Source organism: Pararhizobium sp., assembly GCF_035497515.1.
Taxonomy (GTDB): Bacteria; Pseudomonadota; Alphaproteobacteria; order Rhizobiales; family Rhizobiaceae; genus Pararhizobium.
In genome coordinates this window covers 1-57,027 of sequence record NZ_DATJDJ010000210.1, presented here as the reverse complement: position 1 = coordinate 57,027, position 57,027 = coordinate 1, and the positions used below count along the sequence as shown (strand labels likewise).

Sequence of the window (57,027 nt, the reverse complement as noted above, 5' to 3'; positions counted from 1 at the left end):
TGCAATACATCAAGTGGTTTGCGCAGCCCGACGTTCAGGCGAAATGGTGGGAACTCGGCGGTTATTCCTGCCTCAATGCGGTCGTTAACGCGCCGGGCTTCGCCGCCAGCCAGCCTTATGCGCAGGCTTTCCTCGACTCCATGGCGATCGTCAAGGATTTCTGGGCCGAGCCGAGCTATGCGCCGCTCTTGCAAGCCATGCAGAAGCGGGTCCACAATTACGTGATTGCCGGCGACGGAACAGCCAAGGAAGCCCTCGACGGGCTTGTGAAGGACTGGACCGAAACCTTCGAGGACGATGGCAAGATCTGATCGGATTCTTGCCCTTGGGGGACACCTCCCCGGATGGCGTTCCGGACCGGCGAACGGCCGGGCCGCCAGCTTGATCATGTCCATGAAGACCAGGTGACGTTTTGACCCTTTCCAATTCTTCCATTATCGACAAGGCGGCAGAGGTGGCGGCGAAAGCCACGCCGATGCCGATTGCGACCCGCGTCAGGGGCCTGTCCGACAGGGCAATTGCCTGGCTGTTTATTGCGCCGGCCATCACCCTGTTGCTGGCCATCAATATCTTTCCGCTGCTCTGGGCGGTCTATCTGTCCTTCACCAATTACCGCGCCAACCGACCGAATGCCGTCGTCGAGGGCGTGGGCCTGAGAAACTACGAGCGGGTCCTCAACGACCCCGACATCTGGCAGGCCATGCAGACGACGGCGCATTTCGTCTTCTGGACGATCCTCTTGCAGATGCTGATCGGGTTTGCGCTCGCCTATCTCATTGACCGCAAGTTTCGCGGCCATGCGTTCTGGACCACGATCGTGCTGATCCCGATGATGTTGTCGCCCGCCGTCGTGGGCAATTTCTGGCGTTTTCTCTATGAGCCGCAGATCGGACTGTTCGCCTATGCGGTGTCGTTCCTGACCGGTATCCCGACGACGCAGATCCAGATGCTGGGCAATGTTTCGCTGGCGCCCTGGGCCATCATCATCGTCGATACCTGGATGTGGACGCCCTATGTGATGCTGATCTGCCTTGCCGGCCTGCGCTCCATTCCCGACTATATTTACGAGGCGGCAGAGGTTGATCGTGCATCTGCCTGGCGGCAGTTCTGGTCGATCACCGTGCCGATGGCGCTGCCGTTCATCATGCTGGCCGTGCTCTTCCGCGGCATCGAGAATTTCAAGATGTTCGACATGGTGACGCTGCTCACCGGCGGTGGGCCGGGTTCGGTCACCGAGGTCGCTTCCATCACCCTGAAGCGGCAGGCCTTCGAGGCCTGGGCGACGGGACGCTCCTCGGCCTTTGCCATCGTTCTCTTCGTCGCGGTGTTCGGTCTCGCCAATATCTATGTGAAAGCACTCAACAAGGTGAAGCAACGATGAGCGCCGTCAACTCAGCCCATTCAGTCGTTGAGCCGAGCCTCACGACCAAGCGCATCGCCGGTGCGATCGTCATCCTTTATGCGCTGATCACCATGGTGCCGCTGGCCTGGATTTTCCTCACCAGCATCAAATCGCCGCCGGATTCGATCAGCTATCCGCCAAAGATCCTGTTCTCGCCGACACTCGAGGGCTATTGCAACCTCTTCACCACGCGCACCCGGCAGACACCGGACTACATCGCCTCTCTGCCGGCGCCGACCAGCACCTGCGACGAAGTCTCGCGCAAACGCAACATGGTGATTGCCGGGCCGTCCAACTTCCTGCCGCGTTTCGTCAATTCGCTGGTGATCGCCTTTGGCTCGACATTCCTGGCCGTCTTCCTCGGAACGCTGGCGGCCTACGGCTTCTCGCGCTTCAAGGTGCCGCTGGCGGATGATCTCCTGTTCTTCATCCTGTCGACCCGGATGATGCCGCCGATCGCCGTCGCCATTCCGATCTTCCTGATGTACCGGGAGCTTGGCCTCTCCGATACGGCGCTCGGCATGATCCTGCTCTATACCGCCGTCAACGTCTCGCTTGCGGTCTGGCTGCTCAAGGGCTTCATCGACGAGATTCCGCGTGAATACGAGGAGGCGGCGATGATCGACGGCTACACGCGGCTGCAGGCCTTCTGGAAGGTCGTGTTGCCGCAGGCGACGACCGGGATCGCGGCCACGGCCATCTTCTGCCTGATCTTCGCCTGGAACGAATATGCCTTTGCCGCTCTCCTGACGTCCGGCGAAGCGCAGACGGCGCCGCCCTTCATCCCGACGATCATCGGCGAGGGCGGACAGGACTGGCCGGCGGTGGCCGCCGGAACGACCATCTTCCTCGTGCCGATCCTCGTCTTCACCATCCTTCTGCGCAAGCAGCTGCTGCGCGGAATAACTTTCGGAGCGGTGCGCAAATGACCAAGGAAATAACCAAACTGACGAAGAAGCGCCCTTTCTTCTTCCGGCGCGGGCCGATGGAAAATATTGCAACGGCGCTGATCGCCATCGGCTTCCTGATGCTGTTCCAGCCCTTCGCGCTGATCCTCTATACTTATTCGCTGGTGACGCTTCTGGTCGGTACCGTCATGTTCATCATCGTGTCGAAATTTCCGGAGTGACCCATGGCTGAAATCAGGATTGAAAACCTGCGCAAGCAGTTCGCCGATTTCGTCGCGGTGCAGGATTCGAGCTTCACCGTCGAGGACGGCGAGTTCCTGGCGCTGCTGGGGCCCTCGGGCTGCGGCAAGACCACGACGCTTCGGATGATCGCGGGCCTGGAACTGCCGACCAGCGGCAAGATCTATCTCGATGGCGAGGACGTCACCTTCAACCGCGCCAGCGAACGCGACATCGCCTTCGTCTTCCAACTGTTCGCGCTCTATCCGCATATGAATGTGCGCAAGAATATCGGCTTCCCGCTCCTGTCGCAGGGCGTGCCGAGGGCGGAGATCAAGGCGCGCGTCGAGGAGACGGCAAAGCTCCTGCAGATCAGCCATATTCTCGACAAGTCCGTTTCCGGTCTTGCGGGCGGCGACCGGCAGCGGGTGGCGCTCGGGCGGGCGATCGTGCGGCGGCCGAAATGCTTCCTGATGGATGAGCCGCTCGGAACGCTTGATGCGGAATTCCGCGAGGTCATGGTCCATGAGTTGCGCGAGCTGCACAATCGCATCCATGCAACGACGGTCTACGTCACCCATGACCAGCATGAAGCGATGGCCATGGCGGACAAGATCGCGGTCATGAACCACGGCATTATCGAGCAGTTCGGGACGCCACAGGAAATCTACCATCACCCGGCCTCCATGTATGTCGCTGACTTCATCGGCTCGCCGCCGATGAACTTCCTGAAATTCACCTCTGGCCTGCAGATGGGCACGCGGTCTGTCTCTGTCGATGGTGTGGAGATAGCGCTTCCGGAAGTGCGTCAGGATATGGCGACGGGTGAACTGGCGCTCGGTATCCGGCCGGAGCATATCCGCTTCAACGACAGTTCGGCCTTGCGTGGCTCGGTCTATGGCGCCGAATACCTTGGCACCAACCAGATCGTCGCCATCGAAACCGGCAAGGGCCTGCTCAAGGCGCGAGTCCCGGCCGACCGTACCTTCCGGATCGGCGAGACTGTGGGGCTTGAACTCAACAGCGAGAAACTCTCCCTGTTCGACTGCGCTTCGGGCCGTGCGGTGAAATCATCCCTTTATACGGAGGCCCGTCATGGCTGAGGTGTCGCTCCAGAATATCTCCAAATCGTTCGGTGAATCCGAGGCGGTACGTAACCTGACGCTAACCATTCGCGATGGTGAATTTATCGTCCTGCTCGGTCCGACGGGAGCCGGCAAGACGACGACGCTGCGGCTGATCGCGGGGCTTGAGAAGCCGGACAGGGGCCGCATGACGATCGGCGGACAGGATATGGCGGGTGCTGCACCGGCCGGCCGTGACGTCGCCTTCGTCTTCCAGCAATATTCCCTCTATCCGCATCTGACCGTCTACGAAAACCTGGCCTTTCCGCTGCGTTCGCCCGCGAGGCGGCTGGGCAAGGCCGAAATCGACCGGCGCGTCCGCGAAGTCGCCCGGATGGTGCGGATCGATCACAAGTTGGAAAACCGTTCAACCCGTCTTTCTGGCGGCGAAATGCAGCGTGTCGCCATTGGCCGCGCGCTGGTGCGCAAGCCGTCGATTTACCTGATGGACGAGCCGCTCTCGTCGCTCGATGCCAAGCTGCGCGGTGAATTGCGACTGGAACTGAAACGCATCCAGAGTGAACTCGGCTCGACGCTGCTCTACGTCACCCACGATCAGATCGAGGCGATGACGATGGCGGACAGGATCGGTATCCTCAATGATGGCGAACTCGTTCAGTTGGGAACGCCGCGCGAAATCTACAGCAACCCCGTCAACCTGCATGTGGCGGCAAGGCTCGGCCAGCCGCATATCAACCTCATCCCCGAAGGCTTGGTTCCTGGCGGCCGACCGCCGCGCGGAACGAAGACGATCGGGGCGCGCACCGAGCATCTCGAAATTCATGCGGCAAACGGGAATGCCAATGCCGAGATCGACTGGATCGAGCATCTGGGCGACCAGAGCCATCTGCACATGCGCATCGGCGGGCACAAGCTGGTTACGCTGGCCAACCCCTATGTGCCCGTCATGCCGGGTGACAAGATCACCTTGATGTTGAAGGATCCGCTCTATTTCGGATCGGACGGACAACGGCTTGTATAATCAAAACACGGAGGTTGCATCATTCACGCCGCGGCGGAAGGATGCAGGTCGATAACGGACTGGATGAAGGCCATGAAACATTTCTTCAATCGCAGGGGAAACATTGTCACCGAAGCCCTCGACGGGCTGTTGCGGACGTCGCAGCCCGGAACGCTGGCGCGCCTCGACAGTTATCCGGACATCAAGGTGATCGTTCGTGCCGATTGGGACAGATCCCGTGTCGCCGTTATTTCCGGCGGCGGCGCCGGCCATGAGCCGTCACATGCCGGCTTCGTCGGCAGGGGAATGCTGACGGCGGCAGTATCGGGCGAAATCTTTGCCTCGCCCAGTGTCGACGCGGTCCTGACGGCGATCCGCGCCGTGACCGGCAAGTCGGGCTGCCTGCTGGTGGTCAAGAACTATACCGGCGATCGGCTGAACTTCGGCCTTGCGGCGGAAAAGGCGCGGGCGGAAGGTTTCGATGTCGAGATGGTCATCGTCGCCGATGATATCGCGCTGCCCGATATCAACCAGCCGCGCGGCGTCGCGGGCACGCTCTTCGTCCACAAGATCGCCGGGCATCTGGCCGAAAGCGGCGAAAGCCTCACTTCGGTTGCGGCTGCGGCAAAGGCTGCCGCTGCCGATATCGTATCGCTCGGTGTCTCCTATTCGTCCTGCTCCATTCCCGGCCAGCCGCATGAGGACAGGCTGGCAGCCGATCAGGGTGAACTGGGCCTCGGCATCCATGGCGAGCCCGGCGTCGAGAAGATCACCGTCCGGGCGGCCGACAGCATCATCGCCATCATGACGGAACGGTTGTCTGCCGCGATGAAGCGGGATGGCGACTATGCCCTGCTGATCAACAATCTCGGTGCTGTGCCACCGGTGGAAATGTCGCTAATCGCCAATGCTGTTCTCGGCTCGCCCTTTGCATCTCGCGTCACTTTGACGGTCGGGCCGGGGCCTCTGATGACGGCGCTCAACATGAACGGCTTTTCGCTGTCGCTGATCCGGCTCGATCCGGAGCGCCGGAAGGCCTTGCTGGCACCCGTCGCGCCGCACGCCTGGCTGGCGGCCGTTGAGCCTCGAGATGTGGCGATCCTGCCGGCACCGAAGGCGGCAAAGGCGATTGCAGCTGTCTCGGTCAGCCGGGATCCGGCGGTCGAGCGTGTCGTCGCCTCGGTCTGCGAGCGGTTGATTGGTCTGGAGACAGAACTCAACCGGCTGGATGCCAAGGCCGGTGATGGCGATACCGGCTCGACGGTGGCGACCGGCGTCCGCAGCATTCAGGCTTTGGCGGGCAGCTTGCCCTTTGCCGACAGGGCAGCGCTTTTCGCCGTGATCGGCGAAACGCTGTCCACCGCCATGGGCGGATCGAGCGGTGTGCTCCTGTCGATCTTCTTCACCGCAGCCGGCAAGGCGAGCGGCGACGGGGCGACGCTGGTGGCGGCACTTCTGGCCGGACTGGACCGTATGACCTACTATGGCGGCGCGCGTCCGGGCGACCGTACCATGGTCGATGCGCTGTCTCCGGCGCTGCATGCCCTGGCAAGCGGCGGCTTCCGTCCCGCAGCGGAGGCGGCGCGGAAGGGCGCGGAAGCGACGAAGGAGATGCGCAAGGCCAAGGCCGGGCGATCAGCCTATATCGGCGAAAGCGATCTTGATGGCGTGATGGATCCCGGCGCGCATGCCGTCGCTGAAGTCTTCGCCGCCGTAGCCGGCATTCTGGAGCCGGCATGATCACTGTGGACGAACCCCGGCCGGTCATCGACCACGCAGCAGTGATCAGCCGTATGATCGAGGCGTGCCGGGAAGCCATCGCCGAACGGGAAGCCGATCTCTGCGATCTCGATCGCGCGATCGGTGACGGCGATCACGGCACCAACCTGCGGCGCGGGCTGGATGCTTTGGCGGCGGAAAGCCGGCAACTGGCGACGATGCCGCCCGCGGATGCGCTGATGGCTGCTGGCACGACGCTGGTGATGAACATCGGCGGTGCGGCGGGACCTCTTTATGGCACCCTGTTGCTGGAATTGGGCGCTGCTCTGCGCCGGACATCCAACTGGCCGAACGCCTTGTCTCAAGCCGTTGCCGCCGTCGCCCGGCGCGGCAAGTCGTCCACCGGCGAAAAAACGCTGCTGGACGTTCTTTACCCTCTCAGTGACGAGGTGATAAGGCACACGCCTCTTCACCTGCTGGCGCAGCACGTTCAAGGTTTTGCCGAAATGACGATCGACATGAAGGCCATGCGCGGGCGGGCTTCGTTTCTGGGCGAACGCTCCATCGGTCACATGGACCCCGGTGCCGCCAGCTGTGCGCTTCTCGCCGCCACGATCTGTCGGGAACTGACGGAGGCAGGCATCGAATGACTGTCAGCAGAGAGAATGTCGGCATCGTCATCGTTTCCCATTCGCCGCTCGTTGCCAGGGGGGCTGCCGACATGGTGCGGCAGATGGTGGGAAACAGCGTGCCGCTTGCCTGGTGCGGCGGTAATCCGGCCGGCGGTCTCGGCACCGATACCGGCGCGATCCTGAAGGCGATCGACGAGGCCTGGTCCGAGGCGGGGGTGGCGATCTTCGTCGATCTCGGCGGCGCGGAAACCAACAGTGAAATGGCGATCGAGATGAGCGGCGAGGCGCGCGCTCCGCGCATCGTCATCTGTAATGCGCCGATTGTCGAGGGTGCCGTCATTGCCGCGGCGGAAGCGTCGGGTGGGGCGTCGCTGGCCAAGGTCGTGGCGACGGCGCAGGAGCTGTCGCCGTCATGACGGACAAGGGGCACATGGCTTTGAACGGCACGGGTTCAACCGGTGGCAATGCCTCGGTCGAACTGATGATCACCCATGGTGTCGGGCTGCACGCCCGCCCTTCGGTCGTCTTCACGCGGCTCGCCAAGAGCTTTCCGTGCACGATCGAGATCGAGGTGAATAGGTCCGGCCTCTGGCTCAATGCCAAGAGCATCGTCAAGGTGATGGGCGCGCGCATCCGCAAGGGATCGACCCTGCGTATCCGGGCGCGTGGTCTCAGGGCCGATGAGGCCATCGCCATGCTCGAAGCCCTGTTCGTCAACGATTTCGCCGAGGAAAGACCCCATGTCCGGGGCGCTTAGGCTACAGGGCCAGGGAAACGGGCAGGGTTATGCGGTCGGCCCCGCCTATGTTGCGCCCGTCGCCATCAGGCTTTCGGAAGGCCGGGTATCGCCTTTGCTCGAATTTGATCTGCTCCAGGAAGCGATAAGCATTGCTATCGCCGACCTCGAATCCCTCATGACCCGCAATGATCCCTTGAGCGCCGAGATTATCGAGTTCCAGGTGGAGATGCTGCGCGATCCGGCGATTGGCGACATGGCGGTGGAGCATATCGGGCGAGGATTGAATGCTGCCCGCGCCTGGGCCACGGCCCTGGAGGAGTATATTGCCGGCTTCGAGCAATCTGGGGATGACGACGTCAAGGCGCGCGCGGTCGATGTGATCGACATCCGCGACCGGGTCCTGCGGGCGCTGGAGGGAAGCCCGCCTGACGATTTCCCGCCGGGTTCCATCTTTGTCGGTCGAGACATGGCGCCGAGCCTGTTTCTTGGCCATGACTGGACAGGTGGCGGCGGCATCGTGCTCGAGGCGGGCAGTACGGCCAGCCATGTCGCGCTTCTGGCGCGGGCTAAGGGCGTGCCGATGGTGGTCGGGCTTGGAAGCCTTGCCGTCGAGACGGAAATGCCGGTCCTCGCCGATGGCATCCTTGGCATTGTCGTGGTGCATCCGCATGAGAGTGATATCGCGGCGGCGGCCAGCCGCGAGCAGGACGTTCCGGATAGGACAGCCGGATTTTTCCCGGCCATGTCGGTGCAAAACGGCGCTATCGAGCTATTGCTCAATATCAACGACTTCTCCGAAATCCACAAGCTGGATCCCGGTGTCTGCGACGGCATCGGTCTGTTGCGAACGGAATTCCTCGTCCCTCCCGCCGATCTCCTCAACGAGGAAAAGCAGGTTGATCTCTATCGGCAGGTGTTTGACTGGGCCGGCGACAAGCCGGTGACCATCCGGTTGTTCGATCTCGGCGGCGACAAGCCGCTTGGTAGCGTCGGTCTGGAGGAGCGCAACGCCTTTCTCGGGCTTCGCGGCATCCGGCTGCTTCTGGCGAGGCCCGAGATTCTCAGAGTCCAGGTGCGGGCCCTGTTGCGCGTCGGTGCATTGGGACCGCTGAAGGTCCTTCTGCCGATGGTGACTTTCCCGCGTGAGGTGGAAGACACGCGGCGCCTCTTCGAGGAGGAGGCCGCTGCCCTGGCTGCCCGGCAGATTTCGACCAGCATGCCGGCGATCGGAATGATGGTCGAGGTTCCCGCCGCCGCGATCATGCTCGACACGTTTACGTCAGCCGATTTCTTCTCGCTGGGTACCAACGATCTGGCGCAATATCTGACCGCCGCCGCCCGTGACAATCCCGCGGTTGTCGATCTCTATCGGCAGGCTGAGCCGGCCGTGTTGCGGTTGGTCGCACAGGCGGTAAAGACCGCTCGCGACATGGGCAAGCCGATCGGAATTTGCGGCGACATGGCCAGCGATCCCGCCAGTCTGTCGAGGTTGCTGGCCGTCGGGCTGAGGCAAATTTCGGTTGCTCCCGCGCAACTCGGCGTCATAAGGACGGGGCTGGCGCAGGCGAGGGTGGACAGCTGATGGGACGCGACGCAAACGAAGAGGCCATCATGGCCTACAAGGCGATCCTCGCTGGTATCATCGACAACCGGCCGTCCGGCACGCGCCAGCGCTTGGCCGTGGCGCTTGGCAAACATCGCAGCTTCGTCACCCAGATCACCAGCCCCGGCTATGCCACGCCGCTGCCCGCCCGGCATCTCGCAACGATTTTCCAGGTCTGCCATGTCAGCAAGGCCGAGCAGGATCGTTTCCTTGAAGCCTATCAATTGGCGCATCCCGGCAAGCTGCCGGATCTCGGCAGTGCCGGCGGCCTGCGGCAACTGACGGTGATGGTCGCCGATTTCGGCGATGAGCGAAAGAACCGGATGCTCGACGAGGCCATCCAGGACTTCATCCAGAAGATCGTGCTGATCATCGGCGAGGGAGACTGATTTGGTTCATCCCGAAATGCCGAGAACGGCACTGGAAAATTCGCCCTGCTCGGATACGATCGCGGCAGGGAGCGGGAGATGAAGAAATTCATGAACAGCGCCGGCATGCTGGCGCAGGATTGCCTGGAGGGGTTCGTCGCCGCGCATGGCGATATCGTTGCGTTCGGTACGGACAGGAAACACGTTCAGAGACGGACGCCGAGTGCCGACAAGGTTGCAATCATTTCCGGTGGCGGCGCCGGTCACGAGCCGATGCATGCCGGCTTCGTCGGTTCTGGCATGCTGGACGCCGCCTGTACCGGGTATGTCTTCACCTCACCGACGCCGGACCAGATCCTTTCGGCGATCCGCGACACCGATAATGGTGCGGGAACGCTGTTGATCGTCAAGAACTACGACGGCGACGTCATGAACTTCGAAATGGCCGCCGAAATGGCGGCGGCAGATGGACCCCGCCGCATCGAGACCGTTATCGTCAGCGACGATATCGCTGTCGCGCGTTCGGCGCACGGAACCGGCCGCCGTGGCGTGGCGGGCACGCTGGTGGTCGAAAAGATCATCGGCGCGGCCGCTGAAGCGGGTGCGACCCTGCCGGAACTGAAGATGCTTGGCGATACGGTCGTCAGTCTGACCCGGACGATGGGCGTCGCGCTCAAGGGAACGACGGTGCCGCAGACGACGCGCGAAACCTTCGTGCTCGGCCCAAATGACATGGAGATCGGTGTCGGCATTCACGGCGAACCGGGGCGTGCGCGCGCTCAGATCACCGATGCATCATCGATCGTGACTCTGATCTGCGGCCATATCCTGGAGGATTTCGGCGGGCTCTCCGGACAGTCGATTCTGCTGTTCGTCAACGGTCTGGGCGGCACGCCGCTGTCGGAACTCTATCTCGTGTTCGGGCTGGCGCGGGCGTTCTTCGAGGGCCATGGCGTCACCATCAGCCGCAGCCTTGTCGGGACCTATGTGACTTCGCTCGACATGGCCGGCATGTCGATAACGGTGACCGTGCTCGATGATAGCCTGACCGAACTCTGGAATGCGCCGGTGCATACGGCGTCGTTGCGCTGGTAGTTGCGGTCAAACCGGCGGTGCGATTTCGATCGGTGTGCCGTCCGAGAAGCGGCTGAAGCGAAACGGTGCGGGATCGACGATCGGCGTGTGGCCGGTGACGAGATCAGCCGCCAGATGCCCGGCGCCCGGGCCGATGCCGAAGCCATGACCGGAAAAACCAGTGGCTATGATCAGGCCGGGCATGTCGTCAACCTCGGAAATCACCGGGACGGCATCGGGCGTGACATCGATCAGGCCGGCCCAGATCTGCTGGACTTCGGCATTGCGCAGGATCGGCATCGCCTCGGCCGCCGCCTGCAATGCCAGCAAGGCGGACTTGCTGTCCGGCTTCGGGTCGAGGATGCGGTGTTTCTCGAAGGCGCCGGGACGGTCGAGCGGCACGGCGGAAATCTCGAACAGTTCCTGCCAGCTAAGGGCGCTAAGACCAACCTGGACGGATTCGCCCTCCGCCTTCCTGGCCGGTTGAAAGTCCCGGAAGAAGGCAAAACTGTCGGGCACCAGCGCATGCTGGTTGATGCCGCCATTGGCGACCGTATAGCCGCCGTCCATGCGTTTTCGGTAGGCATAACTGGATGTCGCGCCGGCGCCGTCCGGTCCGCCGCTGACCGGGCCGGTGCGCAGCACGGTATTGCGGACTTTCAGCTGCGGCAACCGGATATCCAGCCCCTTGCAGAACAGCCGCGACCAGGCACCACCGGCGAGCACGACGGATGACGTCTCGATGCGCCCCTTCTCGGTGATCACGGCGCTGATGCGGCCCGTACTTTTCTCGATGCCGCGAACGGCACAGCCGGTGAGAATGCGGGCACCAGCATTTCTCGCGCCGGCAGCGATGGCGGGAACCGCCGTTTGCGGCTCCGCGCGGGCATCGCTTGGCGTATAGAGCGCGCCCTTGTAGCGCTGCGTCGCGCCCAGCATCAGCGCCGCGGTTTCGTCCGCGCCGATCTGGCGGGTGTCGAGGCCGTGCGCTTGCGCCAGTTTCAGCCATCTTGCCTGGTTGGAAAGGTCCCTTTCGGTTTCGGCGATATACAGAATGCCGGAGCGGCGGAATCCGGTGTTTCCCCCGACGCGGACATCGAGCCCGTCCCAAATCTTTTGCGCTTCGATGGCGAGCGGAATTTCCCGTCGGTCGCGGCCCATGACGCGCACCCAGCCCCAGTTCCGGCTCGACTGCTCACCGCCGAGAGCACCCTTTTCGCAGAGCACGACATCGACGCCGCGCTCGGCGAGAAACAAGGCGGTGCTCACCCCGATGATCCCGCCGCCGATGGTGACGACATCCGCCTTTGTCGGAAGGATCTGGTCGGTATCACTGTGATCGAGGGCAGGGCCGGGCATGGGGCAAGGGCTCCGATTTCGAAAATTATCCCAATGGTTTGCACTGCCCCGCGCCGTTCTTCAAGTCGCAAAGATTGCCCTGCTGTAATCGCGTCAGCCCGAAAGCGAGAAGGCGTCGCTTTCGCCCTCGACCAGGTCCTCGCTCCAGACTTTTCTCAGGCTCGCTTCCGGATAGAAATGGCTGAAGGCTGGCATGGTGGCGAGCAGGGCTTCCGCCAGCGCGATGCCGAGATCGCGTCGTGACAGCTTGAAGCCGGTGAGGCTCGGCGACAGGAAATGCGATTGCGGGCTTTGGCGGCCGATGACGGCGATGTCGCGCCCCGGCTTGCAGCCGGCTTCGTTGAGACCCCGGTAAAGGCCGAGGGCGATGGTTTCGTTGACCAGCAGGATTGCGGTCGGCCGGTCCTTCCTGGCGAGAAGCTGCCGGGCGATCTGGTAACCGCCGGCTTCGTTTGGGGTGGAGCTGAAGATCAGGTCGGGATCGAGCGTGAGGCCATGTGCCTCCAGCGCCTTGCGGCTCTGGTCGACGAAGAGATAGCCAAGATTGACGTCGTCATGCGGCCGGGTGACGGCGATGCGGCGATGACCTTTCGCCACCAGTCGGTCGATCGAAATCTGCGCCATGCCCTCGAAATCAAGGTCGAGCCAAGGCTGGCCGACATCGGTCAGGCTTCGTCCGAGCGTGACGAACGGAATCTTGCGCTTGGCGAGGAATTCGAAACGCGGATCGTGGCGCTGGGTCGCCGACAGGATGAGGCCGTCGGCAAAACCACGGGCGACGACACGGCGCAGATAATCGTCCCGGTCCTCTTCCGACGAGCAGAGCAGGACGACCAGATCAAGTTGATGGCGGGCAAAGACCGTCTGCACACCGTCGAAGACGCTCATGAAGAAGCTGTCGCCCTGGCCGGTGATCTCCGCGCCGGTCTGCATCATGAAGCCGATGATATTGGTGGTGCCCTGGCGCAGGCTGCGACCGGACTGGTTGGGTACGTAGCCGAGTTCAGCGGCGGCTTCGAGCACGCGTTTGCGCGTTTCCTCGTTGACGTCAGGACGACCATTCAGCGCGCGCGACACCGTTCCGATCGAAATATCCAGATGCTGCGCAAGCCTGCGTATGCCCGTCATTCCAGCCGCTTCCACCGTGCGATTTCGCTTCTCAACGGCCCATCTCTTGACACGTTTCAAAAAACGTTCATAGTACCGTAAACGTTTACGGTGATCGAAATGGAGCGAAAACCGTAGATTTCGAGGAGGAGAATCCCATTTTGCGTGCAGTTTTGTGCGGGTGCGGAGCCATGGCCAAAGGCTGGCTGAAGGCGATCGCGGATACACCTGAAATCCGGTCGAGCGTTCAGGTCGTGGGGCTTGTCGATGTCAATCCGGCGGCGGCGGAAAAGCTGGCCGAGGAGTTCGGATTGACAGGCGCGATCATCGGCTCGGACCTCGGCGACATTCTGTCCCGATCCTCCGCCGACCTGGTCTTCGACGTCGTTATTCCATCCGCCCGCCACGATGTCGTGGCGACCGCGCTGGCCAACGGATGCCATGTGCTCAGCGAAAAGCCGATGGCCTCCTCGATCGAGGAAGGTCGCTCGCTGATCGCCCAGTCCGAGGCAGCCGGAAAGATCCACGCCGTCGTCCAGAACCGCCGCTTCATTTCCGGCATCCGGCGTATTCGTCGCTTGGTCGAAAGCGGCGCGCTCGGCGACCTCACCGCCATCCATTGCGACTTCTTCATCGGCGCGCATTTCGGCGGCTTTCGCGAGCAGATGGACAATGTGCTGCTGCTCGACATGGCGATCCACACATTCGATGCGGCGCGCTTCGTCGCCGATAAGGTTCCGGTCGCGGTCTACTGCCACGAGAGCAATCCGCGTGGTTCCTGGTATGCACACGGCGCGGCAGCCAACGCGATCTTCGAATTTTCCGACGACGTGACCTTCACCTATCGTGGCTCCTGGAGCGCCGAAGGGGCCAATACCAGCTGGGAAAGCCAGTGGCGGATTATCGGCACCAGGGGCACGCTGCTCTGGGACGGCGCCGACACTTTCCAGGCAGGCGTCGTGGCGGGATCGGAAGGGTTCTTCCGGCCGATCGAGGTCATCGACGTGCCGCAGCCGGCCGACGAGGCGCAGACCCATGGTCATGCCAGCGTCATCGCCGATTTCCTCGCGGCCATCCGCACCGGCCAAAAGCCGGAAACGGAGAGCAATGACAATATCAATAGCCTTGCCATGGTGTTTGCGGCGATCGAGAGCGCCCGCACCCGGCAGCGCGTCACCCTATGAACAGGACAGTTTCATGAGCAATCCGGCAAAATCCATCCGCATCGGCACGATGGTCAGCGGCAACAAGGGGGATGCGGCCAAGCGCATCGCGCAGATCGCTGACCTCGGTTTCGAAAGTTTCGAGCCCTTCTTCTGGCAGACGACCAACGGCCAGAACCTCGCCGATCTCGGCAAACGTTGCGTCGAGGCGATCGGCGACCGCGATATCACCATTTCGACGCTCGGCATGTTCGGCAATCCGCTGGAAACCACCGATATCGACCGGGACACGCTGCAGGGCTGGAAGGATTGCATCGACAATGCCCATCACTTTGGCGCCACCTGCATTGCCGGCTTTACCGGTCGCATCCGCAACACGCCGCTGACCGACAGCCTGCCGCGCTACAAGGAAGTCTGGAGCGAGCTTGCCAGGCGCGCCGCCGACAAGGGCGTCAAGATCGCGTTCGAGAATTGCGCCATGGACGGCAACTGGGCGACCGGCGACTGGAACATCGCCCACAATCCGGATGCCTGGGAACTGATTTTCAACGAGACGCCGGACGACAATATCGGGCTTGAATGGGAACCCTGCCACCAGATGGTCTATCTCATCGACCCGCTGCCGCAGATTCGCAAATGGGCCAAGAAAATCTTCCACGTGCATGGCAAGGACGCGACGATCCGCTGGGATGTCATCCGCGAGCACGGCATTTTCGGTAAGGAAAAATTCGTTTTCATGCGCACGCCGGGCTTTGGCGATACCAACTGGACGGACGTGATTTCCGAGCTGCGGCTTGCCGGCTGGTCCGGTTCCATCGACATCGAGGGCTGGCATGATCCGGTCTACCGCGATGCGCTGGAGATGACCGGCCAGGTCCACGGCCTCAACTATCTGAAGACTTGCCGGGGCGGCGATTTCGTCGTCGATCTCGCCTGAACCGTCAGGCCGGCCCCATCGTTGGGGCCTGGCCCGGCTGGACGTGACTGAAAGGAAATGAGAAGGCCGGCATGGAGGATGACGGCCGAAGGATAACCACAAGGAGGAAAATATGGGTATCCGCAAATATGCAGTCATTGGCGCGCTGGCACTTGCCGGCGTCTCGATGCTTGGTCTGTCCGCGAAGGCGGAAGATGTGAAGCTCACCGTCTGGTCGCTCGACCGCGACATTCAGCCCGCTCCCACTCTGGTGGCGGATTTCAACAAGCTCAACAACGGCATCCAGATCGAATACCGCCAAATCCAGTTCGATGACGTGGTGAGCGAAGCCATGCGTGCCTATTCGACTGGCCAGGCGCCGGACATCATCGCCATCGACAATCCGGAACATGCGCTGTTCTCGTCACGCGGCGCCTTTCTCGATCTCACCGACATGATCTCGAAATCGACGGTGATCAAGCCGGAAAATTACTTCCCCGGGCCGCTGAAATCGGTCGAATGGGACGGGAAATATTACGGCGTGCCGAAGGCGACGAACACGATCGCGCTCTACTACAACAAGGACATGTTCAAGGCCAAGGGCCTCGACCCGAACAAGCCGCCGCAGACCTGGGACGAACTGGTCGAGGATGCGCGCAAGCTGACCGACCCGGCCGCCAACGTCTATGGTCTGGCTTTCTCCGCCAAGGCTAGCGAGGAAGGCACCTTCCAGTTCCTGCCCTGGGCGCAGATGGGCGGCGGCAGCTATGAGAACATCAATTCCGAAGGTGCGGTGAAGGCGCTCGACGTCTGGAAGACGATCATGGACGAGAAGCTTGCCTCGCCGGATACGTTGACGCGTGGCCAGTGGGATTCGACCGGCACGTTCAACTCCGGCAATGCCGCCATGGCGATCTCCGGCCCGTGGGAACTCGACCGCATGACGCAGGAAGCGAAGTTCGACTGGGGCGTGACGCTGCTGCCTGTGCCGCAGGAAGGCGCCGAGCGCTCCTCGGCCATGGGCGATTTCAACTGGGCGATCTTCGCATCGACCAAGCATCCCGAAGAAGCCTTCAAGGCGCTCGAATATTTCGCCTCGCAGGACGACAAGATGTTCGAGAAATACGGCCAGCTTCCGGCCCGCTCGGACATTACCATCCCGGCGACAGGTCAGGCTCTCAAGGATGCCGGCCTGAAGGTGTTCCTCGAACAGCTGAAATATGCCAAGCCGCGCGGCCCGCATCCGGAATGGCCGAAGATCTCCAAGGCGATCCAGGATGCCATCCAGGCAGCCCTGACCGGCCAGATGAGCTCGAAGGATGCGCTTGATCAGGCCGCCGAGAAGATCAAGGCTGTCCTGGGCTGATCTTCGGTTACGAGGATGCCCCTTGCTCCCTCTTCTCCCCAGCGGGGAGAAGGTGGCCCGCAGGGTCGGACAAGGGGGCCGAAGGCCACGACTTTTTGGCTTCGGCTCCGGCTTCGCCGAGGCCCCGCATCGCCTCGCTTTGCTCGGCACTTCTCTCCGCTGGGGAGAAGAAAAATCACCGATGGCTTCCGCCATCCATCATTTCCTCCCGGAAGGGGTTGTCTTTCGCGCCAATGCGCCAGGCAACCCCGTTCGGAGCATCGGAGGCCCCATGAAGAGGCTCCTTTCCAGCGTCAGGGACGGCCGCGGTTTCGATATCGTGCTGGTTGCCTTCCCGCTTGGTTTTCTGTTCCTGATGGCGGGGCTGCCGCTGCTCTACAATGTGCTGATGAGTTTCCAGGAGGTCGACATGTTCAGCCTCGGCACCTTCCTGCGGCCCTTCGTCGGTTTCAAGAATTATCAGGACCTGTTCGCCCAGCCGGAAACCTGGCCGATCCTCGGCAATACCGCGATCTTCGTCATCGGCTCGATTGCCGGACAGTTCCTGATCGGTTTCGGACTGGCGCTGTTCTTCTGGGTGAATTTCCCGGGCGCCTCATGGCTGCGCGGTCTGTTCCTCGTCTCCTGGGTGATGCCGGGCCTTGTCGTCGGTGCCATCTGGAACTGGATCCTGTCGGGCGATTTCGGCGTGCTGAATTTCATCCTGAAGGAAAGCGGCATCATCAGCGGCAATATTTTCTGGCGCTCCGATCCCAACTATTCGCTCTATGCGGTCATCATGGCCAACATCTGGCTGGGTACCGCCTTCAACATGATCCTGCTGTCGGTTGGCCTGGCAAGCATTCCCGGCGATCTCTATGAAGCCGCCGAACTGGACGGCGCCAATGCCTGGCAGCGCTTCTGGACGATCACCCTGCCAATGATGCGTTCGACCATCGGTGCGATCATCGCGCTCGGCCTGATCTTCACCTTGCAGCAGTTCGACCTTTTCGCCGCGATCACTTCGGGCGGGCCGAACAACTCGTCCAACGTCACGCAATACTGGGCCTGGGACCTGTCGTTCCGGCAGTATGATTTTGCCAAGGGCGCGACCATCTCCGTCATCATGATCGTCTTCGTCATGATTGCGGCAGTCGTCTATGTGCGCTCGACACGTCATGAGGTGCGCGGATGAGCGAGACCAACCGCAATCGCCTGATGCTGGTGATCGCCATCCTGATGGCGTCGCTCTATCTATTCCCGCTCTACTGGATGTACATCACCGCGCTCAAAAGCGGCTCGGAGATGTTTGCAACGCCACCGAGCTTCTGGCCGTCCGAGCCGCAATGGGCAACGTACGGCTTTGTCTGGGAAAGCCGGAACATGGCGCGCTATCTCTGGAATTCGTTGGTCATCGCGTCCGGGGCCGTGGTGCTGATTACAGTTCTCGGCGTCGGCTGTGCCTATGTTTTGGCGCGCTACCGCAATGTCTGGGTCGATATCGGCCTGTTCCTGATCCTGATGCTGCAGGTCCTGCCGGCATCGCTGATGATCACGCCGATCTTCGTCGGCTTCTCGCAGCTCGGCATGCTGAACACGCCGCGACTGGCGGTGATCATCGCCATTGCCGCCAAGAGCATGCCGTTCTTCGTCGTTCTGGTGCGTGCCACTTTCATGGCCGTGCCGCAGGAACTGGAGGAGGCGGCGCTGGTCGATGGCAATTCGCGGGTCGGCGCCTTCTTCAACATTGTGCTGCCGCTTGCCCGCAATGGCATTCTCGTCAGCGCCATCCTGATCTTCATGCAGGCCTTTGGCGAGTTCGTCTATTCGAAGTCGATCATCCAGGCGGTGGAGTTGCAGCCCGCCAGCGTTGGCCTCAATTCGTTCATGGGGCCGAACACCAACGAATGGAACAACATCATGGCCTATGCCACCATGTACGTGACCCCCATTCTCGCCATCTTCGTGCTGCTGCAGCGGCGCATCGTCTCCGGCCTTACCTCGGGAGCCATCAAATGACCAAGCAGATCGAACTCTCGGGCGTCAACAAATACTACGGTGCCTTTCATGCGCTGAAAAACATTGATCTTGCCATTGAAAAGGGCAGCTTCGTCGCGCTCGTCGGCCCCTCCGGCTGCGGCAAGTCCACGCTGCTGCGCTCCTTGGCCGGGCTTGAAAGCATCTCGACGGGTGATCTGAAGATCGCCGGCGAATTGATGAACAAGGTGCCGCCGCGCAAGCGCGACATCGCCATGGTGTTCCAGTCCTATGCGCTTTACCCGCACATGACGGTGGAGCAGAACCTCACCTACAGTTTGCGCATTCGCGGTGTCGCGAAAGCTGAAGCCAGGAAAGCGGCCGAGGAGGTGGCGGCGACCACCGGTCTGTCCCAGCTTCTCGGCCGCTATCCGCGCGAACTGTCCGGTGGCCAGCGCCAGCGCGTTGCGATGAGCCGGGCAATCATCCGCCATCCGAAGGCTTTCCTGTTCGACGAGCCTCTGTCCAACCTGGATGCGGCGCTTCGTGTCCACATGCGCAAGGAAATCCGCACCCTGCACGACCGGCTCGGCGCGACGTCGGTCTATGTGACGCACGACCAGATCGAGGCGATGACCATGGCCGATCATGTCGTGGTGATGAAGGACGGCGTCATCGAGCAACAGGGTGCGCCACTGGAGCTTTACGACCGGCCGGCCAACCGCTTCGTCGCCGGCTTCATCGGCTCCCCGGCGATGAATTTCGTGCCGGCAATCGTCGGCGAAGATGGCCGGTCTCTGGCTGTCGATGTCGGAGAGAAGCAGACGATCCCGCTCGACCGGCAGCTGGAACCGGGCCGCACCGTGACGGCGGGATTGCGGCCGGAGCACCTGCATTTCGTCGATCCGGGGCAGGGCGTGTTCCGTCTGCCGGTCGGCATCGTCGAAAGCACGGGGTCGGCGACCTATCTTACCACCTCGACGACGGCGGAGGTGACGATTGTCGAAACCTCGCGCCGGGCGGTCCGGACTGGGGACATCATCGACATTTCCGTTCGCCCGTCCGACGTCCATATCTTCGATGCGAAAACCGGCGTGAGAATCTGATCGGCCCGCTTTCCGGCGATTTAGTTTTTTCTGTATAAAAATACGTTTCTTCTGCTTGACAAGCGGAGGGGCGCCGATATTCCTTGTCCGGAAAATCGATGTGGCCGAGTGCCGCGACAGGGAGGAATGACATGGGTGGACTTCTGGCCGGTAAGCGTGCGGTGATCACGGCTGCGGCGCAGGGTATCGGCCGCGCGGCGGCCGAGGCCTTCCAGCGCGAAGGTGCGATCGTCACGGCGACCGATATCAACGAAGAAAAGCTCGCCGAGCTTTCGGCTCTGGGCATGTCGGTTGCCAAGCTCGATGTCCTGAACGCGGATGCGATCACCGCCTTCGCCGCCGAGACCGGAACGATCGACGTCCTGTTCAATTGCGCCGGCGTCGTCCATGCCGGCACGATCCTCGAAGCCAGCGACCGGGATTATGACCTGGCCTTCGATCTCAACGTGAAGTCGATGTTCCGGCTGATCCGGGCCTTCCTGCCGGGCATGATCGCCAATGGCGGCGGCTCGATCATCAACATGTCGTCGGTGGCCGGCGTTCCCGCCGGCGTGCCGAACCGGTTTGCCTATTCGGCGAGCAAGGCGGCGGTGATCGGCCTCACCAAGTCGGTGGCCACGGATTACATCAAGCAGGGCATCCGCTGCAACGCGATCGCGCCCGGGACGGTCCAGTCGCCGTCGCTCGAAGAGCGCATGAAGGCGCAGGGCAACTACGAAGAAGCCCGCGCCGCCTTCATCGCCCGCCAGCCGATGGGCCGTATCGGCCTGCCGGAGGAAATCGCCGCACTCGCCGTCTATCTCGGTAGTGACGTTTCCAACTACACGACCGGTCATGTCCATGTCATCGATGGCGGCATGAGCCTTTAACAGGCCATCCGGCGCTATACACCGGCGGTTTGGCGCGATAATCTTTGGAAAACCGGAAGATGTCGCCGCCGATCGCATGAGCAAGAAAAACACCACTGGCCTGACCCCCGTCCTCAGGGTCGATTTCCCCCATGCCGAACGGCTGGGGCGCGGCAAGATCATGCTTCTCGAACATATCCGCAAGACTGGCTCGATCTCGGCCGCGGGCCGGGCGATGGACATGTCCTATCGTCGCGCCTGGTTGCTCGTCAGCGCCCTCAACCGGATGTTCGCACAGGAAACCGTCGCCTCGCAGCGTGGCGGAAAACAGGGAGGCGGGGCGGTGATCACGCCGTTCGGCGAAGAGTTGATCCGGCGGTTTCGGGCCATGGAAGCAAAGGCCGAGGCGGCGTTGGCCGCTGAATTGGCCTGGCTCGAGGAAAACCGCAATCCAAGCCCAGTTGTCACCGCAGTCACAGATCCAGAGCAACACCCTTGATGATGGCATGGACCGGCTTGCCGGCCTGAAGCGCAAGCGCATCGCGGGATACGACGGTGATGCGCGAGACGATCGTCACGCCGCCGCAATCCAGCCGGACATCGACCATGCCGTGGGCGGCTTCGCCGATCTCGCTGATGACAGCTGGCAAGATGTTGAGCGCGCTCAGTCCTTCCGGCTTGCTGGTGGCAAGCATGACGTCACGCGCCGCGATCTGCAGCCGCACGGCCTTTCCTGGCGGGGCCTCAAGATAGGGTACAACGATCCGCGCGGCGCCGGCCCGGATCGCCGTAATGCGGTGATCGCCGTCCGTCGTCTCGACAACGCCGTCGATGACCGCACCCGCCTCCCGGCGGCTGACCGCGGGCGAGGGCTGGCTAAGGATGGTTGCCGCATCACCGGAGGCGAGGACCCGACCGTTCTCCAGGATAATGACCTTGTTCGCCAGCCGCGCCACTTCGCTGACGGAGTGGCTGACATAGACGATCGGAATTTCGGTTTCGTCACGGATGCGTTCCAGATAGGGCAGGATTTCCGCCTTGCGGTCGCCGTCCAGCGCGGCAAGCGGCTCGTCCATGAGAAGCAGGCGAGGATTGGACAGTAACGCCCGGCCGATCGCGATGCGTTGCTTTTCGCCGCCGGAGAGATTGGACGGAGACCGGCCGAGAAGGGGGGCGACGCCAAGCAGGTCGACGATCCGGTCGAAATCGGCTCCGTCATCCCTTGCCGGGCTGAACCTGCGGCCATAGGTAAGATTACGCCGCACGCTCATATGCGGAAAGAGGCGCGCCTCCTGGAACACATAGCCGAAGCGACGCTTGTGTGGGGGAATGAAGACGCGGCTGGCAGTGTCCACCAGCCTGTCGCCATTGAATTGGATACGCCCGGCATCTGCCTTCAACAGGCCGGCGATTATGTTGACCAGCGATGTCTTGCCGGACCCCGAGCTGCCGAACAGGGCGGTAACGCCGCGATCGCAGGAAAAGGCGGCCTCGACGGAAAACGAGCCGAGCTTATGGCGCACGTCGAGAACAAGGCTCATGCGGCATCCACCCGTTTCGCGGCAAGGTTCGCCAGGATTTCGGACACCATGAGCGCCGTCATGGAGATGATCACGGAAATGATCGTCAGCCGGAACGCGCCGGCATCGCCGCCGGGAACCTGGGTAAAGGTGTAGATCGCGGCGGACAGCGTCTGTGTCTCGCCGGGAATGTTGGAAACGAAGGTGATCGTCGCGCCGAATTCCCCCATCGCCTTGGCAAAGGCGATGATCATGCCGGCGATGATGCCGGGAATGATCAGCGGCAGCGTCACGGTCAGGAACACCCAGACTGGACCGGCGCCGAGCGTGGCGGCCGCCTGTTCCAGCCGGCGATCGACGGTCTCGATCGACAACCTTATGCTGCGGACCATCAGTGGGAAGGCCATGACCGCGCAGGCAAGCGCTGCCCCGGTCCAGCGGAAGGAAAAGACGATGCCGGTATATTCGGCCAGGAAGGCGCCGATCGGTCCGCGCTTTCCGAAGAGGATCAGCAGCAGGAAGCCTGTGACCACGGGCGGCAATACGAGCGGAAGATGAACGAACCCATTGAGGACGGATTTGCCCCAGAACCGGCCGCGTGCGAGCAGCATCGCGATGGCGATGGCGAAAGGCAGGCTGGCCAGCATGGCGACGAACGAAACGCGAAGGCTCAGCCGGATAGCCATCCATTCCGCATCGCTTAAAACCAGCCAGTCCAAATTTTGATGCTCCGTCGTTGACGGCCAGACGATATGCGCTCCATCCGGTCTCGGATTGAGCGCGCCTGCGCCTTATTTCAGGATGGTGAAGCCCTGGGCTTCGAACAGCGCCGCAGCCTTGTTCGACTTGACGAAATCGACATAGGCGGCTGCGTCGGGGTTGTTGCTGTCGGCGGTGATGGCGATCGGGTAGACGATCGGCGGATGGCTGTCTTCCGGGAAGATGCCGGCAACCTTCACGCCTTTGTCCGCGGCCGCATCCGTCTGATAGACGATGCCATAGGGTGCTTCGCCCCGGGAAACCAAGAGCAGGGCGGCGCGGACGTTTTCAGCGCCGGCCACATCCTTCCCGACCGACGACCAGACGCCGAGTTTCTCGAGCGCAGCCTTGCCGTACCTGCCAGCCGGAACGGAATCGACGGCGCCCATGGCGAGCTTTCCGCCGCCGAGCAGGCCCTTCAGGTCGAAACCTTCCTTGATGTCGACGGCGGCAGCATCCTGTTTGCCGGTGGCCAGGACGATGCGGTTGCCGAGCAGGTTGGCGCGCGTGTCATCCTTGATGAGCTTCTTTTCGGCGACATAATCCATCCAGGCAAGGTCAGCCGAGATGAACACGTCTGCCGGCGCACCGGATTCGATCTGCTTGGCGAGCGCCGAGCTTGCCGCGTAGGAAACTGCCGTCTCCTTGCCGGCTTCCTTCTGCCACGCGGCATTGACGGCATCCAGCGCATTTTTCAGGCTCGCCGCTGCAAAGACGGTGACCTTATCGGCGGCCGAAGCTGGCTGGGCGAGCGGTATGCCGACGATCCAGAGGGCAAGCGCGGCTGCTCCCAGAAATTTCAGCAAGATTCGACGTTCGGTGCGCATGCAGGTCCCATCGGTTTCGTAATATTCTTTTAAATATAACGATGCACCGCAATTGGCCAGTGTTATATTCGCAGGGATATATTGAAACACATTCCGGGCCAATCCGGCATTGACGCTTGCCATGGGGCGCCCCGACGCTAAATGAGGCTCTCCAGCGAGACTGTAACAAGGGAATGCCAGCGCCATGGAATCGAACGTCAAAATCGAGGAAAGCTGGAAGGCGGCGCTCGGATCGGAATTTTCCAGTCCTTACATGACGGCGCTGAAGCAGTTCCTTCTCGACGAGAAGCACAATGGCAAGCAGATTTTCCCGAAAGGCACCGAGTATTTTCGCGCGCTCGACCTGACGCCGCTCGACAAGGTGCGGGTGGTGATCCTGGGCCAGGATCCGTATCACGGCGACGGCCAGGCGCATGGTCTGTCCTTCAGCGTCAAACCCGGCGTCCGCACGCCGCCCTCACTGGTCAATATCTACAAGGAACTGGAGAGCGATCTCGGCATTCCGCCCGCACGCCACGGTTTTCTTGAAAGTTGGGCAAAACAGGGCGTGCTGCTGCTCAACAGTGTACTGACCGTCGAGCGCTCCACGGCCGCCTCGCATCAGGGCAAGGGCTGGGAGAAATTCACCGATGCGATAATCCGCGCCATCAACGAGCAGGAACACCCCGTCGTCTTCATCCTGTGGGGATCATACGCGCAGAAGAAGGCGGCCTTTGTCGATACGTCCCGGCATCTCGTCATCCGCTCGCCGCATCCCTCGCCGCTCTCGGCCCATAACGGCTTCTTCGGCAGCAAGCCGTTTTCCAAGGCCAACGATTTCCTGATCTCGAAGGGACGCAAACCGATCGACTGGACCTTGCCGGCCAATCCGGACGCCTGAGGAAATCAGGGCAGCGTCTGCGATGACGATGGCTCGGGCTTGCGGGCGTCACGCCGGGCGACGACGCTTTCGCGCCAGACGGTGAAGATGCCGGCCCCGACGACGATGACCGAACCGACGATCATGTTGAGGTTCAGTGTCTCGCCGAAGATGGAGACGCCGATGATCGAGGCGAAGACCAGTTGCAGATAGGTGAGCGGCTGGACCTCGGATGCATCCAGCAGTTCATAGGCCTTGATGAGCGCGAAATGGCTGCTCGTTCCGGTGATGCAGAGCATCAGCATCCATGCCCAGTCCGCCGGCGCAAGCGTCGTCCAGTAGAACGGGCCGACCAGGGTGATCGCCACGGCGCCGGCCACACCGGTGTAGAAGAAGCTGGTCATCGAGGAATCGTCGCGGCTGACCAGCCGTGTCGAAATGACGTAGATCGCAAACATCACGGCGCATGTGATCGGGATCAGGAATTTGGTGTCAAAGGCGCTGTCATCCGGCTTCAGGATCAGAAGCACGCCCATGAGGCCGACGATGATCGCCGTCCACCGACGCCAGCCGACGCGTTCGCCCAGAAGCGGCATGGCGAGCAGTGCCACGAAAAGCGGTCCAGCGGAAAAGATCGCCTGCGAGTGGGCAAGCCCGACCGTGGAGAAGGAAATGATGACGACGACGATCTGCACCGCCAGCAGGATGCCACGCAGGACCTGAAGTGCCGGCCGTTTGGTTCTGACCGCTGCAGCAAGGCCCCCGCGCGACCGTGAGGCGAGAACGATGGCAAAGCTTGCAAACGCCCAGTACCGGATCATCGTGATGAAAACCGGCGGATAGAGGCTGCCAAGATGCTTGGAAATCGCGTCCTGTATCGAGAAAATCACGAGGGCCGTGAAGACGAAGATATAGCCGGTGCGCTTGGAGGTCATGAAGCGGTCATACACCCGCGCCGCAAGCATGCCACGATATTTCCGCAGTGCAGCAGCCTTTGTTGCCGGCAGGCGTTTTCCGGCAACAGGCGCGCCGAATGCCGCGCGTGTTGCCGCTATATCAATCCTCGCGGAAGGTACGCGCCATCTGCTCGGTCAGTGGCTTCGCCAGATAGGAGATTACGGTGCGGTCGGCGATCTTGATATAGACTTCCGCCGGCATGCCCGGATAGAGCGACATGCCTTTCAGTGCCGCGAGACTTTCCGGCTTCGGCTTGATGCGCAGCGGATAGTAGCTGACGCCGGTGCGCTGGTCGGTGACGAGGTCCGGTGCGATGGTAACCACCTCGGCTTCGACGATCGGCGTCGTGCGCTGGTTGAAGGCGCTGAAGCGGATTTCGACCGGCTGGCCGAGGCGGATCTGGTCGATGTCGTGGGTTGCGACCTTGGCTTCCACCGTCAGAGTGTCGGCACCGGGAACGACGAGCATCAGCACCTCGCCCGGATTGATGACGCCATTCACGGTGTGCACGGCCAGCTGGTAGACCCGGCCGTCCAGCGGCGCGCGGATGTCGATGCGCTTCAGCTGGTCCATGGCGGCTACGCGGCGATCCTCATATTCGGCGATCTTGCCTTCGACGTCGGTCAGCTCCTTGGCGTTCTCGGTGCGACGGTCCTCGTCGAGCTGCAAAATCTGCAGATCGATTTCGCTGGACTTGCCGGCCGATTGCGCGCGCGCCGCAATGCGGGCGCCACGATCACCTTCGAGCTGGGCGCGGTCACGCTTCAGCTCGGTCAGGCGTTGCATGGACACGAGACCCTGGCCATACAGCTTGTCGAGACCGGCGAGCTCCTCGCCGATCAGCTTCAGCGCATCCTCGATGGCCGCCAGCTGGACGGTGAGACCCTTGGCTTCGTCGGCGAGCTGTTCCTTGCGGGAAGCGAGCTGACTCTTCATGCCGACCAATGCGTTCTTGCGGCTCATGAACAGCTTGCGTTCGCTCTCTTCGAGAACCGTGCCCGGCGTGCTGGTGCCGGAGGTGAGCACGCTCAGGTCTTCGGGAATGGTGAAATCGTCGGAGCCGAGCTGCTCTGCCAGCAGGCGGGCCCGGCGGGCATAGAGCTGGGCAAGCGTATTCTGTACGATAGAGAGGTTGGCGCGAACGGTGGTGCCGTCGAGCTTGATCAGGATCTGGCCGGCCTTGACGCTGTCGCCTTCGTTGACCAGGACCTCGCCGACAATGCCGCCGGTCAGGTGCTGGATCTTCTTGACGTTGTTTTCCACCACGACGGTACCGCCGGCGACGACTGCGCTCGACAGCTCCGTGGTTGCGGCCCAGCCGCCGACACCGACGACCAGCGCGATGGCGAGAACGGAAACGGCGGTGATGTGCCTGCCAAGCGAATGACGCGAGCTCAACGGCTTTTCTTCCATGGAGAGATGGGTCACGATGCGGACTCCTGTCCTTCGCTCACGATTTTAAGCGGCGCCGGGCTTGTCACTTGCGGCTGGCGGTTTTCCTTGCGCAGGATCTGCGCCAGGACCTCTTCCTTCGGACCGAAAGCCTGCATGCGCCCTTCGTTCATCATCAGCACCATATCGACGGCGGCGAGCGCGCTCGGGCGATGCGCAATGACGATCACCATGCCGTTGCGGTTTCGGACGTTCATGATCGCTTCGCTGAGCGCCTGTTCGCCTTCGGCGTCGAGGTTTGAGTTCGGTTCGTCGAGAATGACGAGGAAGGGGTCTCCGTAGAGCGCCCGGGCAAGGGCCACGCGTTGGCGCTGACCGGCGGAGAGGGCAGCGCCACCGTCGCCGATTTCTGTCTCGTACCCGTTCGGCAACTTGAGGATCAGGTCGTTGACCCGGGCGGCGCGGGCGGCTTCGACGATGCTTTCCGACGAGGCGGTCTCGGTAAAACGGGCAATGTTCTGTGCCACGGTGCCGGCGAAGAGCTCGACGTCCTGCGGCAGGTAGCCGATATGGCGACCGAGGCGGTCGCTGTCCCATTGGTCGAGCGCCGCGCCATCAAGGCGGACCGAGCCTCTGAATGACGGCCAGATGCCGATCAGGGCGCGGGCGAGCGACGACTTTCCGGAGGCGCTCGGGCCGATGATGCCGAGTGCGCTGCCGGCCTTGAGCGTGAAGTTGACGTCGGCGAAGGTCAGGCGCTGGGCGCCGGGCGGGCCGCCGGCAAGCGCTTCTGCGGTCAGCCGATCCTTGGGGGCCGGCAGTTCCAGCGGCGCCGGGCGCTCGGGCAGGGCTTTCAGCAGATCCTTGAGACGCGCCCAGCTCTGGCGGCAGGCGACATAGCCGCGCCAGTTGCCGATGGCCAGTTCGACCGGCGCCAATGCACGGGCGGTGAGAATCGAGCCGGCGATGATAATGCCGGGCGAGGCCACTCCCTCGATCACCAGAACGGCACCGGTTGCAAGCACGGCGGATTGCAGCGCCATGCGGAAGACCTTCGACAGGGCACCGTAGCCGTTGCCGACGTCGGAGGTCGTGCGGTTCTGTTCGCGGTAATTGTTGTTGCGCAGATCCCAGAGCTGCGACATGCGGCCGAGCATGCCCATGGCCTGCATGACCTCGGCATTGCGCTGCGAGGCCTGGGCGAAGGCATTTCGGTGGTTGCCGGCTTCCGACGCGCGCCTCGATGGTCCCTGGGTGCCGCGGTTGGTCAGGAAGGTCAGCGCGATCAGGATGATCGAGCCGACGACCGCCACATAGCCGATCATCGGATGGAAGGCGAAGCAGATGAGAAGGTAGAAGGGCAGCCATGGCAGGTCGAAGAAGGCGGCCGGGCCGGTGCCCGAAAGGAACGAACGGACCTGGTCGAAATCGCGGAGCGCCTGCAGGCCGTCGCCCTGGGTGCGCAGCTTCAGCGGAGCCTGGACGACGGAGCGGTAGATGCGCGCGCTCATGGCTTCGTCGAGCGCGCCGGCGATGCGCACCAGCATGCGTCCGCGCACCATTTCGAAGGCCCCCTGGAATGCATAGAGAAGCAGCGCAAGGGCGCAGAGCGCGATCAGCGAGGGGATACTGCGGCTCGGCAGGACCCGGTCATAGACCTCCAGCATGAAGAAGGAGCCGGTCAGGTAGAGAATGTTGACCAAGGCACTGGCGACGAAAACGCCGATGAAGGCAGCCTTGCATCGCCACAACGCTTCTGCCGGATCGGATGCGCTTATCTTGCTGTTTGAACTGTTCGTCACTGTAGAAGCCCTCGCGAGACGCGTTCCGTCTCAAATGCACCGTCGTGCGATAATTTCTAAAGCCGGCATAGCCTGGGGGCTGTCCCCTGGGGAACATGCTGTTTGCGCCCCCATTTCCGGGTTTCGCGCCTATATAAATGAAGTTTGCGACCTCATAGTGGAAAGCCCTGATTATTGCCACGGTTTCTTTTCTGAGTCCTGAAAATATTTATTGTGCTTAATCGGTTACTTGGCCGCTCCAGTTTATCCGGCAAATGCCTGCATGGGGCGCGGACCGCCACAAACGCGCCGTGCCGGCAATGATGCGCTCTTGCATCCGATGCGGCAATCGGCGAAAGACGCGGAAAACCGGAGAAAGCCGTGACATGAAGACCATTCTGATCGTAGGCATAGGTGCCGGCAATCCCGAGCATATGACGGTGCAGGCGATCAATGCCCTGAACCAGGCCGACGTGCTTTTCATTCCCCGCAAGGGCGACGAGAAGGTGCAGCTTGCGGATATCCGGCGCAATATCGTGTCGCGCTACGTCACTCGCGCCGGCAGCCGGACAGTGGAGTTTGATATTCCCGTTCGCCAGACGGCGGATCGTTCCTATCACCAAAGCGTCGATCAATGGCATGCCGCGATCGCCATGGCTTACGAAAGGCTGCTCTCCGGGGAGCTTGCCGAGGGGCAGACCGCCGCGTTTCTCGTTTGGGGCGATCCGATGCTCTATGACAGCACGATCCGCATCGTGGAACGGGTCAAAGCTCTGGGGACCGTGACCTTCGACTACTCGGTCATTCCCGGCATCACCAGCATCCAGGCCCTGGCCGCCAGCCACCGCATTCCGCTCAATCTCGTCGGCAAGCCGGTGGAGATCACCACGGGCCGGCGCCTTGCCGAAAGTTTTCCAGGCCGGGTCGAGACCGCCGTCGTCATGCTCGACGGTGAGCAGGCGTTCATGGCGATCGAGGATCCGGATGCGAGGGTCTATTGGGGCGCCTATCTCGGGACGAGCCAGGAAATCATCATTTCCGGGCGTCTGGCCGAGGTCCGGCAGGATATCCTCAGGACCCGGGCGGAGGCGCGAGCCCTTCATGGCTGGATCATGGACATCTACCTGCTGCAGAAGGGGAGCGATTTCGAGGAATAGCGAGCTATGGTGCGGCGTTTCGCGTCAGAGCTATTCGCAACGGGACATGGCGGGCGGTTTTCCGCTGCTATAGGATAGGCTATGGCACCTCGGCAGCGTCAGGTTTGACAAGGAAGCCGACTGCATCCTGAAGAATGGAGACAAACCGCCTGCAATGACGACCTGCATCGCACCAGCCGACAGCCTGACAGAAGCCGCGCGTCTATCGTCGATGCGCCGTGGCGCCTGTCCGTCGCTGGCCGCTCCGATGATCACCGGCGATGGGCTTCTGGTGCGTCTGCGGCCTGCGGCTCAAGGGTTCAGCCTGCGCGAACTCGGCGATATCGCCGATGCGGCCTTGGCCTGTGGTAATGGCATCCTGGAGGTCACCGCGCGCGGAAACCTGCAGGTCCGTGGGCTGACGGATGAGACGGTGCCGGTCTTTGCGGCGAGCATTACGGATGCCGGCATAGAAATATCCGCTGGTCTCGCGATCGAGACGCCGCCGCTTGCCGGCTTTGATCCCACTGAAATCGCCGATTCCCGGCCTCTGGCGATGGAGCTTCGGGCTGCCCTTTCCGCGCGTGTTCCCGTATTGTCGCTTGCGCCGAAACTTTCGGTCATCATCGATGGCGCCGGGCGGCTGCATCTTGGGGGCGTCACCGCTGACATTCGTGTTCATGCCATTGGTGATGATGGCCGGGTCCTGTGGCTGCTGTCCATCGCTGGCACCGCGCTGTCGGCCCAGCCTATCGCCTTGATCGAGGGTGCGGCGATTGTTCCGGCCATTATGGATATTCTCGAAATCCTTGCCGCAATGGGGCCTTTTGCGCGGGCAAGGGAACTGGATGTCGCCGCACTGCGCCATCGTTTTTCCTCTGGTGACGATATGTCCGCGCCGGTTTCGGCCGCACCGGCGCCCAGTCCTGCCGGTATTCATGATTTTGACGAAGATGGCGCCGTCCTTGGCGTCAGGCTGGCCTTCGGTCAGGTTCATGCCGACAATCTCAAGGTATTTCTGGAAGCGCTCGATAGTCTCGGTGCGACGGACATTCGGCTGGCTCCGGGCCATGGCATGCTGGTGATGGGGATAAGGCGTGAACGCATTACGGCAGCGCAGGCCTTGGCGCTGGGACATGGCCTGCGCGCGTTTCCGGACGATCCGCGCAACCATATCGCGGCCTGTGCGGGGATCGGTGCCTGCGCCTCCTCGCGCATCGACACACGCGGCGTCGCCCGCCTGTTGGTCGAGGAAGCCCCCTCGCTGCTTGATGGCTCGATGACGGTGCATGTGTCCGGCTGCGCCAAGGGATGTGCCAGGCCGTCCGCATCGCCACTGACGATCACCGCTGCGCCTTTCGGGCATGGACTTGTCGTAAATGGCCCAGCCTCTGCCGCACCAAACGCCTACATCGAAGAAAACAACATAAGAACCGCGATCGTTCAGCTCGACCGACTGGTGTGCGAAAGCAAGCGGGCTGGCGAATCGGCCCGCTCCTGCCTTACACGGCTTGGAGCGGATGTGATCACGGCCGCGGTTCAACAGGGATAGAGATGCCTGAATACGATTATATCCGGGATGGCGACGCCATCTATGAGCGTTCGTTTGCCATTATCCGCGGCGAAGCGGACCTGTCCCGCTTTTCCGAAGAAGAGGCCGATCTCGCCATCCGCATGGTGCATGCCTGCGGGCTGGTCGATGCCGCCCGCTTCTTCGAGTTTTCGCCCGGTTTCGTCGGCGCCGCGCGACAGGCCTTGAAGGGTGGAGCGCCGATCTTCTGCGATGCCTTCATGGTCTCGCATGGCATTACCCGTGCCCGCCTTCCAGCCGACAATGAGGTGATCTGCACGCTGCGCGAACCGCAGACCGCCGAGATTGCCCGTGTGGTCCGAAACACCCGCTCGGCCGCCGCATTGAAGCTCTGGGTCGAGCGTCTGGGCGGCTCCATCGTTGCCATCGGCAATGCACCGACGGCCCTGTTCTTCCTGCTCGAAATGCTGCGCGATGGCGCCCCGAAACCGGCGGCGATCATCGGAATGCCCGTCGGCTTCGTCGGTGCGGCCGAATCCAAGGATGCGCTGGCCGAGAACTCCTATGGCGTTCCCTATGCCATCGTGCGCGGACGCCTCGGCGGTAGCGCCATGACCGCCGCCGCTGTCAACTCGCTGGCGAGGCCGGGACTTTGAGCGCGGCTGTCCAAGGAAGGCTGATCGGCGTCGGCACCGGCCCGGGTGATCCGGAGCTTCTCACCCTCAAGGCCGTGCGCGCGCTCGAGAAAGCCGACGTGCTTGCCTATTTCGCCAAGGAAGGCCGGCGCGGCAATGGTCGCGCCGTGGTCGATGGCCTGTTGAAGCCAGGCCTTGTGGAACTGCCTCTCTATTATCCGGTCACCGTCGAGATCGACAAGGATCACGACGATTACAAGAGCCAGATCACCGGCTTCTACGACGCATCTGCTGCCGCCGTCGCCGAACATCTGGAGGCCGGACGCACGGTCGCCATTCTCAGCGAAGGCGATCCGATGTTCTACGGGTCCTATATGCATCTGCATGTGCGGCTTGCGGGGCGCTTCCCGGTCGAGGTCATCCCCGGCATTACCGCCATGTCCGGCTGCTGGTCGCTGGCCGGTCTGCCGATCGTTCAGGGTGACGATGTGCTCTCCGTGCTTCCCGGCACGATGGCGGAGGCGCAGCTTGTTCGCCGTCTTGGCGACACGGAAGCCGCCGTGATCATGAAGGTCGGCCGTAACCTGCCTAAGATCCGCCGCGCGCTGGCAGCCTCCGGCAAGCTCGACCGGGCGATCTATGTCGAACGTGGCACGATGGCGAATTCGGAGATGATCCCGCTCTCGGAAAAGGACGACGATATCGCGCCCTATTTCTCGCTTGTGCTGGTTCCCGGCTGGAAGGACAGGCCATGAGCGGCACGCTTTACGTCATCGGAACCGGTCCCGGCGGTCCCCAGCAGATGACCCCGGAAGCCTTCGATGCGGTATCGAAGTCGACCGACTTCCTTGGCTACGGCCCCTATCTCGACCGGCTGTCGCTGCGGCCGGACCAGAACAGGATCGCTTCTGACAATCGCGAGGAACTCGACCGCGCACAGGCGGCACTTGTGCGCGCCGCAAGCGGCGTCAATGTCTGCGTCGTTTCCGGAGGAGATCCCGGCGTGTTCGCCATGGCAGCGGCTGTCTGCGAGGCGATCGACAACGGGCCGGACGAATGGTGTTCCATCGATCTGGTCGTGCTGCCGGGCGTCACCGCCATGCTTGCGGTGGCCGCCCGCATCGGTGCGCCCCTCGGGCATGATTTCTGCGCCATCTCGCTGTCGGACAATCTCAAGCCCTGGGATGTCATCACCCGCCGCCTGAAGCTGGTGGCGGAAGCCGGCTTGGTGATCGCGCTCTACAATCCGATCAGCAAGGCGCGTCCGTGGCAACTCGGGGAAGCCTTCGCGCTTCTGCGCTCGGTCCTTCCAGCAGAGACACCGGTCATCTTCGGCCGCGCGGCCGGCCGGCCCGACGAACGCATGCTGGTCATGCAGCTCGGCACGGCGGATGCGCAGAAGGCCGACATGGCGACCTGCGTCATCATCGGCTCGCCGGAAACGCGGATCGTGCCGCGTCCGGGAAAGCCCGACCTTGTCTATACGCCACGCTTCATTTCAGGGGAGAAAAGGTGATCGACCAGGCCGAGCGCGTCTTCGACGGTATTCGCCGTGCTGATCTCGGCCGGTTGCTGGCGCTCGACCATGATCACCTCGATGCCCAACTGCCGCGCGGCGGCGATCTTGCCATAGGTGGCCGCGCCGCCGCTGTTCTTGGCAACGATCACGTCGACCTTGTTCCGCTCCAGAAGCTCACGCTCCGCGTCCTCTTCGAAGGGGCCGGTAGCGAGGATATAAGTTGCATCGGGAACATCGAGCGGCGGGCTGACCGGATCGACGCTGCGGATGACGTAGCGATGCTGCGGGGCATTGTTGAAATGAAAGGCTTCCTGCCGGCCGATCGCAAGGAAGACGCAGCGCGGCGCGGCGCCGAGCGCCGGAACGGCCTCGGCAATGGTGGAAACACGGGTCCAGCGATCGCCGGGCTGCTGCTGCCAGACGGGACGGCGCATGGCGAAAAAGGCAATGCCGGTCGTGCGCGCCGCGATCACCGCATTGTGAGATATCCGAGCGGCGAAGGGATGGGTCGCATCGATCAGAAGATCGAATTTTTCCTCGTTCAGGAAAGCGGCGAGCCCGTCGCTGCCGCCGAAGCCGCCGCTGCGCACAGGAACCGGCTGGGCCATGGGTTCGGCCGTGCGACCGGCCAGCGACAAAAGAAGATCGCAATCCGGGCGCTGCGACAGGGCGGCTGCCAATTGGCGTGCTTCCGTGGTGCCGCCAAGGATCAGGATACGGTGTCTGCGCATGGGTGACAGTCAGGCCTTTTCGTCCGGCGGAAACGCGCCCTGGCTAACGATCATCGGTCTGGGCGAAGACGGTTTAGCGGGTCTCGGCGACGAGGCCAAGCATTGCATCGCGCGTGCTGCCACCGTCTTCGGCGGTGCCCGCCATCTGGAGCTTGCCGCCCCGCTGATCACGGGCGAGAAACATGCCTGGCTCAGCCCGTTCGAACGGTCGGTCGAGGCTGTTGTCGCCGCGCGTGGCACGCCGGTCGTGGTGCTGGCGTCGGGCGATCCATTCTTCTTTGGTGTCGGTGTCACGCTGACGCGGCGGATCGACCGGACTGAAATGCAGGTTCTGCCGGCGCCATCTTCGTTCAGCCTTGCCGCTGCCCGCCTTGGCTGGGCGCTGCAGGATACGGTGACCGTTTCGCTGCATGGACGGCCGTTGGACCTCATCCGCCCGCATCTGCATCCGGGCAGCCGCATCCTTGCCCTGACCTCGGATGAAAACGGCCCGGCCTCCCTTGCGGCACTTCTGTCGGAAAGTGGCTTCGGCCAGTCCCGGCTGACGGTGCTGGAAGCACTGGGTGGCCCGCAGGAGCGGGTGACATCGCAGCATGCCTCCGATTTCTCGCTGCCGGCGATAAACTCTCTCAATGTCTGTGCCGTCGAGGTCGCCGCCGGGACTTCTGCGCGCGTTCTGCCGCTGGTGGCGGGGCTCGACGATAACCTGTTCGAGCATGACGGCCAGATCACCAAGCGCGAAGTCCGGGCATTGACGCTGTCGGCGCTTGCCCCCCGCCGTGGCGAGTTGCTTTGGGATATCGGCGCGGGATCCGGGTCGATCGGCATCGAGTGGATGCTGTGCGATCCGGCGATGCGGGCAATTGCGATCGAGGGATCGCCGGAGCGGGCGGATCGGATCGGGCGCAATGCCGCCCAATTCGGCGTTCCCGGCCTGACGGTGGTGCAGGGCACCGCGCCCGCCGTGCTTGCCGGGCTGCCACGCCCGGATGTCATCTTCATCGGCGGCGGCGGCAGCGAGGCCGGCGTGATGGAAGCCGCGATTGCGGCCCTGCCTTCCGGTGGACGCCTGGTCGCCAATGCCGTCACCACGGAAATGGAAGCCGTGCTGCTGGCCCACCAGGCCCGGCTTGGCGGCCCGCTCATCCGCATCGACATCGCCCGCGCATCGCCGGTCGGCGCCATGACAGGCTGGCGTCCGGCCATGCCGGTGACGCAATGGTCATGGGTCAAGCCGTGACATCGGAATTTCAGAAGGAACGATCATGACCGTCCATTTCATCGGCGCCGGCCCCGGAGCGGCAGACCTGATCACCGTTCGCGGCCGCGACCTGATCGCGCGCTGCCCGGTCTGCCTCTATGCGGGCTCGATCGTGTCGCCCCAACTGCTGCAATATTGCCCGGAGGGCGCCCGCATCGTTGATACCGCGCCGATGTCGCTGGACGAGATCGAGGTTGAATATGTCAAGGCGGCGCAAGCCGGCCAGGACGTTGCGCGGCTGCATTCCGGCGATCTCTCGGTCTGGAGCGCCGTTGCCGAGCAGATCCGCCGTCTGGAAAAGCATAAGCTCGATTACACGATGACACCCGGCGTTCCCGCCTTTGCCGCCGCCGCATCCGCGCTTGGTCGCGAACTGACTATTCCCGCCATCGCCCAGAGCCTCGTGCTGACCCGGGTTTCCGGCCGCGCCTCGCCGATGCCGAATGCCGAAACGCTGGCCGGATTCGGCGCAACCGGCGCGACATTGGCCATTCATCTGGCGATCCATGCGCTGGGCCAGGTGGTCGAGGATCTGGCGCCGCTCTATGGCGCGGATTGCCCGGTCGCCATCGTCGTCAAGGCGTCCTGGCCCGACGAGCGGGTGGTGCGGGGCACGCTCGGCGATATCGAGGCGAAGGTGGCCGCCGAGCCGATCGAGCGCACGGCGCTGATCTTTGTCGGCCGGACGCTCGGCGCGACGGATTTCCGCGAGAGCTCGCTCTACGACCCTGCCTATCAGCGCCGGTTTCGGGGACGCGACGGGCTTTAAAGCCCGTCAGGTATCCATTGTCGTCGTATCCACTGGTGCGCCGGTCGCCTTGCGCGGCACGTCGTCATCGCCTTCGATCCGGTCGCGATAGAGCGCGGACTGGCCGAGCAGCATCAGCGTGACCGGCGTTGTCAGGATGACGAAGACGATGATCAGGATTTCGTGGAAAATCCAGCGGTTCTGCAGCACGGCGAAGGTGATCATCGAGGCCAGGGAGATCAGGACGACGCCTGCGCTGGCACCGAGTGTCGGCGCATGCAGGCGGCCATAGAAGGTCTTCAGCCGGATCAGCCCCATTGAACCGATCAGCGTGATGCCGGAGCCCAGAAGCAGAAGGATACAGACCGGGATCGCCGCCCAGGTCGGAAGGTCGGTCAGGTGACTCATTCGATTACCTCGCCGCGCATCAGGAACTTGGCAAAGGCGATCGACGATACGAAGCCGAGCAGGGCGATGATCAGGCCCGCTTCGAAATAGATGGTGTTGGCGGTGCGAATGCCGAAGGTCAGGAGAAGCAGCATCGCGTTGATGTAGAGCGCGTCGAGGCCGAGAATGCGGTCCTGCGCCCTTGGTCCACGCACGACGCGAAACAGCGCGCATCCCATGGCGAGACCAAGAAGAACCTGCGAGACGAGCATCGACCAGATGATGAAGAGTTCGGTCATTCGAAAATCTCCTTCAGCGGTGTTTCGTAGCGGGACTTGATCAGGGCCGCCCAGTCGTCGCTGTTTTCGAGGTCGAGGATATGGAGCAGCAGGACGCCGGTTTGCCGATCGAATTCGACCCAGGCGGTGCCGGGCGTCGCCGTCAGGATGCAGGCCAGCAGCGCCAGCGCGTTTTCATCCTTGAGAGTAATGTCGATCCGGACGAAGCCGGAATTTGCCGGCTGCGTTCGGGTGCGCAGGATGACCAGCATCACCGCGATATTCGAGCGGAGGATGTCAATGGTGACATGCCCGGCGAGGGAGAAGATTTTGATGACCGTTTTCAGCCTGGTCTTGTCCGGCTGAAGATTGACCGTCACCCAGGCCGACGAAATACCAAGTATGCTGCCGAGGATGATCTGGCCTGGCGCGAAAGACTGGTTGATCAGCAGCCAGAGGACGAGCAGCGCAAGCGACAGTAGCGGGTAGGGGAACCAGTAGCGCATCATTCCGCTCCCGTCTGACCGGCGCGAGGCGCCGTCATGACCCGGCCGATATAGTTCTGCGGCTCGGAGAGGGCTTTGGCGGTCGCATCCATATAGCGCATCGCGGGGCCCGCTTGCAGGCTCAGGAATACGCATGTTGCCAGAAGCAGGAGAACGGGCGTGATCTCGATCAGGTAGACACGCGGGACTGTGCCTTCGATCGAGGTCCAGAAGGTGCGGATCCCGACCCGGTTCATGGCGATCATGGCGGCCAGACCGGAAAGGATCAGCAGGCTGACATAGGTCCATTGCGCGCCGCTGATCGCCGCGTCCTTGCCAAGGCCGTCCGGATTGAAAAGCCCGTTGAGCATGGCGAATTTTGCCAGGAAGCCCGAGAGCGGCGGCAGGCCCGACAACAGGATGGCGCAGGTGCAGAAACAGAGGCCGAGCACGGCCATCGTACCGGGCACGGCGACGCCAACCTCCTTTTCCTCCTCGTTCTCGTCGACGTCGCCATAGGCTTCCATCGTCACTGCCAGAACGTCGGCACCGGCGTCGCGGGCGCGCTCGACCAGTTCGATCAGCAGGAAGAAGGCGCAAATCGTGAGGGTCGAACTGACGAGATAGAACAGGGCGCCGCCGATCACCGCGTCATTGCCGAGGCCGATCGCCGCCATCAGCGTGCCGGAAGAAACCAGCACGCAGTAGCCCGCCAGCCGTCCCATCGCCTGCGAGGCAAGCACGCCGATGGCGCCGAAGCCGATCGTCAGCAAGCCGCCGTAGAGCAGGACCGACTGCCCGAATCCGGCCGAAACACCCGCGTCGCTGCCGAACAGCAGCATGGACAGGCGCAGCAGGATATAGACGCCGACCTTGGTCAGGATCGCGAAGATCGCGGCGACTGGCGGTGTCGCCGCCGAATAGGTGGCGGGCAGCCAGAAGCCGAGCGGCCACATGCCTGCCTTGACCAGGAAGGCGATGCCAAGAATGGCGGCACCCGCCTCCATCAGCATGCGGCTTTCCGGGCCGACCGTGGAGATGCGGAGCGCAAGATCCGCCATGTTCAGCGTGCCGGTCGCGCCATAGATCAGGCTGACGCCGATCAGGAACAGCGAGGATGCGGCAAGGTTGATGGCGATGTAATGCAGGCCGGCCTTGACGCGCATCATGCCCGAGCCGTGCAGCAGCAATCCGTAGGAAGCGGCAAGCATCATCTCGAAGAAAACGAAGAGATTGAAGAGATCGCCTGTCAGGAAGGCACCGTTGAGGCCCGCCAGCATCAGTTGGAACAGGGAGTGGAAATGATGACCGGCCCGATGCCATTTCGCCATCGAGAATATCTGCGTCGCGAGCGCCAAAACGGCGGTCAGGACCAGCATCAGCGCCGACAGGCGGTCAAGCACCAGGACGATACCGAATGGCGCCGGCCAGTTGCCGAGCAGATAGACGCCGGTTCCCGGTGTTCCTGTCGCTGCCGCCCGCATCAGAAGCACGCCGACCAGGAAGACCAGGATGGTAGAGCCAAAGGCGATCACGCCCTTGAGAGTCCGGTTGCGCTCGTCGACAGGGATCAACCCGGCCGCGGTGATGATCGGCAGGAGGATCGGCAGGATGATCAAGTGTTGAAGCCAGTTCACGCGTCGCTACTCCCTGCCGTCCACATGGTCGGTGCCGGTAAGGCCGCGCGATGCGAGCAGTACGACGAGAAAGAGAGCGGTCATGGCGAAACCGATGACGATGGCGGTGAGCACCAATGCCTGGGGGATCGGGTCGGTATGCGTCAGCAGCCCACCGGCCCCGCCGGCCTCGAGGATCGGCGGCGCGTTGACCCGCAGCCGCCCCATGCCGAAAATGAAGAGATTGACGGCGTAGGAGAGCAGCGACAGGCCGATGATGACCTGATAGGTGCGCGGCCGAAACAGGAGCCATACGCCGGAAGCGGTGAGAACGCCGATGCCCGCGGAGAGGACGAGTTCCATCAGCCAGTCTCCTTGGCAGCCATCTTCGCCGCGCGCGTCTGGGCGCGGGGGGCGCGCACCGACTGGTGGGCCAATGCGATGAGGATCAGCACCGTCGCGCCGAGCACGAGCGAGAACACGCCGAGATCGAAGAGAATGGCGGTCGCGAGCGGGATCTTGGCAAGCACGGGCAGCGATGCATATTGCGCATACGAGGTGAGGAAGGGATAGCCGAAAGCCCAGGAGCCAAGTCCCGTGGCCGTGGCGACCAGGAGGCCGATCGCCATCCACCGCAGCGGATGGATTCGCAGCCGTTCCTCCACCCAGCGCGTGCCGCCAGCCATGTATTGCAGGATGAAGGCGATCGACATGGCGATGCCGGCGGCGAAACCACCGCCCGGCAGATCGTGCCCACGGAAGAAAAGGAAGGCGGCCAGCATGCAGATAACCGGGAACATCCAGCGCATGATGACGGACGGGACCAGCAGGTATTCGGCGATGCTGTCACCCTTCTTGCGGTCCGGATGGTCGTCGTCGAAGGCATTCTGCATTCGCTGCTGTTCCGGTGTTTCCAGGCTTTCCACCGCGGGGCGGAAGCGCAGCAAGAGCGCGAAAACGGTCAGTGCGACAATGCACAGGACGGCAATTTCCCCCAGTGTGTCGAAGCCGCGGAAGTCGACCAGAATGACGTTGACGACATTGGTGCCGCCACCTTCGCTATAGGCGCGCTCGAGGAAATAACTGGAAATGGTTTCCGGCAGTTCGCGGGTCATCACCGTGTAGGACACCAGCATCATGCCGATGCCGGCAAAAACCGCCGTCGCAAGATCGCGCAGGCGGCGCAGGCGGGTCGAGATCGTCATCATCTCCGGATCATCGGGATCCTCGATCCGCTTCGGCAGCCAGCGCAAACCCAGCAGGATCAGTACGGTCGTGACGATCTCGACGAGAAGCTGCGTGGCGGCAAGATCCGGCGCGGAAAGCCAGACGAAGGTAAGGCAGGTGACGAGCCCCGCGCCGCCCAGCAGTACCAACGCCGCAAGACGGTGGAACTTCGCCTGATAGGCGGCGCCGATGGCGCAGACCATGCCAATCAACCAGATCAGTGCGAAGGCCGGATCGATGCTTCGGAAGGCGATCGCCGCAGGCTTGAAGCCGTGCAGGAGCAATGTGACCGCGCCGGCGATCACCGCGACAGCCACGAGGATGCGCATCTGCGGCTGCAGGCGGCGGGTGCCGGCGCGCATCTCGATCGAACGTGCCCATTTCCACGATAGCGTGACCAGCACGCGCTCGAAGATGCGCTGTCCTTCGAGACGGCGGAAGAATGGCGGGCCTTCGATGCTTGTCGCCAGATAAGGCTTCATCGCCAGGAACAGCCCGATGCCTCCGACGAGTGCAAGCAGGCTCATGAACAGAGGCAGGTTCCATCCATGCCAGACGGCAAGGCTGTAGACCGGCGTCGCATTGCCGAGCACCGACTGGACCGCCGTATGCAGGAAGGGGCCGATGGTCAGCGCCGGAATGACGCCGACGACGAGGCAGGAAAAGACAAGGAAATAGATCGGCGCCAGCATCCAGTGCGGCGGCTCGTGCGGCGCTTTCGGCAGGTCGTGCGGCGGCGGGCCGAAAAAGACGCTGTAGATGAAGCGGATCGAATAGGTGACGGAAAACATGCTGGCGAGCGTTGCCACATAGGGTGTCAGCGTATCCAGGATGTTGTATTTGTGGGTTTCGATTGCTTCCGCGAAGAACATTTCTTTCGACAGGAAGCCGTTGAGCAGCGGCACGCCGGCCATCGAGGCGCTGGCGACCATGGCCAGCGTCGCGGTAATCGGCATGTAGCGGAACAGACCGCTCAGCCGCCGCATGTCTCGGGTACCGGTTTCATGATCGATGATGCCGGCGGCCATGAACAGCGAGGCCTTGAAGGTCGCATGGTTCATGGTGTGGAAGATGGCGGCGACGGCGGCAAGCGGGCTTCCGAGGCTCAGTAGCACGGTGATCAGGCCCAGATGGCTGATCGTCGAATAGGCAAGCAGGCCCTTCAGGTCCTGCTGGAAGATGGCGAAATAGGCGCCGAGGAGCAGCGTCGACAATCCCGCAAGGCCGACGATCCAGAACCATTCATCGGTGCCGGCCATGACTGGCCAGAGCCGCGTCAGCAGAAAGACGCCGGCTTTGACAAGCGTCGCTGAGTGCAGATAGGCCGAAACCGGCGTCGGCGCGGCCATGGCGTGCGGCAGCCAGAAATGAAACGGAAACTGCGCGCTCTTGGTCAATGCTCCCAGCAGGATCAGGATCAGCACCGTCGTGTATAGCGGGTGTTCGCGGATCACGTTGCCGGATGAGAGCACGACATCGAGATCATAGCTGCCGACGATATGGCCGATCAGCATCAGCCCGACGAACATGCACAGGCCGCCGGTGCCGGTAACCGTCAGCGCCATGCGCGCGCCATCGCGGGCATTGGCGTTGTGGTGCCAATAGCCGATCAGGAGGAAGGAGATGATGCTGGTCAATTCCCAGAAGATGGCGAGCAGGATCAGGTTTCCGGACAGGACCACGCCGAGCATCGCGCCCATGAAGGCGAGAAACAGCGCGAAGAAGCGCGGCACCGGGTCGCTCGCCGACATGTAGTAGCGCGCGTAGATCACCACGAGCAGGCCGATCGCCGCGACCAGGCTTGCGAACATCCAGGCGAAGCCATCCATGCGCAGGGTGAAATTGAGCCCGAATTCCGGCAACCAGGGAACGTCATAGCGAAGCGGCGTGCCGGACGAGATGACGGTGTAGAGGCCGGCGGACGTAACGAGGCAGAACAGCGCGATGGCACCGGCGAGCCAGGCGGCGGCGGTGCTTTTATGCGTTGGAATGCAGATTGCAGCAAGGCTCCCTGCAAACGGTGCAAGTACCAGACTAAAAAGCAATGTCGCTGCGGTTTCTATCTGCCCGGTCCCTAAATCTTTCTACCTGAAAAGGACCGCAGGGGTCCGCGAAGGTCTTGCCGTTGCCATGTCGTGACCGGCGCCCGAAGCGCATCGCAAAACGACGCACGGGCATGTGTTTTTATGTCTGCTTTCCAACACGATGCCAACCCGCAACAGCAATTAAATTGGCCTGCTGCGGCAATTCGGTGCATCGTTTGAAGTGAGGGCGGGCTTTGCGACGACCATCGCTGCCTGTTGGCACCCGTCGCACCGGAAATGTTAGGAGGTTATTTTTGTAACAGAATGTAAGCGGCCAATATCAGGAAATGTTTCGACACGGAAAACGCCCACGCGTCGACAGCGGATTGCGTGCGTTTTGGCCTGCGGCTGTTATAAATGGGCCATGGATACTACACCGCACATTCTGGTCGTCGATGACGATCCTGAAATTCGTCGCCTGCTCGGGAAGTATCTCGACGGGCAGGGCTTTCGCGTCAGCCTGGCCGGGAGCCGAGGCGAATGCGAGGCAAAGCTCGCCGAACTGAAGATCGACCTGCTCGTTCTCGACGTCATGCTGCCGGACGGATCGGGGCTCGATCTGTGCCGGGCCTTGCGCGGGCGCATGCCGCAGCTGTCGATCATCCTGCTCACCGCGCTGAAGGAAGATGTCGACCGGATCATCGGGCTTGAATTCGGTGCCGACGATTATCTCGGCAAACCGTTTAATCCGCGCGAACTGGCCGCCCGCATCCGCGCCGTTCTGCGGCGTGGCAAGAGCGAGCCGCAGCCCGCCGGCAGCCGGCAATATGTCTTTGCCAATTATGTCGCCGACATCGAAAGCCGGACCTTGGTTGCACCCGATGGCAGTTCCGTCGACCTGACCGGCGGCGAGTTCGAATTGCTGATGGTCTTCCTCCAGCGTCCAGGTCGTGTGCTCTCGCGCGATTCGCTTCTGGATCTGACGCAGGGTCGCACGGCAGATCCTTTCGATCGATCGATCGACATCCTCGTCAGCCGGCTTCGGCGCAAGCTCGGCGATGCCAGCGTCTTCAACATGCTGAAGACCGTTCGCAACAAGGGGTATCAACTGGCCGTGCCCGTCGAACGGAGCAACTGACGATGTGGTCCCTGCGTACCCGGTTCACGGTGCTTCTCGTCATCTCCGTCGTGCTGGTCCTGGTGGTTGCCGCCTTCGTGACGGCGCAGCTCGTCCGCAAGCCGCCGGAGGCCATGTTCGATCGCGTCCTCGCCGAAAAGGCCGAACTCGCGGTGATGCTGCTGCGCGCCGATCCGACGGCGGCCGAGACGATGAAAATTCCCGTTCGACCCGAACCCGACAAGAATCGCGTCGATCAGGAGCGGACGGACAATCTGATGTCGGAAGCTCGTCGCCTCGGATACAAGTCCGAGTCCGTCGTCCTGAAAAGCTTCAACATGCATGCCAAGGATATTGCCGTGCGTCTGGATGATGGGCGCTGGGCCTATCTCGATTTTCCCGGTCCCGGTCCCTTTCCTTATCTGCCGCTTGCTTTCTATCTGGCGCTGGTTGCGATCGGCATGGCTGCGATTGCCGCCTATGTCAGTAACGTCATGATGCGCCCCTTAAGGCTTCTCGACGAGACCATCGCCAAGATCCGCCCCGACGGGATCATTCCCGAATTACCGGAAACCGGGCCGATGGAGGTGCGCACCACCGCCAAGACCATCAACCGCCTGGCGGCGCGGCTCAACGCGGCGGTCTCCAGTCGCATGCGCATGATCGCGGCTGCGGGTCACGACATGCGCACGCCGATGACGCGGATGCGCCTGCGGGCCGAATTCGTCGGTGATGGTGACGAGCGGCAGTCCTGGCTGAAGGATCTCGAGGAACTCGATCATATCGCCGACAGCGCTATCCGGCTCGTCCGCGAGGAAGTCAGCCCTGCGGCGCGCGAAAAGGTGGCGCTGGATGCCGTCCTTCAATCCGTCGCCGAGGAAATCCGTGAGACCGATCTGCCGGTCGAGCAGGGCTCGGTCCTGCGCGCCGATGTCGAGGGATCGCCGTTTGCCCTGAAGCGGGCGGTGCGCAATCTGGTGGTCAATGCCGCGACGCACGGGCTCGGCGCGCGTGTCTCTCTGTCCAATACCGGTGAGGAGGCCATTCTGACGGTGCGCGACAGTGGACCCGGCATCCCGCAAGACCTGCTCGACCGCGTGTTCGAACCGTTCTTCCGCGTCGACCAGGCACGCCGCCAGCTCGTGCCCGGTGCCGGACTCGGCCTCGCCATCTCCCGCGAAATCATCGAGAACCATGGCGGCACGATCACCATCGTCAACCGTCGTGAAGGCGGGCTGATCCAGACCGTGCGTCTGCCTCTCTGCGCGGTCGCGCAGGGCTGATTGCGTCCACGTTCGAGTTAGCTTGACCGAAGCCCCACCATCGTTTGACCGGTGGGACGCTTCTTGGCGTCTCAAGGAATGTCTGGTTTGGTATCGGCCCTTGGGTTGCCCGCCGTTGACAGGGGTCCGTTGCCGGAAGGTCGCGTCGGAGATCCAAGACGCTCGAAGACCGGAGAGTTCTTGTGAAGGCTTCACTACAAAGCAATCCGGGCTCTGGTCATCACAAACGAAAACGCGCGGCAGGTGAAAACCGGCCGCGCGCCTCTGTCTTTCTTATAGACCCGCCAATCTGGTGGCAGGTTCCTTGTTACTTCTTGGCAACCTCGACGGCGGGGGCATCGCCGACGCGGGAGCCGCCGCCGATGGCGACGTTCAGAGCCACGTAGTTGTTGGATAGATTGCGAATGCTGGCTGCGAGCGCAATGCGCGAGTTCGACAGGTTTCGTTCCGCGTCCAGTACGTCCAGCAGCGATGTTGCGCCGCCCTTGTAGCTTTCACGCGCCAGGCCGAGGGCTTCCTCGGAGGAATCGACCACTTTGCGCAGTGCCGCAACGGTCTGGTAATTGTTGCGAAGTGCGACAAGTGCATTCTCGACTTCTTCGACCGCGTTGAGAACGGTCTGCTTCCAGGCAAGATACTGCTGTTGTGCACCTGATTTTTGGATGTCAACATTCGCCTTCAAACGGCCGCCGTTGAAGATCGGAAGGTTCAGGCTCGGACCGAAGGACCAGCTGCCGAGGCCGCCTGTGGCAGCTGAAGCGATGATTCGCGAACCGTCGATCGTGCCGCTCAGGCTCAGGCTCGGATAAAGCTGCGCTTCGGCGACGCCGATCTGTGCGGTTTGTGCGGCCAGAAGACGTTCCGCGCGGCGGATGTCCGGACGGAAGCGGATAAGGTCGGCCGGTACGCCGATCTTCGTGTTGTAGCGCGGCGAAGGCTGCGAGCCGCCGCGTGTCAGGCCGGCCGTAACCGTTGTTGCCGGCAGGCCGAGCAGGGTAGCAATGTGATTGGCTGCTTGGTGGAAACCAGTCTGGTAGCCCGGCAATTCGGCAAGCGTGGTGTTGACCAGACCTTCGGCTTGAACCACGTCGAGGTTGGAGGCCGCGCCGGCCGCCTTGATGTCGTTGGTTAGCTTCAGGGTCTCGCGCCGGGACGCGAGGCTCTTCTGCTGCAGGGCGTACGCTTCCTGATTGTAGCGCGCTTCGATGTAAGAGGTCGTCAAGTCTGACAGGTAGGCGAGGCGTGCAACGTTGACGTCGGCATAGGCGGCGTCGAGCGAGGCGTTGGCCGATTCCTTGGCACGGCGATACTGGCCGAACAGGTCGATCAGCCAGGATGCATCTCCACCGGCGGTGAGCGTCTTGGTCTGGCTATGGTCACGTCCGGTGTTGCGCAGGTAGGAACCGTCCTGACCCTGCGCAGTTGCCGAGGCGCCGGCATTGATCTCAGGCAATCCTCCTGCTGCAGCAAGGACCACGTTCGCACGGGCCTCCATGATGCGTTCGATCGACTGCTGGACGTCAAGGTTTTCATTCATGCCCTGCGCGACGAGGCCGTTCAGCTTCTTGTCGTGAAAGGCTTCCCACCAGGGTGTCAGGGTCACATCGTCGGATGCTGCCTTGGCGCCTGCGGAGAATTTCGCTGGGAGAGCGGCGTCCGGTGACTGGTAATCAGGGCCGACGACGCAGCCCGACAAAAGAAGCAGGCTCAAGGGAAGGAGCGCTTTAACAATTTTCATGTGGGTCCCCATCCGGCACCGTCACGCGCCGGTAACAAACGATTCACTTTTTTCGTCTTTAACACTTTATGCGCCGTATGCGAGGGGACAATGCAAAGATGGGGGTTCAAAATGAACATCCCCAGGTTTGGTGTTTCCCAAGTGCCACGGCTTGGCTACTGCATCCGTAATTTCAAGGGTGATGACGAAAATTTCCCGATAGTCCATTCGCACCTGCCAGCCTTCCATCTTCACGGAGCGGCGGGCAGCCTGACCATCTACAGCGGCTGCATGTCTGGCGTTTGTCGGGTGGGTGTCGATTTGTTTCTCTGGGATGCCTCGAGGGTGGGCTTGCATGAGCGACGCTGGATTCCGGCAATCATCATCGCCGAAGATGGGTCGGGCCGCTCATGGATGCGCGCCTGGGCTTGTCACCAGCCCACGGATGTGACGAAGGTCAGACCCAGATTTCGCGGGTTCCGGCTCTTCGCCGTCCTTGAAGCTGCGCGTTCCGACCAGCGATGCCGGGGGAGGTGCCCGATCGCGCGAATCACGAAATGACACCGCGGCTCAGGCGGCCAACCAGCGGCGTTCCCGCGCGAAATTGGCGAGGTCGTTGGCGCTCATCGGCCGCGCAAAGGCATAACCCTGCAGACCGTAGCATCCGAGTTCACGCAGGATTCTCGCATGTTCCATGGTTTCGACGCCTTCGGCGATCACCTCGATGCCGAGCGAAACGCCGATATCGATGATGGAAGCCACCAACTGCCGCTGCTTCGCCGAGGTCAGAATCGGCAGTACCAGCTGCCTGTCGATCTTCAGGCGGCGTGGCGTCAGTTTCAGCAGGCTGACGATGGATGCATATCCGGTGCCGAAATCGTCGATCTCGATGTCGATTCCGAGGCTCTTGATCTGCTCGATATTCGAAAGCACCGTCATGTCGCTTTCGTCGAAGGAGATCGATTCCAGCAATTCGAACGATACCTTGCCCTTCGGAATATCCATCTGCTTGAGGCGGTCGATCAGCTTTTCGTCGTGCAGGCGGTGATAGGAAAGGTTCACCGAGATCTTTGGAATATTGATGCCGCTCGCTTCCCAGCGGCAGGACTGGAACAGTGCCTGCTCAAGGATGCGCTGGTCGATTTCCGCAAGCGCGTTGATATCTTCGGCCGTCTTCAGGAAAGCGTAGGGCGCGAGCAGCCCCTTGGTCGGATGGTCCCAGCGCGCCAAGGCCTCGACGCCGATGATATCGAGCGTCGTCGGGCAGAATTGCGGCTGGAAATGCGCGATGAATTCGTTCTGTTCGAGCCCGCGCAGGATTTCGTCGGCGGTCTGTTTCGTCTGGATGACGGCCGTCTTGAGCGAATGGGTGAACACTTCGTGCCGATTGCGGCCGCGGCGCTTGGCTTCGTAGAGCGCGATGTCGGCATTGACGAGAACCTGCGTCAGTTCCTCTTCCGGATGGCACTGGTGGGCAATGCCGATGCTGACGCCGATCCGGCATTCCTTTTCCTTGTAGAGGACGGGAACGCTCATAGCCTGGATGATGCGCTGGGCAAGATCGGCGTCGTGACCCTCGACGCCGCCATTGTGCGAGATGATCACGAATTCGTCACCACCGATCCGGCCGACGAAGTCATTGGTATCGGTATTGGCGCGCAGAATGCCAGCGGCATGACGCAGGATTTCGTCGCCGGCGGCATGGCCGAGTGTGTCGTTGATCTCCTTGAACCGGTCGAGATCGATGTGGAACATGCTGGCGAGGCCCTGGGTCGCGGCCTTGGGCTGCTTCTCCGCCAGTATCTGGTCGAGGTAACGCCGGTTCGGTAGCGCCGTCAGCGGATCGTGCAGGGCGTTGAATTCCATGCGATGTCGGGCGGCTTCCAGTTCGGCGCTGTGCGCCTCGGCCTGTCCCTTGGCCGTTTCCAGCCGTTCGTTCTTTTCGACATCCGCCGTTACGTCCCAGTTGACGCCGACGATCTTTTCGCGGCCACCGGCGCCGATATATTTCGAGCCGACGGCGCGTATATGACGGGTGCGGTTCCCGCTGAGGCGGACCCGGAACTGCGATACGTAGCTGTCGCCGTTCCGCACGGCACCACGGAATTCCTCCTCGGCCCGTCCCAGATCGTCGGGATGCAGCGCGTCGCGCCAGTCCTCGTAGACCTCGCGGGTTTCGGTCTGGAGACCGTACAGCTCTTTCATTCGCTGATCCCACAGGAGCTTGCCGGAGTTGATGTCCAGTTCCCAGATGCCGATCTCGGATGCATCGAGCGCGATCTTCAGCCGGTGCGACAGTTCCTGCAACTGGTCCTTGTTATGTTCCAGCACATGGATATTGCGCTGCCGCTCTTCCATCAAACGGCTGGTAATGAACATCGGCACGAGGATGAAAAGTCCGCCGAGCACGATCAGGGCGCGGACCAGCCAGGCATTGTCAGGCGTTGCGACCCAGCCACCTTTAGGGACGGCGCTGATAACCCAGGAACCACCCGGCAGAAAGACGCTGACCTCGACCGGATCAGTGCCCCTGATTTGGCTTTTCCCGAAGAACAGGGCGCCGTCCTCGCCCAATCCGTCGCGCCCGGAAATGGCGATGTCGAGGCCGAGGCTCTCCGATAACAGGCCGCTGTCGCGATACAGGCGCTCCACGTCGATGACGGCCGAAACCATGCCCCAGAACCGGTTCGACTGGCCGCCGACCGACACGGAAACCGGAAAACGACCGATCAATCCCTGGCCCCCCTGAACAAGATCCAGCGGGCCGGCAAGCACCATCTTGCCGAGATCGCGGACCCGCATGGCGGCAGCGCGCTGGTTCTCGTTCTTGCGGTAGTCGAGGCCGAGCGCTTTCTGATTGCCTTCTATCGGATAGACCATCGAGACAATGAGGTTTGGTGCCGCAGCAATGCTGCGCAGACGCGTGCGGTCGCTGAAGAGATTTTGGGCGAGATCGGAGAACCGCTTCTGGTTCATGTCCGGTTCGGTGGAGATCGTTGCGATCAGGCCGCGGACGAGCTGGATATCACCGTTGATATTGGCTTCCAGCTTGGAGCGGATCGGATTGAGTTCGGCGGTGACGGCCGCGCGCATCTTTGCGGCATGAACAGCGCGGGTTTGCTGTTCGGCGAATACGCCGGCAATGATGACGACCACCAGCGCTATATAAGTCGGCAGATAGCTCGGTTTCAGCAGCCGGGCGATTGTTGATGTCCTGAGCACGCGCGACAGTCCCGAAAACACGAAATCTCCAATGCCGTTTATAGAGTTGACAGCAATCGGCGTGCAGTGTCGCAAACTCGTCTTAACAATATGTGCTCGCAGCACCCCTGGATGCCGGGGGTTACTTGGACTTCTTCTTCTCGGGCAGTTTCTTGCGGTCGGTTTCTGCTAAGTCCTTGAGTTCTTTTTCCGTCATGGATTTCTCCATGCCTTTCGACGGCCCCTTTAATTCGGATTTCTTCGTGTCTCCGCGTTTTGCCGACAGCGCGGCTCCGGCGGCTTTCTGCTGGGCTTGCGATTTTGCAGGCATCGTCCTTCTCCTCTGGTCTGGTGCTGCCGTTTAACAATCGATCGCAAAATTGGTTCCGCCGGGTCGATCAGATTGTCTCGGGTGTGCCGATCATCGCCAGCAGTGTTTCCAGCCGGTCGGCGTCGCGCGGCAGCTTGTCGGTCCGCAGGCGGGAAATGCGCGGAAAGCGCATGGCAACGCCGGATTTGTGCCGGCTGGAGAAATTGATGCCCTCGAATGCCACTTCGACGACGAAGCCGTGGTCGGCCTCCGCCCTTATCGAACGAACCGGGCCGAAGCGCTCGATCGTGTTGTTGCGGACATAGCGGTCCAGCACTTCCAGTTCCGCATCCGTGAAGCCGAAATAGGCCTTCCCGACGGGCACCAGCGCATCCTTGCCATCGCTTTCGGTCCAGACGCCGAAGGTGAAGTCCGAATAATAGCTCGAGCGCTTGCCATGGCCGCGCTGCGCATACATCAACACGGCATCGACATTGTAGGGCTCCCGCTTCCACTTGAACCACGGCCCTTTCGAGCGGCCGGACGTATAGGGCGAATCCAGCCGTTTGAGCATGATGCCTTCAATGACGGGGTCGGGCGGATCGGCGCGAAGCCGGTCGAGTTCATCCCAGCTGGAAAACGGCACCAGCGGCGAAAGATCGAAATGCGAGGGCGCCGCCTTTTCGATCAGTGCGGACAAGGCCGCGCGCCGTGTCAGGAAGCTTTCCGGCCGGATGTCGTCCCGACCGGAAAACAAAAGGTCGTAGCCGCGGATGAAAGCCGGATAATCCTCCAGCATCTTGCGCGTCACGGTCTTGCGGTTCAGACGCTGCTGCAGGTCGGAAAAGGTGCGGGTGGCGCTGTTGCTGCGCATGGTGCCACCGACCAGCAGTTCGCCGTCGATAATGCCCTCGAAATCGGCGGCCTCGAGAATATCCGGAAAGGCACCGGAAATATCGTCGCCGCTGCGCGAATAGAGCCGCCGTGTGCCGCCGACATTGGCAAGCTGCACCCGGATGCCGTCCCATTTCCATTCGGCGGCAAAATCTTCCGGATCGAGCGAGGCGAGGTCCTTATCACCGACGGGCGTGGCGAGCATGACGGCGTGGAAGACGGCCGGCATGTCCAGTTCCGGCTTGTCGCCGCTGCCGCTGAGCCAGCGAAACAGGGATGTGTAGGGTGGGGACAGGCCGTGCCACAGGGTTTCGATCTCGGTGACATCGACTTTGCCGACATCGGCCAGCGCCTGCTTGACGAGGCGGGCGGACACACCGATCCGCAGGCCGCCGGTGATCAGCTTCAGGAAGGCAAAGCGGCTCGATCCTTCCAGTTGGTCGAGGAGATTGCGCACGAGGCCGTGGACATTGGCCCGGCCAGCCGTTTCGAGTTGATGAACGACCGCGCCAAGCGACAGGTCGAGCGGCGGCGTGTCATCGCCTTTTGGCCTCTCCCAGACCAGCGATATGGTTTCGGCGAGATCGCCGACATAGTCGTAGGAATAGCGGAACAGCACGTCGTCCATCCGCTCCAGCACCAGCTGGCGCAGGACATTCGGCTTCACGGTTTTCAATGTCAGCGTGCCGGCGATCGCCGCCAGCGCATAGCCCCGATCCGGATCAGGCGCCTTGCGGAAATAATCGGCCATCAGCGTGATCTTGGCGTTGCGTTGCGGCGTCAGGACAAGGCGGTCGAGCAATTCGGCAAAGGCGCGCATCGCTATTCTCCCTCGTCGTCATAACCCACGAGATGCAATGGACGGGCCGCGATGCCCTGCAACTCACACCAGCGCACCAGCGCTTCCTCGCGTCCGTGCGTGACCCAGACCTGACCGGGTCTGATCTCGTTGATCGTATCCAGCAATTCCGGCCAGTCGCAATGGTCGGAGATGATCATCGGCAGCTCGACGCCTCTTTGTTTCGCCCGCTGGCGCACCAACATCCAGCCGGAGGCGAAGATCGACACGGGATCCGGAAAGCGCCGCGCCCATTTGTCGGCGAAGGCCGAGGGCGGACCGATGACGACGGAACCGGCGAAGGACTGCTTTTCCTTCGGCGCCAGCGTTGCCGGCTGGATATCGCCGAGCGCGATGCCTTCGCTTTCGTAATAGTCGCAGAGCTTCGTCAGGGCGCCGTGGATGAAGATGGGCTTGTCATAGCCCGCCTCCCGCATCAGCGCGATCACCCGCTGCGCCTTGCCAAGCGCATAGGCGCCGACCAGATGCGCGCGCTCGGGAAATTGACGGAGCGAAGTCAGGAGTTTCGCCACTTCGCCCTTGTCGTCGGGATGGTGAAAGACCGGCAGCGCGAAGGTCGCCTCGGTGATGAAGACATCGCAGGGGACGGGCTCGAAGCCGCGGCAGGTCGGATCGCGCCGCCGCTTGTAGTCACCCGAGACGACGATGCGCATGCCGCAGGATTCGACGGCGATCTGGGCGGAACCCAGCACATGGCCGGCCGGGTGGAAGCTGACTGTCACGTCGCCGATGGTGGTGCGCTCTCCGAGCACGGCTTCCTGGGTTTCGACGCAAAATGTCTCGCCGTAGCGGATGCGCATGATATCCAGCGTTTCGCGCGTCGCCATCACATGGGTATGGCCGGAGCGCGCGTGATCGGCATGGCCATGGGTGATGAGCGCGCGTTCGACGGGCTGGACGGGGTCGATATAGAAGCCGCCCTTCTCGCAATAGAGACCCTTGGGCGTCGGGTAGAGCAGCGTTTCCGGTTTCATGGAAATGAAGATAGCTGGCAATCAACCGACTGCCAGCTATCAGATCAGATTTTTTACGCTGAGGCGGCGGGTTCCAGCGCCAGCGTCTTCGAGATCAGGTCGAGCACGGCTTCCGCATCGATGCCGGTGCAGACGTTCTGGCTCGGCAGGTTGTCCCACGCGCTCGGCGGGAACAGTTGATCGTCGATCTTCTGGATGGTCTCGCCATCGGCAAGACCGCCGCAGGCGACCCGGATCGCGCCGCTGCGCAGCGTGAACAGGTGCGGCGCGACGACGTAGACGCAGGCGCAACTGTCATGCACGACCATGCCGTCGTCGACATGCTGCTCGTAGAACTCGATGTAGAATTGAGAGATGTCGGAAAGCAGCTTTGCCTGCTTGCCGCCAGCCGCGACAATGTCGGCCAGACGCTTGCGGGTCATGACGGTCTGTTCCGTCACGTCGAGACCAACGACGACGACTGGCCAGGGAGCGGTCATCACCACGTCAGCCGCTTCCGGATCGCCATGGATATTGGCCTCGGCCGCCGGTGTGATATTGCCCGGAACGTCGAAGGCACCGCCCATGATGACGATATCCTTGACCAGCACGGCGATGTCCGGATCGTCGCGCAAAGCCAGCGCCAGGTTGGTCATGCGGCCGACGGCGACGATGGTGACTTCGCCCGGATTTTCGCGCACGGTGTCGATGATGAAGCGATGCGCCGGGCGGGGATCGCAGGCAAGGTCGATGGTGTCCGGCACGCCGATATTGCCGAGCCCGTCATCGCCATGGATGCCGGTCGGCCATTCGACATGCGGCCGGGTCGGGTCGAGCGTTTCGCCCAGCCCCTTGGCGACGGGGGCTGCAATACTCCATTGCTGCTTCAGATAAAGCGCATTGCGGGTTGTGGTTTCGATCGAGGCATTGCCGAAAACCGAGGTGATGCCGATCAGGTCGATGTCAGGATGATTGTGCAGGAAAAGCAGCGCCATTGCATCGTCGACGCCGGGGTCCGTATCAAAAATTACCTTGTGCATGATGTCTTCTTTTCGTTGTCTTGAAATATGTCCGCAGTTTGCGCGAGTGAAATCGGCGCGGCTTCGAAAGTCGATCGGCCCTACTGGAAACGGCTTATGCTGAACGGCTCCAGTTCGGATCGCGGCCCTGTTTCCAGCAGTTCGGCGATCTTCCGGCCGGTGATCGCCGACAGCGTCAGGCCGAGATGGCCGTGGCCGAAGGCAAGTGCGATGCGCGAATCCTTGGGGCTCAAGCCGATCACCGGCACCGAATCCGGTGTCGAGGGCCGACGCCCCATCCATTCCGTGCCACCGGTTTCCGGCAGGCTGGGAATATAGCGGCGCATCTTCTGGCGCATGGCGGCGGCGCGGGCGAAATTCGCCGGCGCATCGGGCTTGGCCAGTTCCACGGCGCCGCCGACGCGCAAGGCCCGATGCAGCGGCGTGGCGACGAAGCCGTGTTCGGCAAAGAAGACCGGCAGTTCGAGCGTCACCTGCGGATCGGCAAAGGTGGTGTTGTAGCCGCGCTCGTTTTCGAGCAGCACCTTGAGCCCCAATCCGCGCACGAGGTCACGCGACCAGACGCCGGAGGAGATCACTACCTTGTCGAAGGTCTTCTGCGCATGCCCTTCCGCCTTGATCGTCACGCCGTTCGCGTCGGAGCGAACAGCCTCCACCTGCGCATTGACGAGCGTTGCCCGCTGGCGGATATGGGCCTGCAGGTGCCGGAGCAGGGAAAGCGGATCGAGAAAGGTCTGGTAGCCGCTGGAAAAGACGCCACCGGCGAACTGGCCCTCAAGGGCGGGAACGCGGGCGCGGGCCTGCGCGCTGTCGAGCTTTTCGACCGCATATCCAAGGAGGGCGGCGTTCTCGTTCTCATGACGGAAGGCTGATTCGACAGCTTTCGGCGTGTCGAAGATCGTCAGCGCGCCGGTCGGTTTCAAATGGCCGGAAAGCCCGGTCATGCGCGCAAGATCCTCGTGGGCGCCAAGCGCCTGGCGCATCAGGCCGAGCAATGCGGTGCGCGATTGTGCCACCCGCGCCGGCGTCGCCGCCAGCAGCAGGTTGACCAGCCAGGGGGTGAGCGCCGGCAGGTCCTGCCAGCGCAGGGTGAGCGGCCCGAGCGGATCGAGCAGCCATTTCGGGGTGGACAGGATCATATCCGGTCGCGCCAGCGGATCGATCTCTGGCACGGCCAGGATGCCGGCATTGCCGACCGAGGCCGGCAGGCCGCCAATGTCCTTTTCGAACACGGTGACCTCGTGACCCTGTTCGATCAGATGAACGGCGGTGGCGCATCCGATGATGCCTGCCCCTGCTATGCCAATGCGCGCCATGATGCTGGAAATGTCCTGTGTCGATAACGTTGAGAGCACGGTTTTAGCGGCGCGGCGGCCAAGAGCAACCGATTTTGCTCATCCACAGCCGCCAAAGTGCCGGAACGGGGCAAATCCCTTTGCTGCGAGGCTGAACCGCCGTCATGCTTAAACTTTCCTAAACGTCGCAAGGTTAAGGTCGGCTGTTCAATCAAAGGCGGGGCAGGCCCTGCATTTATCTGGATGCGAGGCATTCCGGTGACTGGCCATGGAGTAGAGCAGATGACGGAGCCGTTTGCGTGAAGTCGATCTTCAAGAAGACACGCCTTCCCCGGAAGGTCATGTTCGTCCTTGCCGGCTTGCTGGTCCTTGGCGGCGCTTCCGGCGCTTATGCCGTCTATTCCGGCAAGGAAAGCTTTCTCGGCGCGGGCAAGGCGAATGAGCCGGCTGCTTCCGGCGTTGCTTGCACCGATGTCGAAACACTGAAGATGCGCCGCAACGGCCAGCGCTGGATTCGCAAATATGTCAGCACGGAAACGACTGATGGCGTTGATCGCGTTCGCACAGCGCTTCGGATCGCTGCCCTTCTGGTCAAGGCGGAAAAAGCCGATCTCTATCAGGTGGCGATCCTCGACCAGGCCGGGCCGACCGACCGCGCGGCTCGTCGTGGACCGGCGATCGGTGCCGAAGTCCTGTTCGCGCCGGACCCGACGAAGGTGCCGCGCATGAAGGCGCCCTTCGTTGCCCGCTACAACAGCGCCGAGGCCAATCAGGCTGGACTGTTTTATGGCCGCGAGATCGAGCTCTCGACGGAGGAGATCAAGACCACGCTGATGGCGATGGACGACAAATCCGATTGTTTCGATCCAATTGCCGCCGCTGCGGCCGAAGCTGCCGCCGCAGGTGGCCATAGCGAGAAACCCTCCGAGGGTAGCGAAGCGCATGGATCTGAGGCCGCAATGCCCGCCCATGACGAAAGCAAGGCCGAGGAGAAAGGCTTCTTCGGTTCGATGATGGCCATGGTTCTGGGTGGTGATGAAAAGCCGGCGGAGGCTGCTGCCGAGCAGGCGGCCGGCGATCACGCGGCAGCGCAGCCGGTTCACGAGGCGTCAGCCGGAGAGGCCGGGCATGGCGCAGAAACCGAAAAGCCGCCGGCAGAAGCCGACGGCCATGAGGCAAGTGTCGAAGCAACCCACTGACACTACAGCGCCGCGCGTCAAATATGACGCGCGGCGCTGTAACACTTTAATTATGCAGTAGAATCTGTACCCGGCTCAGTCCGCCTTGTTGCGGCGGGCCGGGAAGAGGATGATGTCGCGGATCGACGGCGCGTTGGTCAGAAGCATGATCAGGCGATCGACGCCGATGCCGAGGCCACCGGCCGGTGGCATGCCCTGGTCGATGGCATCGAGGAATTCGTCGTCCAGCTGCTTGGCCTTCTCGCCGCGGGCATGGGCCTGCTCCAGCTGCTCGACCATGCGCTTGCGCTGTTCTTCCGGATCGTTGAGTTCCGAAAAGGCATTGCCGAGTTCCCAGGCGTTGCAATAGGTCTCGAAACGCTCGACCAGGCGCGGCTCACCCGGCACTTCCTTGGCAAACGGCGAAATGTCCTTCGGAAAATGCGTGACATGGCTCGGCTGGATCAGCGTGCCCTCGACCTTTTCCTCGAAGATGAAGGCCAGGCACTCGCCCCAGGTCCAGTCCTTCTCGACTTCGAAGCCGGCGGCCTTGGCGGCGGCGCGGGCTTCCTCGTCGGTCTTCATGGCGAGGAAATCGATGCCGGTCGCTTCCTTGACGGCGTCGGGCATGGGAACACGCTTGAACGGGCCCTTGAAGGAGATTTCCTTGTCGCCGAACATGAAGTCCGTCGTGCCGTGAATGCTCATCGCCAGCTTTTCGAACAGGCGTTCGACGAGGTCCATGATGTCCTCGTAGTCGGCATAGGCCCAGTAGCATTCCATCATGGTGAATTCGGGATTGTGCCGGGTGGAAACGCCTTCGTTGCGGAAGTTGCGGTTGATCTCGAAGACCTTGTCGGTCAAGCCGGAAACCAGCGTGCGCTTCAAGAACAGTTCCGGCGCGATGCGCAGGAACATGTCGAGCTTCAGCGTATTG

Annotated in this window: 55 protein-coding genes (1 of these 55 only partly in view); 32 read left to right on the top strand and 23 right to left on the bottom strand. The window is 62.3% G+C overall.

All coding sequences use genetic code 11. The annotated features are described in order from the left end of the window. The 13 genes from VL202_RS21785 to dhaK form a co-directional block, all read left to right on the top strand. Positions 1-311 carry the end of an ABC transporter substrate-binding protein gene (locus VL202_RS21785; RefSeq protein ID WP_325466143.1) on the top strand. It extends 1,015 nt beyond the left edge of the window, so 311 of the gene's 1,326 nt are visible here — the last part of the coding sequence; its start codon lies beyond the left edge, outside the window; it ends in the stop codon at positions 309-311. A 101-nt stretch (positions 312-412) separates the two neighbouring features. Beyond that, positions 413-1,381, top strand: coding sequence for a sugar ABC transporter permease (locus tag VL202_RS21780; protein ID WP_325466142.1), 969 nt, complete (start codon positions 413-415; stop codon positions 1,379-1,381). Continuing rightward, positions 1,378-2,331 carry a carbohydrate ABC transporter permease gene (locus tag VL202_RS21775; protein ID WP_325466141.1) on the top strand — a complete coding sequence of 318 codons (954 nt, stop codon included), beginning with the start codon at positions 1,378-1,380 and terminating at the stop codon, positions 2,329-2,331. The genes VL202_RS21780 and VL202_RS21775 overlap by 4 nt, the downstream gene beginning before the upstream one ends. Further along, entirely contained in the window at positions 2,328-2,531 is a 204-nt protein-coding gene (locus VL202_RS21770; RefSeq protein ID WP_325466140.1) for a hypothetical protein, read from the top strand. Before VL202_RS21775 ends, VL202_RS21770 begins: the two co-directional genes overlap by 4 nt. A 3-nt stretch (positions 2,532-2,534) precedes the next feature. Next, on the top strand, positions 2,535-3,632 hold the full coding sequence (locus VL202_RS21765) for an ABC transporter ATP-binding protein (RefSeq protein WP_325466139.1): 1,098 nt from the start codon (positions 2,535-2,537) through the stop codon (positions 3,630-3,632). Further along, complete coding sequence (locus VL202_RS21760; protein ID WP_325466138.1) at positions 3,625-4,635, top strand: ABC transporter ATP-binding protein; 1,011 nt, start codon at positions 3,625-3,627, stop codon at positions 4,633-4,635. The genes VL202_RS21765 and VL202_RS21760 overlap by 8 nt, the downstream gene beginning before the upstream one ends. A gap of 72 nt (positions 4,636-4,707) precedes the next feature. Further along, complete coding sequence (locus VL202_RS21755) at positions 4,708-6,354, top strand: dihydroxyacetone kinase subunit DhaK (RefSeq protein WP_325466137.1); 1,647 nt, start codon at positions 4,708-4,710, stop codon at positions 6,352-6,354. Continuing rightward, entirely contained in the window at positions 6,351-6,983 is a 633-nt protein-coding gene (gene dhaL / locus VL202_RS21750; protein WP_325466136.1) for a dihydroxyacetone kinase subunit DhaL, read from the top strand. Before VL202_RS21755 ends, dhaL begins: the two co-directional genes overlap by 4 nt. After that, positions 6,980-7,381: a dihydroxyacetone kinase phosphoryl donor subunit DhaM gene (gene dhaM / locus VL202_RS21745; protein ID WP_325466135.1), complete on the top strand. Its 402-nt coding sequence runs from the start codon at positions 6,980-6,982 to the stop codon at positions 7,379-7,381. The genes dhaL and dhaM overlap by 4 nt, the downstream gene beginning before the upstream one ends. A 14-nt stretch (positions 7,382-7,395) precedes the next feature. Beyond that, positions 7,396-7,722 carry an HPr family phosphocarrier protein gene (locus tag VL202_RS21740; protein WP_325466159.1) on the top strand — a complete coding sequence of 109 codons (327 nt, stop codon included), beginning with the start codon at positions 7,396-7,398 and terminating at the stop codon, positions 7,720-7,722. Continuing rightward, positions 7,706-9,286 carry a putative PEP-binding protein gene (locus VL202_RS21735; protein WP_325466134.1) on the top strand — a complete coding sequence of 527 codons (1,581 nt, stop codon included), beginning with the start codon at positions 7,706-7,708 and terminating at the stop codon, positions 9,284-9,286. Before VL202_RS21740 ends, VL202_RS21735 begins: the two co-directional genes overlap by 17 nt. Continuing rightward, positions 9,286-9,696, top strand: coding sequence for a hypothetical protein (locus tag VL202_RS21730; protein WP_325466133.1), 411 nt, complete (start codon positions 9,286-9,288; stop codon positions 9,694-9,696). Before VL202_RS21735 ends, VL202_RS21730 begins: the two co-directional genes overlap by 1 nt. A 78-nt stretch (positions 9,697-9,774) precedes the next feature. Beyond that, a complete protein-coding gene (dhaK, locus tag VL202_RS21725) occupies positions 9,775-10,770 on the top strand; it encodes a dihydroxyacetone kinase subunit DhaK (protein WP_325466132.1) in 996 nt (331 codons plus the stop codon). 6 nt (positions 10,771-10,776) lie between these two features. On the opposite strand, the gene VL202_RS21720 is transcribed toward dhaK, so the two are convergent. Both VL202_RS21720 and VL202_RS21715 read right to left on the bottom strand, forming a co-directional pair. Next, on the bottom strand, positions 10,777-12,108 hold the full coding sequence (locus VL202_RS21720; RefSeq protein WP_325466131.1) for an FAD-binding oxidoreductase: 1,332 nt from the start codon (positions 12,106-12,108) through the stop codon (positions 10,777-10,779). Positions 12,109-12,201: 93 nt separating this feature from the next. Then, a complete protein-coding gene (locus VL202_RS21715) occupies positions 12,202-13,236 on the bottom strand; it encodes a LacI family DNA-binding transcriptional regulator (protein ID WP_325466130.1) in 1,035 nt (344 codons plus the stop codon). A gap of 137 nt (positions 13,237-13,373) precedes the next feature. On the opposite strand from VL202_RS21715, the gene VL202_RS21710 reads away from it, so the two are divergent. The 8 genes from VL202_RS21710 (at position 13,374) to VL202_RS21675 (ending at position 21,069) form a co-directional block, all read left to right on the top strand. After that, a complete protein-coding gene (locus tag VL202_RS21710; RefSeq protein WP_325466158.1) occupies positions 13,374-14,399 on the top strand; it encodes a Gfo/Idh/MocA family oxidoreductase in 1,026 nt (341 codons plus the stop codon). 13 nt (positions 14,400-14,412) lie between these two features. Continuing rightward, entirely contained in the window at positions 14,413-15,315 is a 903-nt protein-coding gene (locus VL202_RS21705; protein WP_325466129.1) for a sugar phosphate isomerase/epimerase, read from the top strand. A 112-nt stretch (positions 15,316-15,427) separates the two neighbouring features. Further along, entirely contained in the window at positions 15,428-16,660 is a 1,233-nt protein-coding gene (locus VL202_RS21700) for a sugar ABC transporter substrate-binding protein (protein ID WP_325466128.1), read from the top strand. A 271-nt stretch (positions 16,661-16,931) separates the two neighbouring features. Then, on the top strand, positions 16,932-17,834 hold the full coding sequence (locus VL202_RS21695) for a sugar ABC transporter permease (protein WP_325466127.1): 903 nt from the start codon (positions 16,932-16,934) through the stop codon (positions 17,832-17,834). After that, entirely contained in the window at positions 17,831-18,658 is an 828-nt protein-coding gene (locus VL202_RS21690) for a carbohydrate ABC transporter permease (protein ID WP_325466126.1), read from the top strand. The genes VL202_RS21695 and VL202_RS21690 overlap by 4 nt, the downstream gene beginning before the upstream one ends. Then, positions 18,655-19,722, top strand: a complete 1,068-nt coding sequence (locus tag VL202_RS21685; RefSeq protein ID WP_325466125.1) for a sn-glycerol-3-phosphate ABC transporter ATP-binding protein UgpC — start codon at positions 18,655-18,657, stop codon at positions 19,720-19,722. The genes VL202_RS21690 and VL202_RS21685 overlap by 4 nt, the downstream gene beginning before the upstream one ends. A gap of 131 nt (positions 19,723-19,853) precedes the next feature. After that, positions 19,854-20,591 (top strand): SDR family oxidoreductase, encoded by a 738-nt coding sequence (locus VL202_RS21680; protein ID WP_325466124.1) that lies wholly within the window; start codon positions 19,854-19,856, stop codon positions 20,589-20,591. A 76-nt stretch (positions 20,592-20,667) separates the two neighbouring features. Continuing rightward, positions 20,668-21,069 (top strand): winged helix-turn-helix domain-containing protein, encoded by a 402-nt coding sequence (locus VL202_RS21675; protein ID WP_325466123.1) that lies wholly within the window; start codon positions 20,668-20,670, stop codon positions 21,067-21,069. Here the strand turns inward: VL202_RS21675 and modC are convergent. From modC to modA, 3 genes are all read right to left on the bottom strand, one after another. Continuing rightward, the gene (gene modC, locus VL202_RS21670) at positions 21,044-22,111 is read right to left on the bottom strand and encodes a molybdenum ABC transporter ATP-binding protein (protein WP_325466122.1); all 1,068 of its coding nucleotides are present in this window, start codon (positions 22,109-22,111) and stop codon (positions 21,044-21,046) included. The genes VL202_RS21675 and modC overlap by 26 nt on opposite strands. After that, positions 22,108-22,809 carry a molybdate ABC transporter permease subunit gene (gene modB / locus VL202_RS21665; RefSeq protein ID WP_325466121.1) on the bottom strand — a complete coding sequence of 234 codons (702 nt, stop codon included), beginning with the start codon at positions 22,807-22,809 and terminating at the stop codon, positions 22,108-22,110. Before modB ends, modC begins: the two co-directional genes overlap by 4 nt. A gap of 72 nt (positions 22,810-22,881) precedes the next feature. After that, positions 22,882-23,676: a molybdate ABC transporter substrate-binding protein gene (gene modA, locus VL202_RS21660; protein WP_325466120.1), complete on the bottom strand. Its 795-nt coding sequence runs from the start codon at positions 23,674-23,676 to the stop codon at positions 22,882-22,884. 184 nt (positions 23,677-23,860) lie between these two features. Between modA and ung the strand changes: the two genes are divergently transcribed. Then, positions 23,861-24,556 carry a uracil-DNA glycosylase gene (ung, locus tag VL202_RS21655; protein WP_325466119.1) on the top strand — a complete coding sequence of 232 codons (696 nt, stop codon included), beginning with the start codon at positions 23,861-23,863 and terminating at the stop codon, positions 24,554-24,556. Between the two features lie 5 nt (positions 24,557-24,561). Here the strand turns inward: ung and VL202_RS21650 are convergent, their stop codons facing one another. From VL202_RS21650 to VL202_RS21640, 3 genes are all read right to left on the bottom strand, one after another. Next, on the bottom strand, positions 24,562-25,470 hold the full coding sequence (locus VL202_RS21650; RefSeq protein WP_325466157.1) for a DMT family transporter: 909 nt from the start codon (positions 25,468-25,470) through the stop codon (positions 24,562-24,564). 121 nt (positions 25,471-25,591) lie between these two features. Continuing rightward, a complete protein-coding gene (locus tag VL202_RS21645) occupies positions 25,592-26,905 on the bottom strand; it encodes an HlyD family type I secretion periplasmic adaptor subunit (protein WP_325466156.1) in 1,314 nt (437 codons plus the stop codon). A gap of 11 nt (positions 26,906-26,916) precedes the next feature. Beyond that, the gene (locus VL202_RS21640; RefSeq protein WP_325466118.1) at positions 26,917-28,686 is read right to left on the bottom strand and encodes a type I secretion system permease/ATPase; all 1,770 of its coding nucleotides are present in this window, start codon (positions 28,684-28,686) and stop codon (positions 26,917-26,919) included. Positions 28,687-29,051: 365 nt separating this feature from the next. Here VL202_RS21640 and cobF point away from each other — a divergent pair, with 365 nt between their 5' ends. The 5 genes from cobF (at position 29,052) to VL202_RS21615 (ending at position 33,483) form a co-directional block, all read left to right on the top strand. Further along, on the top strand, positions 29,052-29,822 hold the full coding sequence (gene cobF / locus VL202_RS21635) for a precorrin-6A synthase (deacetylating) (RefSeq protein ID WP_325466117.1): 771 nt from the start codon (positions 29,052-29,054) through the stop codon (positions 29,820-29,822). Between the two features lie 154 nt (positions 29,823-29,976). Then, positions 29,977-31,353, top strand: coding sequence for a precorrin-3B synthase (gene cobG, locus VL202_RS21630; RefSeq protein ID WP_325466116.1), 1,377 nt, complete (start codon positions 29,977-29,979; stop codon positions 31,351-31,353). Positions 31,354-31,355: 2 nt separating this feature from the next. Next, positions 31,356-31,988, top strand: coding sequence for a precorrin-8X methylmutase (locus VL202_RS21625; protein ID WP_325466115.1), 633 nt, complete (start codon positions 31,356-31,358; stop codon positions 31,986-31,988). Further along, positions 31,985-32,722 carry a precorrin-2 C(20)-methyltransferase gene (locus VL202_RS21620; protein WP_325466114.1) on the top strand — a complete coding sequence of 246 codons (738 nt, stop codon included), beginning with the start codon at positions 31,985-31,987 and terminating at the stop codon, positions 32,720-32,722. The genes VL202_RS21625 and VL202_RS21620 overlap by 4 nt, the downstream gene beginning before the upstream one ends. Continuing rightward, positions 32,719-33,483 (top strand): precorrin-3B C(17)-methyltransferase, encoded by a 765-nt coding sequence (locus VL202_RS21615; RefSeq protein WP_325466113.1) that lies wholly within the window; start codon positions 32,719-32,721, stop codon positions 33,481-33,483. The genes VL202_RS21620 and VL202_RS21615 overlap by 4 nt, the downstream gene beginning before the upstream one ends. On the opposite strand, the gene VL202_RS21610 is transcribed toward VL202_RS21615, so the two are convergent. Continuing rightward, positions 33,447-34,217: a cobalt-precorrin-6A reductase gene (locus tag VL202_RS21610; protein WP_325466112.1), complete on the bottom strand. Its 771-nt coding sequence runs from the start codon at positions 34,215-34,217 to the stop codon at positions 33,447-33,449. The genes VL202_RS21615 and VL202_RS21610 overlap by 37 nt on opposite strands. Here VL202_RS21610 and cbiE point away from each other — a divergent pair. After that, a complete protein-coding gene (gene cbiE, locus VL202_RS21605) occupies positions 34,216-35,457 on the top strand; it encodes a precorrin-6y C5,15-methyltransferase (decarboxylating) subunit CbiE (protein ID WP_325466111.1) in 1,242 nt (413 codons plus the stop codon). The two genes, VL202_RS21610 and cbiE, sit on opposite strands and share 2 nt — an antisense overlap. 25 nt (positions 35,458-35,482) lie before the next feature. After that, complete coding sequence (gene cobM / locus VL202_RS21600; protein WP_325466110.1) at positions 35,483-36,247, top strand: precorrin-4 C(11)-methyltransferase; 765 nt, start codon at positions 35,483-35,485, stop codon at positions 36,245-36,247. 6 nt (positions 36,248-36,253) lie between these two features. On the opposite strand, the gene mnhG is transcribed toward cobM, so the two are convergent. From mnhG to VL202_RS21570, 6 genes are read right to left on the bottom strand one after another with little or no spacing between them, the layout of a single operon-like run. Beyond that, the gene (mnhG, locus tag VL202_RS21595; RefSeq protein WP_325466109.1) at positions 36,254-36,634 is read right to left on the bottom strand and encodes a monovalent cation/H(+) antiporter subunit G; all 381 of its coding nucleotides are present in this window, start codon (positions 36,632-36,634) and stop codon (positions 36,254-36,256) included. Further along, positions 36,631-36,912: a K+/H+ antiporter subunit F gene (locus VL202_RS21590; protein WP_325466108.1), complete on the bottom strand. Its 282-nt coding sequence runs from the start codon at positions 36,910-36,912 to the stop codon at positions 36,631-36,633. Before VL202_RS21590 ends, mnhG begins: the two co-directional genes overlap by 4 nt. Next, entirely contained in the window at positions 36,909-37,397 is a 489-nt protein-coding gene (locus VL202_RS21585) for a Na+/H+ antiporter subunit E (RefSeq protein ID WP_325466107.1), read from the bottom strand. The genes VL202_RS21590 and VL202_RS21585 overlap by 4 nt, the downstream gene beginning before the upstream one ends. Continuing rightward, complete coding sequence (locus VL202_RS21580; protein WP_325466106.1) at positions 37,397-39,013, bottom strand: monovalent cation/H+ antiporter subunit D; 1,617 nt, start codon at positions 39,011-39,013, stop codon at positions 37,397-37,399. The genes VL202_RS21585 and VL202_RS21580 overlap by 1 nt, the downstream gene beginning before the upstream one ends. Before the next feature lie 6 nt (positions 39,014-39,019). Continuing rightward, positions 39,020-39,355, bottom strand: a complete 336-nt coding sequence (locus tag VL202_RS21575) for a Na+/H+ antiporter subunit C (protein ID WP_325466105.1) — start codon at positions 39,353-39,355, stop codon at positions 39,020-39,022. Next, complete coding sequence (locus VL202_RS21570; RefSeq protein ID WP_414692924.1) at positions 39,355-42,264, bottom strand: monovalent cation/H+ antiporter subunit A; 2,910 nt, start codon at positions 42,262-42,264, stop codon at positions 39,355-39,357. Before VL202_RS21570 ends, VL202_RS21575 begins: the two co-directional genes overlap by 1 nt. Before the next feature lie 403 nt (positions 42,265-42,667). On the opposite strand from VL202_RS21570, the gene VL202_RS21565 reads away from it, so the two are divergent. Both VL202_RS21565 and VL202_RS21560 read left to right on the top strand, forming a co-directional pair. After that, on the top strand, positions 42,668-43,381 hold the full coding sequence (locus VL202_RS21565) for a response regulator transcription factor (protein WP_325466104.1): 714 nt from the start codon (positions 42,668-42,670) through the stop codon (positions 43,379-43,381). A gap of 2 nt (positions 43,382-43,383) precedes the next feature. Next, complete coding sequence (locus VL202_RS21560) at positions 43,384-44,643, top strand: ATP-binding protein (RefSeq protein WP_325466103.1); 1,260 nt, start codon at positions 43,384-43,386, stop codon at positions 44,641-44,643. Positions 44,644-44,950: 307 nt separating this feature from the next. On the opposite strand, the gene VL202_RS21555 is transcribed toward VL202_RS21560, so the two are convergent. The 7 genes from VL202_RS21555 to VL202_RS21525 all read right to left on the bottom strand — a co-directional run bounded on the left by VL202_RS21555 (position 44,951) and on the right by VL202_RS21525 (position 54,933). Then, complete coding sequence (locus VL202_RS21555) at positions 44,951-46,381, bottom strand: efflux transporter outer membrane subunit (RefSeq protein WP_325466102.1); 1,431 nt, start codon at positions 46,379-46,381, stop codon at positions 44,951-44,953. 549 nt (positions 46,382-46,930) lie between these two features. After that, on the bottom strand, positions 46,931-49,603 hold the full coding sequence (locus VL202_RS21550; RefSeq protein WP_325466101.1) for a bifunctional diguanylate cyclase/phosphodiesterase: 2,673 nt from the start codon (positions 49,601-49,603) through the stop codon (positions 46,931-46,933). A 100-nt stretch (positions 49,604-49,703) separates the two neighbouring features. Then, positions 49,704-49,892: a DUF3008 family protein gene (locus tag VL202_RS21545; protein WP_325466100.1), complete on the bottom strand. Its 189-nt coding sequence runs from the start codon at positions 49,890-49,892 to the stop codon at positions 49,704-49,706. 67 nt (positions 49,893-49,959) lie between these two features. Next, positions 49,960-51,585 carry a cisplatin damage response ATP-dependent DNA ligase gene (locus VL202_RS21540; RefSeq protein WP_325466099.1) on the bottom strand — a complete coding sequence of 542 codons (1,626 nt, stop codon included), beginning with the start codon at positions 51,583-51,585 and terminating at the stop codon, positions 49,960-49,962. A gap of 2 nt (positions 51,586-51,587) precedes the next feature. Then, positions 51,588-52,598: a ligase-associated DNA damage response exonuclease gene (locus VL202_RS21535; protein WP_325466154.1), complete on the bottom strand. Its 1,011-nt coding sequence runs from the start codon at positions 52,596-52,598 to the stop codon at positions 51,588-51,590. Positions 52,599-52,651: 53 nt separating this feature from the next. Next, positions 52,652-53,617, bottom strand: a complete 966-nt coding sequence (locus tag VL202_RS21530; RefSeq protein ID WP_325466098.1) for a nucleoside hydrolase — start codon at positions 53,615-53,617, stop codon at positions 52,652-52,654. Between the two features lie 80 nt (positions 53,618-53,697). Beyond that, positions 53,698-54,933 (bottom strand): FAD-dependent oxidoreductase, encoded by a 1,236-nt coding sequence (locus VL202_RS21525; RefSeq protein ID WP_325466097.1) that lies wholly within the window; start codon positions 54,931-54,933, stop codon positions 53,698-53,700. 278 nt (positions 54,934-55,211) lie between these two features. Here VL202_RS21525 and VL202_RS21520 point away from each other — a divergent pair, with 278 nt between their 5' ends. Continuing rightward, complete coding sequence (locus VL202_RS21520; RefSeq protein ID WP_325466096.1) at positions 55,212-56,111, top strand: hypothetical protein; 900 nt, start codon at positions 55,212-55,214, stop codon at positions 56,109-56,111. Positions 56,112-56,186: 75 nt separating this feature from the next. Here VL202_RS21520 and VL202_RS21515 read toward each other — a convergent pair. Beyond that, on the bottom strand, positions 56,187-57,027 hold an 841-nt coding region (locus tag VL202_RS21515), incomplete at its 5' end, for an amino acid--tRNA ligase-related protein (RefSeq protein ID WP_325466095.1).

Coding starts and splice junctions, on each gene's coding strand:
- cobG (WP_325466116.1), top strand. CDS start 29,977: ATGACGACCTGCATCGCACCAGCCGACAGCCTGACAGAAGCCGCGCGT.
- ung (WP_325466119.1), top strand. CDS start 23,861: ATGGAATCGAACGTCAAAATCGAGGAAAGCTGGAAGGCGGCGCTCGGA.
- VL202_RS21695 (WP_325466127.1), top strand. CDS start 16,932: ATGAAGAGGCTCCTTTCCAGCGTCAGGGACGGCCGCGGTTTCGATATC.
- VL202_RS21700 (WP_325466128.1), top strand. CDS start 15,428: ATGGGTATCCGCAAATATGCAGTCATTGGCGCGCTGGCACTTGCCGGC.
- VL202_RS21530 (WP_325466098.1), bottom strand. CDS start 53,617: ATGCACAAGGTAATTTTTGATACGGACCCCGGCGTCGACGATGCAATG.
- VL202_RS21680 (WP_325466124.1), top strand. CDS start 19,854: ATGGGTGGACTTCTGGCCGGTAAGCGTGCGGTGATCACGGCTGCGGCG.
- VL202_RS21765 (WP_325466139.1), top strand. CDS start 2,535: ATGGCTGAAATCAGGATTGAAAACCTGCGCAAGCAGTTCGCCGATTTC.
- VL202_RS21650 (WP_325466157.1), bottom strand. CDS start 25,470: ATGACCTCCAAGCGCACCGGCTATATCTTCGTCTTCACGGCCCTCGTG.
- VL202_RS21545 (WP_325466100.1), bottom strand. CDS start 49,892: ATGCCTGCAAAATCGCAAGCCCAGCAGAAAGCCGCCGGAGCCGCGCTG.
- VL202_RS21675 (WP_325466123.1), top strand. CDS start 20,668: ATGAGCAAGAAAAACACCACTGGCCTGACCCCCGTCCTCAGGGTCGAT.
- VL202_RS21590 (WP_325466108.1), bottom strand. CDS start 36,912: ATGACCGAACTCTTCATCATCTGGTCGATGCTCGTCTCGCAGGTTCTT.
- VL202_RS21555 (WP_325466102.1), bottom strand. CDS start 46,381: ATGAAAATTGTTAAAGCGCTCCTTCCCTTGAGCCTGCTTCTTTTGTCG.
- VL202_RS21685 (WP_325466125.1), top strand. CDS start 18,655: ATGACCAAGCAGATCGAACTCTCGGGCGTCAACAAATACTACGGTGCC.
- VL202_RS21535 (WP_325466154.1), bottom strand. CDS start 52,598: ATGAAACCGGAAACGCTGCTCTACCCGACGCCCAAGGGTCTCTATTGC.
- cobM (WP_325466110.1), top strand. CDS start 35,483: ATGACCGTCCATTTCATCGGCGCCGGCCCCGGAGCGGCAGACCTGATC.
- cobF (WP_325466117.1), top strand. CDS start 29,052: ATGAAGACCATTCTGATCGTAGGCATAGGTGCCGGCAATCCCGAGCAT.
- VL202_RS21585 (WP_325466107.1), bottom strand. CDS start 37,397: ATGCGCTACTGGTTCCCCTACCCGCTACTGTCGCTTGCGCTGCTCGTC.
- modC (WP_325466122.1), bottom strand. CDS start 22,111: ATGAGCCTTGTTCTCGACGTGCGCCATAAGCTCGGCTCGTTTTCCGTC.
- VL202_RS21770 (WP_325466140.1), top strand. CDS start 2,328: ATGACCAAGGAAATAACCAAACTGACGAAGAAGCGCCCTTTCTTCTTC.
- VL202_RS21715 (WP_325466130.1), bottom strand. CDS start 13,236: ATGACGGGCATACGCAGGCTTGCGCAGCATCTGGATATTTCGATCGGA.
- VL202_RS21525 (WP_325466097.1), bottom strand. CDS start 54,933: ATGGCGCGCATTGGCATAGCAGGGGCAGGCATCATCGGATGCGCCACC.
- VL202_RS21720 (WP_325466131.1), bottom strand. CDS start 12,108: ATGCCCGGCCCTGCCCTCGATCACAGTGATACCGACCAGATCCTTCCG.
- dhaK (WP_325466132.1), top strand. CDS start 9,775: ATGAAGAAATTCATGAACAGCGCCGGCATGCTGGCGCAGGATTGCCTG.
- VL202_RS21575 (WP_325466105.1), bottom strand. CDS start 39,355: ATGGAACTCGTCCTCTCCGCGGGCATCGGCGTTCTCACCGCTTCCGGC.
- VL202_RS21615 (WP_325466113.1), top strand. CDS start 32,719: ATGAGCGGCACGCTTTACGTCATCGGAACCGGTCCCGGCGGTCCCCAG.
- VL202_RS21760 (WP_325466138.1), top strand. CDS start 3,625: ATGGCTGAGGTGTCGCTCCAGAATATCTCCAAATCGTTCGGTGAATCC.
- VL202_RS21645 (WP_325466156.1), bottom strand. CDS start 26,905: ATGGAAGAAAAGCCGTTGAGCTCGCGTCATTCGCTTGGCAGGCACATC.
- modA (WP_325466120.1), bottom strand. CDS start 23,676: ATGCGCACCGAACGTCGAATCTTGCTGAAATTTCTGGGAGCAGCCGCG.
- mnhG (WP_325466109.1), bottom strand. CDS start 36,634: ATGAGTCACCTGACCGACCTTCCGACCTGGGCGGCGATCCCGGTCTGT.
- VL202_RS21565 (WP_325466104.1), top strand. CDS start 42,668: ATGGATACTACACCGCACATTCTGGTCGTCGATGACGATCCTGAAATT.
- VL202_RS21690 (WP_325466126.1), top strand. CDS start 17,831: ATGAGCGAGACCAACCGCAATCGCCTGATGCTGGTGATCGCCATCCTG.
- VL202_RS21740 (WP_325466159.1), top strand. CDS start 7,396: ATGGCTTTGAACGGCACGGGTTCAACCGGTGGCAATGCCTCGGTCGAA.
- VL202_RS21705 (WP_325466129.1), top strand. CDS start 14,413: ATGAGCAATCCGGCAAAATCCATCCGCATCGGCACGATGGTCAGCGGC.
- VL202_RS21625 (WP_325466115.1), top strand. CDS start 31,356: ATGCCTGAATACGATTATATCCGGGATGGCGACGCCATCTATGAGCGT.
- cbiE (WP_325466111.1), top strand. CDS start 34,216: ATGGGTGACAGTCAGGCCTTTTCGTCCGGCGGAAACGCGCCCTGGCTA.
- VL202_RS21775 (WP_325466141.1), top strand. CDS start 1,378: ATGAGCGCCGTCAACTCAGCCCATTCAGTCGTTGAGCCGAGCCTCACG.
- dhaM (WP_325466135.1), top strand. CDS start 6,980: ATGACTGTCAGCAGAGAGAATGTCGGCATCGTCATCGTTTCCCATTCG.
- VL202_RS21560 (WP_325466103.1), top strand. CDS start 43,384: ATGTGGTCCCTGCGTACCCGGTTCACGGTGCTTCTCGTCATCTCCGTC.
- VL202_RS21730 (WP_325466133.1), top strand. CDS start 9,286: ATGGGACGCGACGCAAACGAAGAGGCCATCATGGCCTACAAGGCGATC.
- VL202_RS21735 (WP_325466134.1), top strand. CDS start 7,706: ATGTCCGGGGCGCTTAGGCTACAGGGCCAGGGAAACGGGCAGGGTTAT.
- dhaL (WP_325466136.1), top strand. CDS start 6,351: ATGATCACTGTGGACGAACCCCGGCCGGTCATCGACCACGCAGCAGTG.
- VL202_RS21610 (WP_325466112.1), bottom strand. CDS start 34,217: ATGCGCAGACACCGTATCCTGATCCTTGGCGGCACCACGGAAGCACGC.
- VL202_RS21540 (WP_325466099.1), bottom strand. CDS start 51,585: ATGCGCGCCTTTGCCGAATTGCTCGACCGCCTTGTCCTGACGCCGCAA.
- VL202_RS21755 (WP_325466137.1), top strand. CDS start 4,708: ATGAAACATTTCTTCAATCGCAGGGGAAACATTGTCACCGAAGCCCTC.